The organism is Pseudomonas sp. F9001 (genome assembly GCF_013385435.1).
Lineage (GTDB): Bacteria > Pseudomonadota > Gammaproteobacteria > Pseudomonadales > Pseudomonadaceae > Aquipseudomonas.
Genome location: NZ_JACAPX010000015.1, coordinates 170440 through 225096 on the forward strand (window position 1 = coordinate 170440; position 54657 = coordinate 225096).

59 protein-coding genes, 1 other RNA gene, 1 pseudogene and 1 riboswitch (2 of these 62 cut by a window edge) are annotated in these 54657 nt (G+C 60.6%); of the genes and pseudogenes, 32 read left to right on the forward strand and 29 right to left on the reverse strand.

Features of this window, described 5'->3' with window-relative positions:
* The 9 genes from rapZ to HX818_RS17395 all read right to left on the reverse strand — a co-directional run.
* On the reverse strand, nucleotides 1-108 hold the 5' portion of the coding sequence (gene rapZ, locus HX818_RS17355) for an RNase adapter RapZ (protein WP_003216111.1). It extends 750 nt beyond the left edge of the window; the window shows 108 of its 858 coding nt (coding positions 1-108); its start codon is at nucleotides 106-108; its stop codon lies off the left edge, out of view.
* Nucleotides 109-110: 2 nt separating this feature from the next.
* Entirely contained in the window at nucleotides 111-575 is a 465-nt protein-coding gene (ptsN, locus tag HX818_RS17360; RefSeq protein ID WP_003216114.1) for a PTS IIA-like nitrogen regulatory protein PtsN, read from the reverse strand.
* 12 nt (nucleotides 576-587) lie between these two features.
* The gene (gene hpf / locus HX818_RS17365; protein ID WP_003216115.1) at nucleotides 588-893 is read right to left on the reverse strand and encodes a ribosome hibernation-promoting factor, HPF/YfiA family; all 306 of its coding nucleotides are present in this window, start codon (nucleotides 891-893) and stop codon (nucleotides 588-590) included.
* A gap of 75 nt (nucleotides 894-968) precedes the next feature.
* Nucleotides 969-2462, reverse strand: a complete 1494-nt coding sequence (locus HX818_RS17370) for an RNA polymerase factor sigma-54 (RefSeq protein ID WP_003216117.1) — start codon at nucleotides 2460-2462, stop codon at nucleotides 969-971.
* Between the two features lie 184 nt (nucleotides 2463-2646).
* Entirely contained in the window at nucleotides 2647-3372 is a 726-nt protein-coding gene (lptB, locus tag HX818_RS17375) for an LPS export ABC transporter ATP-binding protein (RefSeq protein WP_003216119.1), read from the reverse strand.
* Nucleotides 3372-3944, reverse strand: a complete 573-nt coding sequence (lptA, locus tag HX818_RS17380) for a lipopolysaccharide transport periplasmic protein LptA (RefSeq protein WP_023659193.1) — start codon at nucleotides 3942-3944, stop codon at nucleotides 3372-3374. Before lptA ends, lptB begins: the two co-directional genes overlap by 1 nt.
* Entirely contained in the window at nucleotides 3931-4503 is a 573-nt protein-coding gene (lptC, locus tag HX818_RS17385; RefSeq protein WP_003216122.1) for an LPS export ABC transporter periplasmic protein LptC, read from the reverse strand. Before lptC ends, lptA begins: the two co-directional genes overlap by 14 nt.
* 8 nt (nucleotides 4504-4511) lie before the next feature.
* Complete coding sequence (locus tag HX818_RS17390; RefSeq protein WP_087692862.1) at nucleotides 4512-5036, reverse strand: HAD family hydrolase; 525 nt, start codon at nucleotides 5034-5036, stop codon at nucleotides 4512-4514.
* Nucleotides 5037-6011 (reverse strand): KpsF/GutQ family sugar-phosphate isomerase, encoded by a 975-nt coding sequence (locus tag HX818_RS17395; RefSeq protein ID WP_003216126.1) that lies wholly within the window; start codon nucleotides 6009-6011, stop codon nucleotides 5037-5039. It lies immediately after the preceding gene.
* A gap of 292 nt (nucleotides 6012-6303) precedes the next feature.
* On the opposite strand from HX818_RS17395, the gene HX818_RS17400 reads away from it, so the two are divergent.
* The 10 genes from HX818_RS17400 to hisC all read left to right on the forward strand — a co-directional run bounded on the left by HX818_RS17400 (nucleotide 6304) and on the right by hisC (nucleotide 14379).
* Nucleotides 6304-7113: an ATP-binding cassette domain-containing protein gene (locus tag HX818_RS17400; protein WP_003216128.1), complete on the forward strand. Its 810-nt coding sequence runs from the start codon at nucleotides 6304-6306 to the stop codon at nucleotides 7111-7113.
* Nucleotides 7113-7910, forward strand: coding sequence for a lipid asymmetry maintenance ABC transporter permease subunit MlaE (gene mlaE / locus HX818_RS17405; RefSeq protein WP_003216131.1), 798 nt, complete (start codon nucleotides 7113-7115; stop codon nucleotides 7908-7910). The genes HX818_RS17400 and mlaE overlap by 1 nt, the downstream gene beginning before the upstream one ends.
* A complete protein-coding gene (gene mlaD / locus HX818_RS17410; RefSeq protein ID WP_003216133.1) occupies nucleotides 7910-8377 on the forward strand; it encodes an outer membrane lipid asymmetry maintenance protein MlaD in 468 nt (155 codons plus the stop codon). The genes mlaE and mlaD overlap by 1 nt, the downstream gene beginning before the upstream one ends.
* Before the next feature lie 11 nt (nucleotides 8378-8388).
* Complete coding sequence (locus HX818_RS17415; RefSeq protein ID WP_003216135.1) at nucleotides 8389-9042, forward strand: phospholipid-binding protein MlaC; 654 nt, start codon at nucleotides 8389-8391, stop codon at nucleotides 9040-9042.
* On the forward strand, nucleotides 9039-9344 hold the full coding sequence (locus tag HX818_RS17420) for a lipid asymmetry maintenance protein MlaB (protein WP_003216137.1): 306 nt from the start codon (nucleotides 9039-9041) through the stop codon (nucleotides 9342-9344). Before HX818_RS17415 ends, HX818_RS17420 begins: the two co-directional genes overlap by 4 nt.
* Nucleotides 9345-9458: 114 nt before the next feature.
* Nucleotides 9459-9698, forward strand: coding sequence for a BolA family protein (locus tag HX818_RS17425; protein WP_008434291.1), 240 nt, complete (start codon nucleotides 9459-9461; stop codon nucleotides 9696-9698).
* Nucleotides 9699-9721: 23 nt separating this feature from the next.
* Entirely contained in the window at nucleotides 9722-10987 is a 1266-nt protein-coding gene (gene murA, locus HX818_RS17430; RefSeq protein WP_003216140.1) for a UDP-N-acetylglucosamine 1-carboxyvinyltransferase, read from the forward strand.
* A gap of 247 nt (nucleotides 10988-11234) precedes the next feature.
* A complete protein-coding gene (gene hisG / locus HX818_RS17435) occupies nucleotides 11235-11870 on the forward strand; it encodes an ATP phosphoribosyltransferase (protein WP_003188599.1) in 636 nt (211 codons plus the stop codon).
* Between the two features lie 127 nt (nucleotides 11871-11997).
* Complete coding sequence (hisD, locus tag HX818_RS17440; RefSeq protein WP_177020457.1) at nucleotides 11998-13323, forward strand: histidinol dehydrogenase; 1326 nt, start codon at nucleotides 11998-12000, stop codon at nucleotides 13321-13323.
* 3 nt (nucleotides 13324-13326) lie between these two features.
* A complete protein-coding gene (hisC, locus tag HX818_RS17445) occupies nucleotides 13327-14379 on the forward strand; it encodes a histidinol-phosphate transaminase (RefSeq protein ID WP_087692861.1) in 1053 nt (350 codons plus the stop codon).
* A 129-nt stretch (nucleotides 14380-14508) separates the two neighbouring features.
* Here the strand turns inward: hisC and HX818_RS17450 are convergent, their stop codons facing one another.
* Nucleotides 14509-15783 (reverse strand): uracil-xanthine permease family protein, encoded by a 1275-nt coding sequence (locus tag HX818_RS17450; RefSeq protein ID WP_087692860.1) that lies wholly within the window; start codon nucleotides 15781-15783, stop codon nucleotides 14509-14511.
* 2 nt (nucleotides 15784-15785) lie between these two features.
* On the reverse strand, nucleotides 15786-16424 hold the full coding sequence (gene upp, locus HX818_RS17455; protein ID WP_003216149.1) for a uracil phosphoribosyltransferase: 639 nt from the start codon (nucleotides 16422-16424) through the stop codon (nucleotides 15786-15788).
* Nucleotides 16425-16589: 165 nt separating this feature from the next.
* On the opposite strand from upp, the gene HX818_RS17460 reads away from it, so the two are divergent.
* The 3 genes from HX818_RS17460 to HX818_RS17470 all read left to right on the forward strand — a co-directional run bounded on the left by HX818_RS17460 (nucleotide 16590) and on the right by HX818_RS17470 (nucleotide 18190).
* Nucleotides 16590-17147: a hypoxanthine-guanine phosphoribosyltransferase gene (locus HX818_RS17460; protein WP_003216150.1), complete on the forward strand. Its 558-nt coding sequence runs from the start codon at nucleotides 16590-16592 to the stop codon at nucleotides 17145-17147.
* Between the two features lie 61 nt (nucleotides 17148-17208).
* On the forward strand, nucleotides 17209-17694 hold the full coding sequence (locus HX818_RS17465) for a hypothetical protein (protein ID WP_177020458.1): 486 nt from the start codon (nucleotides 17209-17211) through the stop codon (nucleotides 17692-17694).
* A 208-nt stretch (nucleotides 17695-17902) separates the two neighbouring features.
* A complete protein-coding gene (locus tag HX818_RS17470; RefSeq protein ID WP_003216153.1) occupies nucleotides 17903-18190 on the forward strand; it encodes a PA4642 family protein in 288 nt (95 codons plus the stop codon).
* 94 nt (nucleotides 18191-18284) lie between these two features.
* Here HX818_RS17470 and mqo read toward each other — a convergent pair whose 3' ends face one another.
* Nucleotides 18285-19793 (reverse strand): malate dehydrogenase (quinone), encoded by a 1509-nt coding sequence (gene mqo, locus HX818_RS17475; protein ID WP_003216154.1) that lies wholly within the window; start codon nucleotides 19791-19793, stop codon nucleotides 18285-18287.
* A gap of 727 nt (nucleotides 19794-20520) precedes the next feature.
* Nucleotides 20521-20754: a hypothetical protein gene (locus HX818_RS17480; protein ID WP_003216156.1), complete on the reverse strand. Its 234-nt coding sequence runs from the start codon at nucleotides 20752-20754 to the stop codon at nucleotides 20521-20523.
* Between the two features lie 184 nt (nucleotides 20755-20938).
* Here HX818_RS17480 and HX818_RS17485 point away from each other — a divergent pair, with 184 nt between their 5' ends.
* The gene (locus tag HX818_RS17485) at nucleotides 20939-21523 is read left to right on the forward strand and encodes a YajG family lipoprotein (protein WP_003216157.1); all 585 of its coding nucleotides are present in this window, start codon (nucleotides 20939-20941) and stop codon (nucleotides 21521-21523) included.
* Nucleotides 21524-21630: 107 nt separating this feature from the next.
* Here the strand turns inward: HX818_RS17485 and HX818_RS17490 are convergent, their stop codons facing one another.
* A complete protein-coding gene (locus tag HX818_RS17490) occupies nucleotides 21631-21840 on the reverse strand; it encodes a hypothetical protein (RefSeq protein WP_008434269.1) in 210 nt (69 codons plus the stop codon).
* Between the two features lie 181 nt (nucleotides 21841-22021).
* On the opposite strand from HX818_RS17490, the gene HX818_RS17495 reads away from it, so the two are divergent.
* Nucleotides 22022-22279 carry a hypothetical protein gene (locus tag HX818_RS17495; RefSeq protein WP_003216159.1) on the forward strand — a complete coding sequence of 86 codons (258 nt, stop codon included), beginning with the start codon at nucleotides 22022-22024 and terminating at the stop codon, nucleotides 22277-22279.
* 135 nt (nucleotides 22280-22414) lie between these two features.
* Here HX818_RS17495 and HX818_RS17500 read toward each other — a convergent pair whose 3' ends face one another.
* Complete coding sequence (locus HX818_RS17500; RefSeq protein WP_029615884.1) at nucleotides 22415-23578, reverse strand: 1-acyl-sn-glycerol-3-phosphate acyltransferase; 1164 nt, start codon at nucleotides 23576-23578, stop codon at nucleotides 22415-22417.
* Nucleotides 23579-23722: 144 nt separating this feature from the next.
* Between HX818_RS17500 and HX818_RS17505 the strand changes: the two genes are divergently transcribed.
* From HX818_RS17505 to HX818_RS17515, 3 genes are read left to right on the forward strand one after another with little or no spacing between them, the layout of a single operon-like run.
* A complete protein-coding gene (locus HX818_RS17505; RefSeq protein ID WP_003216161.1) occupies nucleotides 23723-23902 on the forward strand; it encodes a CPXCG motif-containing cysteine-rich protein in 180 nt (59 codons plus the stop codon).
* 15 nt (nucleotides 23903-23917) lie between these two features.
* A complete protein-coding gene (locus tag HX818_RS17510; RefSeq protein WP_017477710.1) occupies nucleotides 23918-24178 on the forward strand; it encodes a putative signal transducing protein in 261 nt (86 codons plus the stop codon).
* Nucleotides 24179-24214: 36 nt separating this feature from the next.
* Entirely contained in the window at nucleotides 24215-24835 is a 621-nt protein-coding gene (locus tag HX818_RS17515) for an SOS response-associated peptidase (RefSeq protein WP_010170537.1), read from the forward strand.
* Nucleotides 24836-24968: 133 nt separating this feature from the next.
* Here HX818_RS17515 and HX818_RS31495 read toward each other — a convergent pair whose 3' ends face one another.
* A complete protein-coding gene (locus HX818_RS31495; RefSeq protein WP_371132336.1) occupies nucleotides 24969-25811 on the reverse strand; it encodes a methyl-accepting chemotaxis protein in 843 nt (280 codons plus the stop codon).
* A 15-nt stretch (nucleotides 25812-25826) separates the two neighbouring features.
* Nucleotides 25827-27107 (reverse strand): annotated as a pseudogene (locus tag HX818_RS31500) (HAMP domain-containing protein); the annotation flags it as partial.
* A 252-nt stretch (nucleotides 27108-27359) separates the two neighbouring features.
* On the opposite strand from HX818_RS31500, the gene HX818_RS17525 reads away from it, so the two are divergent.
* Complete coding sequence (locus tag HX818_RS17525) at nucleotides 27360-28178, forward strand: M48 family metallopeptidase (protein ID WP_003216165.1); 819 nt, start codon at nucleotides 27360-27362, stop codon at nucleotides 28176-28178.
* Between the two features lie 160 nt (nucleotides 28179-28338).
* Here the strand turns inward: HX818_RS17525 and HX818_RS17530 are convergent, their stop codons facing one another.
* From HX818_RS17530 to HX818_RS17540, 3 genes are all read right to left on the reverse strand, one after another.
* Nucleotides 28339-28923 (reverse strand): TMEM165/GDT1 family protein, encoded by a 585-nt coding sequence (locus tag HX818_RS17530; protein WP_003216166.1) that lies wholly within the window; start codon nucleotides 28921-28923, stop codon nucleotides 28339-28341.
* 88 nt (nucleotides 28924-29011) lie between these two features.
* Nucleotides 29012-29131: riboswitch (yybP-ykoY riboswitch) on the reverse strand.
* A gap of 51 nt (nucleotides 29132-29182) precedes the next feature.
* The gene (locus HX818_RS17535) at nucleotides 29183-30181 is read right to left on the reverse strand and encodes a class I SAM-dependent methyltransferase (RefSeq protein ID WP_008434258.1); all 999 of its coding nucleotides are present in this window, start codon (nucleotides 30179-30181) and stop codon (nucleotides 29183-29185) included.
* A 30-nt stretch (nucleotides 30182-30211) separates the two neighbouring features.
* Nucleotides 30212-31177, reverse strand: a complete 966-nt coding sequence (locus tag HX818_RS17540; protein WP_177020459.1) for a 2-hydroxyacid dehydrogenase — start codon at nucleotides 31175-31177, stop codon at nucleotides 30212-30214.
* An 84-nt stretch (nucleotides 31178-31261) separates the two neighbouring features.
* Between HX818_RS17540 and HX818_RS17545 the strand changes: the two genes are divergently transcribed.
* The 5 genes from HX818_RS17545 to HX818_RS17565 all read left to right on the forward strand — a co-directional run bounded on the left by HX818_RS17545 (nucleotide 31262) and on the right by HX818_RS17565 (nucleotide 40349).
* A complete protein-coding gene (locus HX818_RS17545) occupies nucleotides 31262-31894 on the forward strand; it encodes a LysE family translocator (RefSeq protein ID WP_003216169.1) in 633 nt (210 codons plus the stop codon).
* A gap of 131 nt (nucleotides 31895-32025) precedes the next feature.
* A complete protein-coding gene (locus HX818_RS17550; RefSeq protein WP_003216170.1) occupies nucleotides 32026-33708 on the forward strand; it encodes a fatty acid--CoA ligase in 1683 nt (560 codons plus the stop codon).
* Nucleotides 33709-34039: 331 nt separating this feature from the next.
* The gene (locus HX818_RS17555; protein WP_003216171.1) at nucleotides 34040-35902 is read left to right on the forward strand and encodes a DUF1302 domain-containing protein; all 1863 of its coding nucleotides are present in this window, start codon (nucleotides 34040-34042) and stop codon (nucleotides 35900-35902) included.
* Nucleotides 35903-35945: 43 nt separating this feature from the next.
* Nucleotides 35946-37310, forward strand: a complete 1365-nt coding sequence (locus HX818_RS17560) for a DUF1329 domain-containing protein (protein ID WP_008434250.1) — start codon at nucleotides 35946-35948, stop codon at nucleotides 37308-37310.
* A gap of 309 nt (nucleotides 37311-37619) precedes the next feature.
* On the forward strand, nucleotides 37620-40349 hold the full coding sequence (locus HX818_RS17565) for a LuxR C-terminal-related transcriptional regulator (protein ID WP_102369891.1): 2730 nt from the start codon (nucleotides 37620-37622) through the stop codon (nucleotides 40347-40349).
* Nucleotides 40350-40358: 9 nt separating this feature from the next.
* Here the strand turns inward: HX818_RS17565 and HX818_RS17570 are convergent, their stop codons facing one another.
* From HX818_RS17570 to HX818_RS17590, 5 genes are read right to left on the reverse strand one after another with little or no spacing between them, the layout of a single operon-like run.
* Nucleotides 40359-40703, reverse strand: a complete 345-nt coding sequence (locus HX818_RS17570; protein ID WP_003216175.1) for a hypothetical protein — start codon at nucleotides 40701-40703, stop codon at nucleotides 40359-40361.
* Between the two features lie 23 nt (nucleotides 40704-40726).
* Nucleotides 40727-41281 (reverse strand): membrane integrity-associated transporter subunit PqiC, encoded by a 555-nt coding sequence (locus HX818_RS17575; protein ID WP_008434246.1) that lies wholly within the window; start codon nucleotides 41279-41281, stop codon nucleotides 40727-40729.
* A 17-nt stretch (nucleotides 41282-41298) separates the two neighbouring features.
* Complete coding sequence (locus HX818_RS17580) at nucleotides 41299-42954, reverse strand: intermembrane transport protein PqiB (RefSeq protein ID WP_177020460.1); 1656 nt, start codon at nucleotides 42952-42954, stop codon at nucleotides 41299-41301.
* Nucleotides 42935-43579: a paraquat-inducible protein A gene (locus HX818_RS17585; RefSeq protein ID WP_003216181.1), complete on the reverse strand. Its 645-nt coding sequence runs from the start codon at nucleotides 43577-43579 to the stop codon at nucleotides 42935-42937. The genes HX818_RS17580 and HX818_RS17585 overlap by 20 nt, the downstream gene beginning before the upstream one ends.
* Nucleotides 43576-44172: a paraquat-inducible protein A gene (locus HX818_RS17590; RefSeq protein ID WP_003216183.1), complete on the reverse strand. Its 597-nt coding sequence runs from the start codon at nucleotides 44170-44172 to the stop codon at nucleotides 43576-43578. Before HX818_RS17590 ends, HX818_RS17585 begins: the two co-directional genes overlap by 4 nt.
* A gap of 179 nt (nucleotides 44173-44351) precedes the next feature.
* Here HX818_RS17590 and HX818_RS17595 point away from each other — a divergent pair, with 179 nt between their 5' ends.
* Nucleotides 44352-44996, forward strand: coding sequence for an MBL fold metallo-hydrolase (locus tag HX818_RS17595; RefSeq protein WP_177020461.1), 645 nt, complete (start codon nucleotides 44352-44354; stop codon nucleotides 44994-44996).
* 218 nt (nucleotides 44997-45214) lie between these two features.
* A complete protein-coding gene (locus HX818_RS17600) occupies nucleotides 45215-45985 on the forward strand; it encodes an OmpA family protein (protein WP_032899265.1) in 771 nt (256 codons plus the stop codon).
* Between the two features lie 67 nt (nucleotides 45986-46052).
* On the opposite strand, the gene HX818_RS17605 is transcribed toward HX818_RS17600, so the two are convergent.
* From HX818_RS17605 to HX818_RS17620, 4 genes are all read right to left on the reverse strand, one after another.
* Nucleotides 46053-46634, reverse strand: coding sequence for a BON domain-containing protein (locus tag HX818_RS17605; RefSeq protein WP_087692852.1), 582 nt, complete (start codon nucleotides 46632-46634; stop codon nucleotides 46053-46055).
* The gene (locus HX818_RS17610; RefSeq protein WP_003216190.1) at nucleotides 46631-47224 is read right to left on the reverse strand and encodes a phosphoheptose isomerase; all 594 of its coding nucleotides are present in this window, start codon (nucleotides 47222-47224) and stop codon (nucleotides 46631-46633) included. The genes HX818_RS17605 and HX818_RS17610 overlap by 4 nt, the downstream gene beginning before the upstream one ends.
* Nucleotides 47225-47316: 92 nt before the next feature.
* Nucleotides 47317-47688, reverse strand: coding sequence for a YraN family protein (locus HX818_RS17615; RefSeq protein ID WP_003216193.1), 372 nt, complete (start codon nucleotides 47686-47688; stop codon nucleotides 47317-47319).
* On the reverse strand, nucleotides 47688-49499 hold the full coding sequence (locus HX818_RS17620; protein WP_008434234.1) for a penicillin-binding protein activator: 1812 nt from the start codon (nucleotides 49497-49499) through the stop codon (nucleotides 47688-47690). Before HX818_RS17620 ends, HX818_RS17615 begins: the two co-directional genes overlap by 1 nt.
* Nucleotides 49500-49675: 176 nt before the next feature.
* On the opposite strand from HX818_RS17620, the gene rsmI reads away from it, so the two are divergent.
* From rsmI to HX818_RS17650, 6 genes are all read left to right on the forward strand, one after another.
* Nucleotides 49676-50581, forward strand: a complete 906-nt coding sequence (gene rsmI / locus HX818_RS17625) for a 16S rRNA (cytidine(1402)-2'-O)-methyltransferase (RefSeq protein WP_177020462.1) — start codon at nucleotides 49676-49678, stop codon at nucleotides 50579-50581.
* A 95-nt stretch (nucleotides 50582-50676) separates the two neighbouring features.
* Nucleotides 50677-51030, forward strand: an RNA gene (gene rnpB, locus HX818_RS17630) — RNase P RNA component class A.
* A gap of 355 nt (nucleotides 51031-51385) precedes the next feature.
* Nucleotides 51386-51841: a division/cell wall cluster transcriptional repressor MraZ gene (gene mraZ / locus HX818_RS17635; protein ID WP_003171868.1), complete on the forward strand. Its 456-nt coding sequence runs from the start codon at nucleotides 51386-51388 to the stop codon at nucleotides 51839-51841.
* Nucleotides 51838-52785, forward strand: a complete 948-nt coding sequence (rsmH, locus tag HX818_RS17640) for a 16S rRNA (cytosine(1402)-N(4))-methyltransferase RsmH (RefSeq protein ID WP_003216201.1) — start codon at nucleotides 51838-51840, stop codon at nucleotides 52783-52785. Before mraZ ends, rsmH begins: the two co-directional genes overlap by 4 nt.
* Entirely contained in the window at nucleotides 52782-53075 is a 294-nt protein-coding gene (gene ftsL / locus HX818_RS17645) for a cell division protein FtsL (protein ID WP_003216203.1), read from the forward strand. The genes rsmH and ftsL overlap by 4 nt, the downstream gene beginning before the upstream one ends.
* On the forward strand, nucleotides 53075-54657 hold the 5' portion of the coding sequence (locus HX818_RS17650; RefSeq protein WP_166742205.1) for a penicillin-binding protein 2. It continues 160 nt past the right edge of the window; only the first 1583 of its 1743 coding nucleotides appear in the window; its start codon is at nucleotides 53075-53077; its stop codon lies off the right edge, out of view. Before ftsL ends, HX818_RS17650 begins: the two co-directional genes overlap by 1 nt.

Here is a 54657-nt window from a genome sequence, read left to right on the forward strand (position 1 = left end):
CAGGCCGGCGGGCAGGTTGTCGATGCAATAGAAGCCGTTGTCCTCAAGAACATTGAGGGCCGTGCTTTTACCTGAGCCGGAACGGCCGCTGACGATGATCAAACGCATGATTAATGCCCGTTTTGTTCATCCAGGACAACCTGGTAGAGCGCCTCATTGCTTGAGGCACTACGCAGTTTGTCGCGTACGTCCTTGCGGTCGAGCATGCTGGCGATCTGCCGAAGCAGTTCCAGGTGCGCATCGGTGGCAGCTTGCGGGACCAGCAGCACGAACAGCAGGTCGACCGGCGCGCCGTCGATGGCGTCGAAATCGATAGGGGCGTCCAGGTGCAGCAGGGCGCTGACTGGAGACTCACAGCCTTGCAGGCGGCAGTGAGGAATGGCGATGCCGTTGCCAAAGCCGGTGGAGCCGAGCTTTTCACGGGCGATCAGAGCCTCGTACACAGCTTGCGTATCCAGTTCGGGCACTTCGCGGCCGATCAGGTTGGCAATTTGTTCGAGGGCGCGCTTTTTACTGCCGCCCGGCACGTTCACGAGGGAACGGCCGGGGGTCAGGATGGTTTCAAGTCGGATCATGGGTGGGGAGTGTTAGCGGCCAGTGCCTTGAAGAAGGCTCTGCTGCTTTTCCTTATGCTTTTTAAGTTGGCGGTCAAGCTTGTCTGTGAGCAAGTCGATTGATGCATACATGTCTTCATGTTCGGCATTGGCGACCACTTCGCCACCGGGTATCTGAAGTGTCGCTTCGATTTTCTGCTGAAGCTTGTCGACCTTCATGATGACCTGCACGTTGGTGATCTTGTCGAAATGGCCCTCAAGCTTCTTCAGCTTCAGCTCGACGTATTCGCGCAATGGAGGGGTGACTTCTACATGGTGTCCACTGATGTTGACTTGCATACAGCTTCTCCTTCGTTGCCAGTGCATAAAGCGGCGGGTAGGAATACCCGCCACTGGAACGCTATGGCCCGCCCGTCACATCAAACGCTTACGCTCGCTGGAAGGCGCGATCCCAAGGGACTCGCGGTACTTGGCGACGGTTCGACGGGCGACCTGAATGCCTTGTGCCTCCAGTAAACCAGCGATCTTGCTGTCACTCAACGGCTTTTTCTGATTTTCCGCGGCAACCAGTTTTTTGATGATCGCGCGGATCGCCGTGGACGAGCATTCACCGCCTTCGGAGGTGCTGACGTGGCTGGAGAAAAAGTATTTCAGCTCATATATACCCCGTGGGGTATGCATGAATTTTTGCGTGGTCACCCGGGAAATCGTTGACTCGTGCATGCCCACCGCCTCGGCGATGTCGTGCAGTACCAGCGGCTTCATTGCTTCATCGCCGTATTCCAGGAAGCCGCGCTGGTGCTCGACGATCTGGGTGGCGACTTTCATCAGGGTTTCGTTGCGGCTTTGCAGGCTCTTGATGAACCAGCGGGCTTCCTGCAGTTGGTTACGCATGAAGGTGTTATCGGCGCTGGTGTCGGCGCGGCGCACAAAACCTGCGTATTGCGGATTGACCCGCAGGCGCGGCACCGATTCCTGGTTCAGCTCCACCAGCCAGCGTTCGTTGTCCTTGCGCACAATCACGTCGGGCACGACATATTCGGCTTCGCTGGACTCGATCTGCGAGCCCGGGCGTGGGTTGAGGCTCTGCACCAGCTCGATGATCTGGCGCAGGTCATCTTCCTTGAGCTTCATGCGGCGCATCAACTGGCTGTAGTCGCGGCTGCCCAGCAGGTCGATGTAGTCGGTGACCAGGCGCTGCGCTTCGCTCAGCCAAGGCGTCTTGGCCGGCAATTGGCGCAGTTGCAGCAGCAGGCACTCGCTGAGGTTGCGGGCGCCGATGCCGGCCGGCTCGAATTGCTGGATGCGGTGCAGGACGGCTTCGATTTCGTCCAGTTCGATGTCCAGTTCCGGGTCGAACGCCTCGAGGATCTCCTCAAGGGTCTCGTCCAGGTAGCCCTGGTTGTTGATGCAATCGATCAGGGTCACGGCGATCAGGCGATCGGTATCGGACATCGGTGCCAGGTTCAGCTGCCAGAGCAAATGGCTTTGCAGGCTCTCGCCGGCTGATGTGCGGGTGGTGAAGTCCCACTCGTCGTCATCGTTGCTGGGCAGGCTGCTGGCGCTGGTCTGGTAGACGTCTTCCCAGGCGGTATCCACGGGAAGTTCGTTGGGAATGCGTTCGTTCCATTCGCCTTCCTCAAGGTTATCCACCGTGGGGGCGGTTTCCTGGTAGGAGGGTTCCTGTACGTCGGGGTTGGGCTTTTGCTCGATGTTGTCGGCCAGCGGGTCTGCATTATCGAAGTCGTCGCCTTCTTCCTGGCGTTCGAGCATCGGATTGGACTCCAGGGCCTCCTGGATTTCCTGTTGCAGGTCCAGGGTCGACAATTGGAGCAGGCGGATGGCCTGTTGCAGCTGCGGTGTCATCGTCAGCTGCTGGCCCATTCTCAGGACTAGCGATGGTTTCATGGCAGGGGCTTAACACCTTATTCGCCGGCGCAATGCGCCATCCACGACAGGGCGCGTGAGCGCCAAACATAAGCAAATTATATGCCTGATATCGGGGGCTTTGCCTAGAGCGCGGTAACAATAAAAATACTGAGGTTTTTATTGACTACCGCGCTCCATGGCGAATGGCCTGATACCACCGTGTCTACAGGCGGAACTCGTGACCCAGATACACTTCCTTGACCAGTTCGTTGGCCAGGATAGTGGCAGAGTCACCTTCGGCAATCAGCTGTCCATCGTTGACGATGTAGGCGGTTTCGCAGATATCGAGTGTCTCACGGACGTTGTGGTCGGTGATCAACACACCGATGCCCTTGGCCTTGAGATGATGGATGATCTGCTTGATGTCGCCGACCGAGATCGGGTCGACACCGGCGAAAGGTTCGTCCAGCAGGATGAACTTGGGCGCCGTGGCCAGCGCGCGGGCGATTTCCACACGACGACGCTCGCCGCCGGAAAGGCTCATGCCGAGGTTGTCGCGAATGTGGTTGATGTGGAATTCCTGCAGCAGGCTTTCCAGCTCTTTCTTGCGCCCGGCGCGGTCGAGTTCCTTGCGGGTCTCGAGGATGGCCATGATGTTGTCGGAAACCGACAGTTTGCGGAAGATCGATGCTTCCTGGGGAAGATAGCCGATACCTGCCTGCGCACGGCCGTGCATAGGCTGGTGGCTTACGTCCAGGTCGTCGATCAGGACGCGGCCTTGATCGGCCTGCACCAGGCCGACGATCATGTAGAAGCAGGTGGTCTTGCCGGCACCGTTGGGGCCGAGCAAACCGACGATCTGGCCGCTGTCGATCGACAGGCTGACGTCACGCACGACCTGACGGCTTTTATAAGCCTTGGCCAGATGCTGGGCTTTCAGGGTTGCCATTAATTCGCCTTCTTCGCGTCGGGTTTCGGCGCCGGCTGGGCTGCGCCCGGTTTCTGCTTCGGCTGGATAACCATGTCGATACGCGGCTTCGGCGTGCTGATTTTCGAGCCGGTAGCACGGCCGGCCTGGGCGATCTGCTTCACCGTGTCGTAGACGATTTTTTCGCCGTCGGTGGTGTTGCCGTCATTGATGACCCGGGCCTGGTCGATCAGCACGATGCGGTTTTGCTGGGCGTGGTACTGGATCGTCTTGCCATAGCCTTTGACCGGCGTAGGGTCGCCCACTTTCTGCAGTTGTTCGAAATACGCCAGGTTGCCCACCGAAGTGACCACGTCGATATCGCCTGCCGGGGTACGAGTCAGTGTCACGGTGTTACCCGTCACTTTCATCGAGCCCTGGGTGATGATCACGCTGCCCGTGTAGGTCGCGATACCTTGCTTGTCATCCAGCTGCGCATCGTCAGCCTGAATGTGGATCGGTTGCTGGCTATCGTTCGGCAGAGCCCAGGCGCTCACGCTTCCCAGTGCTGCGCCCAGGCCGAGCAAAATAGGGAGGGTTTTAACGAGCCTCATACTGTCCTCTTACGTTCGATAGCAGGTGTATCCTGCTTTCTTTCAAATACGCTTTCATTCCCTTGCCAGTCGATACACCGCCAGCGCCGTCAATTCTAACGTCTTGCTCGGTCTGCGCATATTGCTTCTGTGGGAATACGGTCATGCGACTGCTGGTAATAATGGTGTCGCGGTTCTTGGCGTCAGTGCGGGCTACCCGCACCGAGTCAATCAGTTCCACTTGGGTGCCGTCCGGGTTGACCTCGCCACGCTCGCTGGTGACGTGCCATGGAAATTCGGCGCCGCGGTACAGGTTCATGTCCGGCTTGGTCAGCAAAGTGACCTCGGATGCCTTCAAGTGTTCGACCTTGTCGGAGGTCATTTCATACTGGACCTTGCCATCGGGCAGGTACTGGATGCTGTGGGCGTTGATGGCGTAATAGTCGATAGCACTCTCGTCAACCTGTGCAACCGGCTTGTCGAGGAAGCGCTCCGGGCTGATATTCCAGTAGCCGACCGCGAGGAAAACCGCGGCGATGACTGCAAGTATCAGGAAATTGCGAATCTTTTTACTCAGCATAAAACGCTCTATAGGTAGGCGGCGTGGGCCGCTTCAAGGCTGCCTTGGGCGCGCAGAATCAACTCGCAGAACTCGCGGGCGGCGCCTTCGCCGCCGCGGGCGGTGGTTACACCATGGGCGTGTTCGCGAACGAACGCCGCCGCATTGGCCACGGCCATGCCCAGGCCGACCCGGCGAATCACCGGCAGGTCGGGTAAATCGTCACCCAGGTACGCAACCTGCTCATAGCTTAGGTTGAGTTGGCCAAGAAGCTCGTCCAGAACCACCAGTTTATCCTCGCGGCCCTGATACAGGTGAGGAATACCCAGGTTTTGTGCGCGGCGTTCCACAACCGGGGTCTTGCGACCGCTGATGATTCCGGTTTGCACGCCCGCCGCCATCAGCATCTTGATGCCCTGGCCGTCGAGGGTGTTGAACGTCTTGAATTCGCTGCCGTCTTCCAGGAAGTACAGGCGGCCATCCGTCAGCACGCCGTCGACGTCGAAAATCGCCAGCTTGATGTGCTTGCCCCGTTGCAACAGGTCGGTGGTCATTTACATCACTCCCGCACGCAGCAAGTCGTGCATGTTCAGGGCGCCAACCGGACGGTCGTCGCTGTCGACCACCACCAGCGCCAGGATCTTGTGGTCTTCCATGATCTTCAGTGCTTCGGCCGCGAGCATGTCAGGGCGTGCGGTCTTGCCGTGAGGCGTCATGACTTCGTCGATGGTGGCGGTCTGGATGTCGAGGTTGCGGTCCAGGGTGCGGCGCAGGTCGCCGTCGGTGAAGACCCCGGCCAGCCGCCCGTCGGACTCCAGGATTACGGTCATGCCCAGGCGCTTGAGGGTCATTTCCATCAAGGCATCTTTCAGCAAGGTGCCGCGAGGCACTTGTGGCAGCTCGTCGCCGGCGTGCATGACGTTTTCCACTTTCAGCAGCAGGCGACGGCCAAGGGCGCCGCCCGGGTGGGAAAACGCGAAGTCTTCGGCGGTAAACCCGCGGGCTTCCAGCAATGCCACGGCCAGCGCATCGCCCATGACCAGGGCGGCGGTGGTGGAGGAGGTCGGTGCCAGGTTCAGCGGGCAGGCCTCGTGGGCAACGTGCACGTTCAAATTCACTTCGGCGGCTTTTGCCAGCGTCGAGTCCGGGTTGCCGGTCACGCTGATCAGCTGGATACCCAGGCGCTTGATCAGCGGCAGCAGGGTCACGATTTCGTTGGTGGTGCCGGAGTTGGACAGTGCCAGGATGATGTCGTCCCGGGTGATCATGCCCATGTCGCCGTGGCTGGCTTCGGCCGGATGCACGAAGAACGCGGTGGTCCCGGTGCTCGCCAGGGTGGCGGCGATCTTGTTGCCGACATGCCCGGATTTGCCCATGCCGACCACCACTACGCGGCCCTTGCTGGCCAGAATCATCTCGCAGGCGCGTACGAAATCCGCGTCGATATGGGCCAGCAAGCCTTCTACGGCTTCAAGCTCGAGGCGGATGGTGCGTTGTGCGGATTGAATAAGGTCGCTGGATTGGCTCATGTCTGAAATCGTATAGCCTGACGAAAAGTCGGCGATTATAACGGTAATGATCAATTCCCTCACACAAGTTCGTCAGGCTTTATTCAATCCACCTGTGGTTGAGATTGAACCTCAGCCAGGATTTTTTAGCTGTCCTGTTTCTGAACAAGCTCTGTTCCGGCCTTGGGGGCGCTGTACCAGCAGTGATATAGTTCGCGGCCAGTTCGGTCCGCACGGCCTTTTTGTCTATTCGGCGCAAGCATTTGTCGAAAACAAAGTGTCTGAGTGAAAGGCTGCATCCCAAGGAGTTTAGATGAGTGCCGATAACGCCTACGCGGTCGAGCTGAAGGGCCTTTCCTTCAAGCGCGGTACGCGCAGCATCTTCAATAATGTGGATATTCGCATTCCCCGCGGCAAAGTCACGGGCATCATGGGGCCTTCCGGCTGCGGCAAGACTACGCTGCTGCGCCTGATGGGCATGCAATTGCGCCCCTCCGCCGGTGAAGTCTGGGTCAATGGCCAGAACCTGCCGACCCTTTCGCGCAGTGACCTGTTCGATGCCCGCAAACACATGGGCGTCCTGTTCCAGAGCGGCGCGTTGTTTACCGATCTCGATGTTTTCGAAAACGTGGCGTTCCCGCTGCGGGTGCATACACAGCTGTCCGATGAAATGATTCGTGACATTGTGTTGCTGAAATTGCAGGCCGTCGGGCTGCGCGGTGCTATCGATTTGATGCCCGACGAGTTGTCCGGAGGCATGAAGCGTCGTGTCGCCCTGGCGCGTGCCATCGCCCTCGACCCGCAGATTCTCATGTACGACGAGCCTTTCGTTGGCCAGGACCCGATTGCCATGGGGGTGCTGGTACGCCTGATCCGCCTGCTCAATGATGCGTTGGGTATCACCAGTATCGTGGTTTCCCACGACCTGGCCGAGACCGCGAGCATTGCCGACTACCTATATGTAGTGGGCGATGGCCAGGTGCTGGGGCAGGGCACGCCTGAAGAACTGATGAACGCAGACAACCCGCGCATTCGCCAATTCATGACCGGCGATCCCGATGGCCCGGTGCCTTTTCACTTTCCGGCAGCGGACTACCGCTCAGATCTTCTGGGGAAGCGCTGATGCGCAAGACATCATTACTCGAAAAGGTTCGCCTTTTCGGTCGCTCCGGCATCGATATCATCGGTGTGCTGGGGCGTTCGACGATTTTCCTGTTTCATGCCTTGCTCGGCCGCGGCGGTATTGGCGGCGGTTTCGGCCTGCTGATCAAGCAACTGCACTCCGTGGGCGTGATGTCCCTGGTGATCATCGTGGTCTCCGGGGTGTTCATCGGCATGGTGCTGGCGCTGCAAGGCTTCAATATCCTCTCCAGCTATGGGTCCGAGCAGGCTGTTGGGCAGATGGTTGCCCTGACGCTGTTGCGTGAGTTGGGCCCGGTGGTGACCGCTCTCCTGTTTGCCGGGCGTGCCGGTTCGGCACTGACGGCCGAAATCGGCAACATGAAGGCCACCGAGCAGCTGTCCAGCCTGGAAATGATCGGCGTCGATCCACTCAAGTACATTGTTGCCCCGCGCCTGTGGGCCGGCTTCATCTCCCTGCCACTGCTGGCGATGGTATTCAGCGTGGTCGGGATCTGGGGCGGTTCATGGGTGGCGGTTGACTGGTTGGGCGTCTACGACGGTTCCTACTGGGGCAACATGCAAAACAGCGTGACCTTCAGCGGCGACGTGCTCAATGGCATCATTAAAAGCATCGTCTTCGCCTTTGTAGTGACCTGGATCGCCGTATTCCAAGGCTATGACTGTGAGCCCACCTCAGAAGGGATCAGTCGCGCCACCACCAAGACCGTTGTGTACGCCTCGCTGGCGGTACTGGGCCTTGACTTCATTTTGACCGCCTTGATGTTTGGAGATTTCTGATGCAAAACCGCACTGTGGAAATCGGTGTCGGCCTTTTCTTGCTGGCTGGCATCCTGGCTTTACTGTTGCTCGCCCTGCGAGTCAGCGGCCTATCGGCCAGCCCCACCGCCGATACTTATAAACTTTACGCCTACTTCGACAATATCGCCGGTTTGACTGTCAGAGCTAAAGTGACCATGGCGGGTGTAACCATCGGCAAGGTCACGGCAATCGATCTGGACCGCGACAGCTTCACCGGCCGTGTGACCATGCAGGTGGACAAGAAGGTAGATAACCTGCCGACTGACTCCACTGCGTCTATCCTCACCGCTGGCCTGCTGGGCGAGAAGTACATCGGCATCAGCGTCGGCGGGGAATCTGCCCTGCTCAAGGATGGTTCGACCATTCATGACACACAGTCGTCGTTGGTGCTGGAGGACTTGATCGGTAAATTCCTGCTCAATACCGTCAATAAAGACGCCAAATGAGGAATGTGTTCATGATCTCTACTTTGCGACGTGGCCTGTTGGTACTGCTCGCGGCACTGCCGTTGATGGCTAACGCCGCTGCCGGCGGTTCTGCGCATGACCTGGTGCAGGACACCACCAACAAGATGTTGGCTGACCTGAGTGCCAACAAGGAAAAGTACAAGCAGGACCCGAGTCAGTTCTATAACGCGCTGAACACGATTGTCGGGCCTGTTGTTGATGCTGAAGGTATTTCCAAAAGCATCATGACCGTCAAGTACTCGCGCAAGGCTACGCCTGCGCAGATGCAGACATTCCAGGAAAACTTCAAGAAGGGCTTGTTCCAGTTCTACGGCAACGCCCTGCTGGAGTACAACAACCAGGGGATTACCGTCGCCCCTGCCGGGGATGAGTCGGGTGACCGCACCAGCGTCAACATGAGTGTCAAGGGCAACAACGGCGCGGTCTACCCTGTGCAGTACACGCTCGAGAAGGTCAACGGCGAGTGGAAACTGCGTAACGTGATCATCAACGGCATCAACATTGGCAAGCTGTTCCGTGACCAGTTCGCGGATGCAATGCAGCGCAATGGCAACGACCTGGACAAAACCATCAACGGTTGGGCCGGTGAAGTGGCCAAGGCCAAGGAAGAAACCGACAAAGCTGCCGGGAAGCCTGCCCAATGACCGAGTCGGCCATTCGCCTTGGCGAGTCCGGTGAGCTGTTGCTCAGCGGCGTGCTGGATTACAGCACTGGACCCGCCCTGCGCAAGCAGGGCCAGGCGCTGATCAATGCCAGTACCGCTCCTGCGCTGGTGCTGGATTGCTCGGCGGTGGTTAAGTCCAGCAGCGTCGGCTTGTCGTTGCTGCTGTGTTTCATGCGCGATGCGCAGGCCGTCAAAAAGCCGGTGAGCATTCGTGCATTGCCCGAAGACATGCGTGAAATCGCTGAGGTTTCCGGTCTGACCGAGCTGTTGGCGCATCCTTAATACACATTATTAAAGAAGCCCCCCGTCAGAGTCCTGCTATGCGGGGTTCGCAGGCGCGGGGCTTTTTTGTATGATGTGCGACCCGCGCGCACTGGGCGCCCATAGAGGTTGATCATGCAGGCCCTAGAAGTTAAAAGCTTCCTTGAAGGAAAGCTGCCCGAAACTAATGTTGAAGTTGAGGGCGAAGGCTGCAATTTCCAGCTGAACGTGATTAGCGATGAACTGGCGGCATTGAGCCCGGTCAAGCGTCAGCAGCAGATCTATGCCCATTTGAACCCGTGGATCACCGATGGCAGCATCCATGCGGTCACTATGAAATTTTTCAGCCGCGCGGCCTGGGCCGAGCGCACCTGAGCCCCCAAGGCGTCGAGATTCTTATGGATAAATTGATTATTACCGGCGGTGCTCGTCTTGATGGCGAGATCCGTATTTCCGGGGCGAAGAACTCCGCCCTGCCGATCCTGGCAGCGACCTTGCTGTGCGATGGCCCGGTTACCGTGGCCAACCTGCCGCACCTGCATGACATCACCACCATGATCGAGTTGTTCGGTCGCATGGGCATCGAGCCGGTGATCGACGAGAAACTCAGCGTCGAAATCGACCCGCGCACCATCAAGACCCTGATCGCACCGTACGAGCTGGTGAAAACCATGCGCGCCTCGATCCTGGTCCTGGGCCCGATGGTTGCCCGGTTCGGCGAAGCCGAAGTCGCACTGCCTGGCGGTTGCGCCATCGGTTCGCGTCCGGTGGACCTGCACATCCGTGGCCTCGAAGCCATGGGTGCAACCATTGACGTCGAAGGCGGCTACATCAAGGCCAAGGCGCCGGAAGGCGGCCTGCGTGGCGCAAACTTCTTCTTTGATACCGTCAGTGTGACCGGTACCGAGAACATCATGATGGCCGCTGCCCTGGCCAATGGCCGCAGCGTGCTGCAAAACGCCGCGCGCGAGCCGGAAGTGGTCGACCTGGCCAACTTCCTGATCGCCATGGGTGCCAACATCACCGGCGCCGGCACCGACACCATCACCATTGATGGCGTGAAACGCCTGCATTCGGCTACCTACAAGGTGATGCCGGACCGCATCGAGACCGGTACCTATCTGGTCGCGGCTGCCGTCACCGGTGGCCGTGTCAAGGTCAAGGACACTGATCCGACCATCCTCGAAGCCGTCCTGGAAAAACTCAAGGAAGCCGGCGCCGAGATCACCACCGGTGAAGACTGGATCGAGCTGAACATGCATGGCAAGCGGCCAAAAGCCGTTAACGTGCGTACCGCTCCGTACCCGGCGTTCCCGACGGACATGCAGGCGCAGTTCATTTCCCTGAACGCGATTGCCGAAGGCACCGGTGCCGTGATCGAGACCATCTTCGAAAACCGCTTCATGCACGTGTACGAGCTGCACCGCATGGGCGCCAAGATCCAAGTCGAAGGCAACACCGCCATCGTGACCGGCATCGAGAAGCTCAAGGGCGCGCCAGTGATGGCTACCGACCTGCGTGCCTCCGCCAGCCTGGTGATCTCGGCGTTGTGCGCTGACGGCGACACCCTCATCGACCGCATCTACCACATAGACCGTGGTTACGAGTGCATCGAAGAGAAGCTGCAGATGCTCGGCGCGAAAATCCGCCGCGTACCGGGCTAATTCCCGGGGCTGTTGACACCGTCATTGTGGCGAGGGAGCTTGCTCCCGCTGGACTGCGCAGCAGTCCCAGTCTTTTTAAACAAAGATCAGGGCCGCTTCGCGCCCCAGCCGGAGCAAGCTCCCTCGCCACATGACGATGTATGCTGTTAGCTGATTTGTTTCAAGTCGAGGCTGTAATGGCCTCGATCTGTGTCTGGCGCCGATTGCGACCGGACAGCAATAGCCTGATGAAGGACTGACGTTTCCCATGTTGACCATCGCACTGTCCAAGGGCCGCATCCTTGACGACACTTTGCCGCTTCTGGCTGAAGCGGGCATCGTGCCGACCGAGAATCCGGACAAGAGCCGCAAGCTGATCATCCCCACGACCCAGGACGACGTTCGCCTGCTGATCGTGCGTGCCACCGATGTGCCAACTTACGTTGAACATGGCGCGGCCGACCTCGGCGTCGCGGGCAAAGACGTGTTGATGGAATACGGCGGCCAGGGCCTGTACGAGCCGCTGGACCTGCGTATCGCCCTGTGCAAGCTGATGACCGCCGGCCGTGTCGGTGACGTCGAGCCTAAAGGCCGCCTGCGGGTGGCGACCAAGTTCGTCAACGTTGCCAAGCGTTACTATGCCGAGCAAGGCCGCCAGGTCGACATCATCAAGCTTTACGGCTCGATGGAGTTGGCACCGCTGATCGGCCTGGCCGACAAGATCATCGACGTGGTCGACACCGGCAACACCCTGCGCGCCAACGGCCTGGAGCCCCAGGACTTTATCGCCGACATCAGCTCCCGGCTGATCGTCAACAAAGCTTCGATGAAAATGCAGCACGCCCGTATCCAGGCGTTGATCGACACCCTGCGCAAGGCAGTGGAGTCTCGACACCGCGGTTGACTCACCCGCGCGGCCCCAAGCCGCGCCCGTCTATCCGCCTCATAGCCAGAATTCTCAGGTGCCCAAGCGGATCGACTGCTAACTTTCGGCGCCTGAGCATTTTTGCCATTCCTATGAGGCCCTCGCCATGACCACGTCCACTGCAATTGCCCGACTCAACGCTGCCGACCCGGATTTCGCCCATCATCTGGATCATCTGCTGAGCTGGGAAAGCGTGTCCGACGATTTGGTCAACCAGCGGGTGCTCGACATCATCAAGGCCGTGCGCGAGCGCGGTGACGCGGCGCTGGTTGATTTTACCCGGCAGTTCGATGGCCTGGACGTCGCCTCCATGGCCGACCTGATCCTGCCCCGCGAACGCCTGGAGCTGGCGCTGACCCGCATCACCGCGCCCCAGCGCGAAGCCCTGGAAGTGGCGGCCGCGCGGGTGCGCAGCTACCACGAGAAACAGAAACAGGATTCCTGGAGCTACACCGAGGCCGACGGCACCGTACTGGGCCAGAAGGTCACGCCGCTGGACCGTGCCGGCCTGTACGTGCCGGGTGGCAAAGCGTCGTACCCGTCCTCGGTACTGATGAACGCGATTCCGGCCAAGGTGGCCGGCGTGACCGAAGTGGTCATGGTGGTGCCTACCCCGCGCGGCGAAATCAACGAACTGGTGCTGGCAGCGGCCTGCATCGCGGGCGTTGATCGCGTGTTCACCATCGGTGGCGCCCAAGCGGTAGCGGCCCTGGCCTACGGCACCGAAAGCGTGCCGAAGGTCGACAAGGTGGTTGGCCCGGGCAACATCTACGTGGCCACGGCCAAGCGCCATGTATTTGGCCAGGTCGGCATCGACATGATCGCCGGCCCTTCGGAAATCCTCGTGGTGTGTGACGGCCAGACCGACCCGGACTGGATCGCCATGGACCTGTTCTCCCAGGCCGAGCACGACGAAGACGCCCAGGCGATCCTCGTCAGCCCGGACGCCGAATTCCTGGACAAGGTCGCCGCCAGCATCGCCAAGCTGCTGCCGACCATGGAGCGCGCCGAGATCATCGAGAAGTCGATCAATGGCCGTGGCGCCCTGATCCTGGTCCGCGACATGGAGCAGGCCATCGAAGTGGCCAACCGTATCGCCCCGGAACACCTGGAGTTGTCCGTCGCCGACCCACAAGCCTGGCTGCCGCTGATTCGCCACGCCGGCGCGATCTTCATGGGCCGCCACACCAGCGAAGCCCTGGGCGACTACTGCGCAGGTCCCAACCACGTGCTGCCCACGTCGGGCACTGCGCGGTTCTCCTCGCCGCTGGGCGTATATGACTTCCAGAAGCGCTCGTCGATCATCTTCTGCTCGCCACAGGGCGCGTCGGAGTTGGGCAAGACCGCTTCCGTGCTGGCCCGTGGCGAGTCGCTGACCGCCCACGCCCGCAGCGCCGAATACCGCATCGTTGACGATAAGCAGGGGAACTGAAACATGAGCAAATTCTGGAGCCCGCTCGTCAAGGATCTCGTGCCTTACGTGCCCGGTGAGCAACCGAAGCTGACCAAGCTGGTAAAACTCAACACCAATGAAAACCCCTACGGCCCATCGCCCAAGGCGCTGGCTGCCATGCAGGCCGAGCTGAACGATAATCTGCGTTTGTACCCGGACCCCAACAGCGACCTGCTCAAGCAGGCGGTGGCCAAGTACTACGGGATCGACGCGGGCAAGGTGTTCCTCGGCAACGGCTCCGATGAAGTCCTGGCGCACATCTTCCACGGTTTGTTCCAGCACGACCTGCCGCTGCTGTTCCCGGACATCAGCTACAGCTTCTACCCGGTGTACTGCGGCCTGTACCGCATTGCCTTCGACGCAGTGCCGCTGGATGAACAGTTCCAGATCCGCGTGTCGGACTACGCCAGGCCCAACGGCGGGATCATCTTCCCGAACCCGAACGCGCCGACCGGTTGCGTGATGGCGCTGGACGCCGTGGAGCAAATCCTCAAGGCCAGCCCGGACTCGGTGGTGGTGGTCGATGAAGCCTATATCGACTTCGGCGGCGAGACCGCCATCAGCCTGGTGGACCGTTACCCGAACCTGCTGGTGACCCAGACCCTTTCCAAGTCGCGCTCCCTGGCCGGTTTGCGGGTGGGCCTGGCCGTGGGCCACCCGGACCTGATCGAGGCGCTGGAGCGGGTCAAGAACAGCTTCAACTCCTACCCGCTGGACCGTCTGGCGATTGTCGGCGCGGCCGCCGCTTTTGAAGATCGCGAATACTTCCAGAACACCTGCAAGTTGGTGATCGATAGCCGTGAAAAGCTGGTGGCGCAACTGCAGGCCAAGGGGTTTGAAGTACTGCCGTCGGCGGCCAACTTCATCTTTGCCCGGCATCCAGGGCACGACGCTGCCGGGCTGGCGGCCAAGGTGCGGGAGCAGGGGGTGATTGTGCGGCACTTCAAGCAGGAGCGGATTGCCCAGTTCCTGCGGATCAGTATTGGCACGCCGGAGCAGAACCAGGCGCTGATCGATGCGTTGGGCGAGCTGTAAGCCACACTGAAACTCAAAAAAATGTGGGAGCGGGCTTGCTCGCGAATGCGGTGGTTCAGTCACTGATGTGCTGAATGACACACTGCATTCGCGAGCAAGCCCGCTCCCACATTGGTTTTGCGTTGGCAGTTAGATCAGCGGCTCATCCGGCTTCCTGTTCTTCCAGCCGTCATTGCCCGGCAGCAGCAGATTCAACGCAATCGCTACCACCGCACACAGGGCGATGCCCTTCAGGCCAAAGTCATCCGGGCCAGTGCCGGTGCCTACCAGCACACCGCCAATTCCGAACACCAGGGTCACCGACACAATCACCAGGTTGCGCGCTTCGCCAAGGTCGATCTTGTGGCGGATCAGGGTGTTCATCCCCACTGCGGCAATCGAGCCGAACAGCAGGCACAGAATCCCGCCCATTACCGGGACTGGAATGCTTTGCAGCAGCGCGCCGAACTTGCCGATAAACGCCAGGCTGATGGCAAACACCGCCGCCCAGGTCATGATCTTCGGGTTGTAGTTCTTGGTCAGCATCACCGCGCCCGTCACTTCCGCGTAGGTCGTGTTGGGCGGGCCGCCGAACAGGCCGGCAGCGGTGGTGGCGATCCCGTCACCCAGCAGGGTGCGGTGCAGGCCGGGCTTCTTCAGGTAGTCGCGACCGGTCACGCTGCCCACCGCAATCACACCACCGATGTGTTCGATCGCCGGGGCCAGGGCCACCGGGACGATAAACAGGATCGCCTGCCAGTTGAATTCCGGCGCGGTGAAGTGGGGCAGGGCGAACCACGGTGCGGCGGCGATCTTCGCGGTGTCGACTACGCCGAAGTAGAACGACATGGCGAAACCCACCAGCACGCCGGAGATGATCGGCACCAGGCGGAAAATGCCTTTGCCGAACACCGCCACGATCAGCGTGGTCAGCAGCGCCGGCATCGAGATCAGCATGGCGGTCTGGTAGTGGATCAACTCACTGCCGTCACCGGCCTTGCCCATCGCCATATTGGCCGCAATCGGCGCCATGGCCAGGCCAATGGAAATGATCACCGGCCCGATCACCACCGGCGGCAGCAGCCGGTCGATGAAACCGGTGCCCTTGATCTTCACGGCCAGGCCCAGGAAGGTGTAAACGAAGCCGGCCGCCATCACGCCGCCCATGGTCGCCGCGAGGCCGAACTGGCCCTTGGCGAGAATGATCGGGGTGATAAACGCAAAGCTCGACGCCAGGAACACCGGTACCTGGCGCCCGGTGACGACCTGGAACAACAAGGTGCCCAAGCCTGCGGTGAACAGGGCGACGTTTGGATCGAGACCGGTGATCAGCGGCATCAACACCAGCGCGCCAAATGCTACGAAGAGCATCTGTGCGCCAGACAGGATCTGGCGCCAAAGCGGGTCGTTGAACTCATCCTGCATGGTCACGCGTCCTTCTGCTTGGTACCGAAGATCTTGTCGCCGGCATCGCCCAGGCCCGGGATGATGTAGCCATGTTCATTCAGGCGTTCATCGATGGATGCGGTGTAGATCAACACGTCCGGGTGGGCTTTCTCGACGGCGGCGATGCCTTCGGGAGCGGCCACCAGCACCATGGCGCGGATGTCCTTGCAACCGGCTTTTTTCAGCAGGTCGATGGTGGCAACCATGGAGCTGCCGGTGGCGAGCATCGGGTCGATGATCATCGCCAGGCGCTCGTCGATTTCCGGTACCAGTTTTTCCAGGTAGGTGTGGGCCTGCAGCGTCTCTTCGTTGCGGGCCACGCCTACGGCGCTGACCTTGGCACCCGGGATCAGGCTGAGCACGCCTTCGAGCATGCCGATACCGGCACGCAGGATCGGCACCACGGTAATCTTCTTGCCGGCGATTTTCTCGACCTGGACGGGACCACACCAACCGGCGATCTCGTAGTTTTCCAGGGGCAGGTCTTTGGTCGCCTCGTAGGTGAGCAGCGCTCCGACTTCCTGAGCAAGCTCACGGAAGTTCTTCGTGCTAATGTCGGCGCGGCGCATAAGGCCGAGTTTATGTCGGATCAGCGGGTGGCGGATCTCACGGATGGGCATGGGGAAAGGCTCCGGCGGCGGGCAAAAAAACCGGCCTAGATTAATCTATCCGAGGGTGTTGTCCTATAGACATCTAGTACGTTAGTCCATTAAGGCTTGAACGTTGGGCCTCACATGCGTACCTTTGCCCGCTTTTCTTGCCACAGCACCCCCTTGGAGAGCGCCATGTCCGCTGATCTCGAGCATATCCGTCAAATCATGCGCGAGGCTGACTGCCTGTACACCGAAGCGCAAGTCGAAGAGGCCATCGCCAAGGTCGGCGCGCACATCTCCCGTGAAATGGCCGACACCAACCCGGTGGTCTTTTGCGTGATGAACGGTGGCCTGATTTTCGCCGGTAAATTGCTCACCCACCTGCAATTCCCGCTGGAAGCGTCCTACCTGCACGCCACTCGCTATCGCAATGAAACCAGTGGCGGCGACCTGTTCTGGAAAGCCAAGCCGGAAGTCTCGTTCATCGACCGCGACGTGCTGATCATCGACGACATCCTCGACGAAGGTCACACCCTGGGCGCGATCATCGACTTCTGCAAACACGCCGGCGCGCGCAAGGTGCACACTGCCGTGCTGATCGACAAGGACCACGACCGCAAGGCCCGTCCGGACCTGAAAGCCGATTACGTGGGCCTGCCGTGCATTGACCGTTACATCTTCGGTTACGGCATGGACTACAAAGGCTACTGGCGCAACGCCAATGGGATCTACGCCGTCAAAGGGATGTAAGCGGGATTCAGGCGCAGGGTTGTCATGCTATCGTGCTTGGCCCCTGCGTCTGGAGCTGTTCATGAGCCTGTTGATTCGCACCTGCGCCGCCCTGGCGCTGACCCTCAGTTTGCCCCTGGCGGCCGCTCCGGCGCCGCTGCACAGCCAATTCCTGCCGCCCGACGACCTGACCCTGCGCGCCGAAACCCCGGACCAGCAGCAATTGCTGCAAGTCACCGAGTATTCGGTGGTGGTGGGTAACCAGCGCCAATCCACCCAGCAGCCGATCCCGGTGACCTCGCCGTTGATGATCCGCCTCAAGGGCAAGTCCCTGAACAAAGGCGCGACCATCGCCCAGGTGGTTCTCAATTTCGATGCTGAAAGCAAAAGCCTGAAAAAGCCGGTGTTCGACGACAAAAGCAAAACCCTGACCTTGTCGTATCCGGTGACCCAGTATCGGGTGATCGTCGACTTGTTGCGCAATGACACGGTCTATGTGCAATTCCTCACTTACGCCAACGGCCATATTTGGGCCGATTTGCACACCGGGGCGGTGCGCGCCAAATAATCCAGCCGACGCGCATTCGGCGGTGTAAATACAGTCAATGTGGGAGCTGGCTTGCCTGCGATAGCTGTGGGTCCGTTGGCCCATCTGTTACTGATGCACCGCCATCGCAGGCAAGCCGGCTCCCACATTGGTTCGCGTAGCTTTCGAAGCCGCTGTGCCGCAGGTAAACTGCTTTTCCCGTGTAAATGTCTGCAGGCTGGAGTCGGTAATGCGTAAAGATAAGAAACAGGTGATTGGTGATGAAATCGGCGACGAGCAAATCAAGCTGTTCCTGGATTTCGAGCCGGTAGACGCCACTTCGCCGTCCCTGCACAAACTGATCAAGGCCTACCGCGGCCTGCGTATCGACGACTTCGAACGCTTCCTGGTTTTCTTCAAGGAAGCCGGCCTGGACCTCGATGGCAAGGACGAGCATGGCCTGACCTTCGTTGAAGTGATCAAGGACCAGCGCAACGCCGCCGAGTACATCGAGCTGATCGAACAAGCCCGCGGCTGATTGTTGCGGACGAAAAAAAAACGCCCCATTGGGGCGTTTTTCGTTCCCACGCTCTGCGTGGGAATGCATCCACTGACACTCTGCGTCACGACGCTCAAGCGTAGCTTTCGGTCTCGCTGCTCTGCTCAACCAGTTCCAGGCTGATGTTGTTCTGCGTGTTGATCTTGCGATACAGCTCGGCATCGGTCTCCAGGACCTTTTCCCGAGCCGGGAAGATCTCGTGCAGCTTGGCGGCCCACTCACCGGCCGCTTTCGTCGGGAAGCAGCGTTCGATCAGTTCCAGCATGATCGATACGGTCACCGAAGCACCTGGAGACGCGCCGAGCAGGGCGGCCAGCGAACCGTCCTTGGCCGCAACCAGTTCGGTACCGAATTGCAGCACGCCGCCTTTCTTCGGGTCTTTCTTGATGATCTGCACCCGTTGGCCGGCCACTTCCAGGCGCCAGTCTTCGGCTTTTGCCTCAGGGTAGAAGCGACGCAGGGATTCCAGGCGCTGCTCCATGGACTGGCGCACTTCGCTGACCAGGTACTTGGTCAGGTCCATGTTGTCCCGGGCCACGGCCAGCATCGGGCCGATGTTGCCGGCACGAATCGACATGGGCAGGTCAAGGAACGAGCCGTGTTTGAGGAACTTGGTGGTGAAACCGGCGTATGGCCCGAACAGCAGGGATTTCTTGCCGTCGACCACACGGGTGTCGAGGTGCGGCACCGACATCGGTGGCGAACCCACGGCTGCCTGGCTGTAGACCTTGGCCTGGTGGTGCTTGACCACTTCCGGGTTGTCGCAACGCAGCCACTGGCCGCTGACCGGGAAGCCGCCGAAGCCCTTGCTTTCCTCGATGCCCGAGGCTTGCAACAGCGGCAGGGCCGCGCCACCGGCGCCGAGGAACACGAACTTGGCGTCCACATCACGGGAATTGCCGCTGTTGACGTCCTTGATGCTCACGGTCCAGCCGGCGCCGTTGCGCTTGAGGCCGGTGACGCGCTTGCTGTACTTGACCTGGGCATCCGGGGCGCTGGTCAGGTGCGAGAGCAACTGGTTGGTCAGGGCGCCGAAGTTGACGTCGGTGCCGTTCATCACGCGGGTGGCGGCGATTTTTTCGTCCAGTGGGCGGCCGGGCATCATCAGCGGCATCCACTCGGCCATCTCGCTGCGGTCTTCGGTGTAGTGCATGTCCGAGAACGCGTGGTGCTGGCTGAGGGTTTCAAAGCGCTTCTTGAGGAACGACACGCCTTTCTCGCCCTGTACGAAGCTCAGGTGCGGCACGGGGCTGATAAAGGATTTGGACGAGCCAAAGGTGCCTTTCTTGGTCAGGTAGGCCCAGAACTGCTTCGACACCTCGAATTGGGTGTTGATGTGCACGGCTTTCTTGATGTCGATAGAGCCGTCGGCGGCCTGCGGTGTGTAGTTCAGCTCACACAGCCCGGCGTGGCCGGTACCGGCGTTGTTCCACGGGTTGGAACTTTCCGCGGCACCCGAATCCATCAGCTCAACGACTTCCAGCTTGAGGCCGGGGTCGAGCTCTTTGAGCAGTACGGCGAGGGTGGCACTCATGATGCCCGCACCTACCAGTACTACGTCGACTGCTTCGTTATGCGCCATTTAACGCGTCTCCAAAATCTGCAGCACCAAATTGACGGCATGGCTGCCAGGAGTGACGGGGCGGTTCACGTGATGCCCCAGGTTACCCATGGCCAGGATCGCCATGTCCGATTCTTCGCAATTTATCGCAAGCGGACGCTGCCGACCGGGCCTGATCTGCGTATGAACGCATTTAAGGGCGCCTGTGGCAATTCGACTTATGGTCAAGCTCGTCCGATCGTGCAACCAAATCCGTAGCGGACAGGCTTCAAGCTCCGGTTCTTGAGGAGTGCTCGGTCCTGTGTGGTGGGGCTGTTCCAGACGCTGATGGTGCTTGTACAAACGCAAAACTATTCATTTGCTCGCCACACTCTTGTGAAGTTGTGAAAACCCGTTTTTTTCACGCTCTTTTGAAGACGTGAACCTCAAAAAAGGGCTGCCCCAGCCTGGCACCTGGCCCGAAATCACTGCCGGCAAGCGGCAAAACGGGCAAACAACTCAAGTGGCCGAGCGCATGGCAGCTCTGGCAGATTCGGGTAAAGACGATGGTTTGCAGAGAAAACAGCAAGCTCGCCAGCTTCACACGATCTGTGTGGGCGGCTCTCTGTGGGCGGTGCGGGGGAGCTAATACAAGTGCATTAGCGATGCTGCGAGGCCCGATCAGGAGACGTCCTTATAATCGGGGGGAGATTGTAGCGAAGAAATGCGCGCAAATGGACGTGTTTAATGACTTTTATTAGCAGTCTGGTCAGGAGGCCAACGCGTGCCGTGCCTGTGGCTGCGAAACCCGGGGGCTGACGCGCGCGCTGGCGGGCAGCGGGCGGTGCATCCAGCTCAGGCGGGTCTCTTCGACTTCGACCCAGCCTTCACCGACGGGCGGCAGGCTGCACTGCTTGAAAGCCTGGCAGCAGCCTTGGGCGTCGAGCAGGGCAAAGTGGCGATGGCTGGCGTGGGAAAAGAACAAAGATTTGAGAAGGCGCATGGCTGTGTACCCGGTTCGTTACATGCTGCGAAGGTTGGCAGTCTGGCATGACATTGAGGTGACGGTTCTGTGTGAAAATTGTAATTTCGCCGACAGTTCAGGCGCCGTTCAGGAATTCTGGTGAGTGGCGCGCGCTCACCGTTATACTGGCGCCCTGTTTGCATCTAGTCCTGGAGAAATGAGTATGTTGCAACGCCTGTTGTTCGGTTTGATCACTGTGACCAGTTTGACCCTGGTTGGCTGCGCCCACAGCCCGCAACAACTCAGCCCGCAACCGAAAATCACCACCCAGCTGGCGCCTGTCGGCCATGGCCAGCCGGTGTCGGTGCGTGTGGTTGACGGGCGCCCGTCGCCGACCCTCGGCACCCGTGGCGGCCTGTACCCGGAAACCAGCGCCATTACGGTGACCGGTGCGGACGTGCTGCCCAAGCTGCAAGCCCAGGCCGAAGCGGCCGTGCGCCTGTTGGGCTTCACCCCTTCCAACTCGCCAGGTGCGCCACAACTGACCATCACCCTGGCCGAGCTGAAGTATCAGTCGCCCAAGGAAGGCCTGTACGTGACTGAAGCCACCATCGGCGCGACCTTCAAGTCCGACGTGACTGCCGGCACCCGTCGCTACAGCGGCCGTTACGGCGCATCCCTGGACCAGCGCTTCGGCATGGCGCCGAACCAGGAAACCAACACCAAGCTGGTCAGCGACGTGTTGAGCGATGCCCTGACGCGCCTGTTCAAGGACCCGAGCATCGGTTCGCTGCTCAGCTCGCAGTAACCGTCAGGCGGGCGCGGAGCGCCCCAGTCGGCATTCCTTTGCGGCGCGTGGGAACGATCAAAAAACCGGGCTCATCACTGAGCCCGGTTTTTTTACGCCTGCCGTTTTCATGCAGCCGTTTCGACATAAAAGTCCAGCACACTCACGCCAGTGAGCAAGTCCAGCTCCGGCAGGTCGGCATGTTGATGCCCGCCGAGGGCGCAATACACCAGCCAGTGGCGGTCCTGCACATTGAACGCGAGGCCGCCCACCAGGGCCTCTTGCTCATCACTTGGGGCAATCAGATACAGCCGATCCTGGTTCTGCGCGTGCAACATGACAAGCTCCCGGGCTTTCGAAGGGCAACAGAGTGGCTTGTTAAGGTGACGTTCAGGTGACGCTGTAAATTACTGGATACATTAGCCGTCAATGGGGAAGGAGTAATGACGCGCAGGCGGCGCATATCATTCAGGTTTGTATCTGGATTGATACCAAGACACTGATACATCGAGGTTTGCGATGTCGCTGACCGCACTACTGCTCAATTCCCTTGCCCTGTTACTGGCCTGCCCGGCGGCATGGCTGCTGTTTGTCACGCGCCTGCATGAACAGCGCGCGATGGCCCGCCTTGCCGCGCAAAGCGAACTGCGTGCCATTGATCAGCCGATGCTGTATCTGGACGTGTTGACGCAGCGTACCTATCGCCTGTTCTACCGGTTGGGGTTTGCCTGTCTGGGGCTGGCGTTGCTGGTGTCCTTTCTTAGTACCCGATTGTAGGAACACCCTAAAAACAACTGTGGGAGCGGGCTTGCTCGCGAATGCGCGGTGTCAGTCAATACATGATTGGCTGATCCACCGCCTTCGCGAGCAAGCCCGCTCCCACATTGGGTTTGCGCTGTTGCTGGTACCGGGTTACAGGGCAATCCCGGCCTTGACCCGGTACTGATTCCTCACCGGCGTCGCGTATTGCAACACCAGATACGGCCGATGCTCGGCCGGGCACGCATTCAAGCGCCGCTCCCACTCTGCCTTCGCCTTGGCCAACTCGTCCGCCGGGAATACCTCGGCTGCGGTCGGTACCTGCAATTGCGGATCGGCATCGCTCCATTGGGCGTACGCCAGGTAATGCACCGGGAACAACCGATAACCGCCCAGGATCTGCCGGTCCATTTCGATCGCCAACAGCTTGGTGTCTTCGAACGCCTCGGTGATCGGCGGCGCGAAGTTGACGTGTACCCGGCCCTTGTAGCCGGTGATGCCCAGGGCAATGCTCACGTCATCTTCCCCCGGCGCCTTGCTGTAGGTGCCGGTGGTGGCGCGGATGTACAGCTCGCGGGCCTTGGCTGCGTCGCACGGGTCGTATTCGTAGCTGATGGACACCGGCGTCAGGTTCAGTGACTGGATGACCTCGGCGAACGGCTCGTCCTTGCGGCTCATGTGGAACATCTTGAGGATCGCCGACTCGGTGCGATCATCCCCATCCTTGGCGCGGCCTTCGGCCTGGGCGATCCAGATCGACTGGCAGTCGTTGCGAATCGAATGGTTGATGTAGGCCGACAGCAACTGGTAGGCCGCCATCTTCTCTTTGCGCCCGGTGATCGAGCGGTGCACGATGAAACTCTTGTTCAGGCGCATCAGGTCGCTGACAAACGGCTTTTGCAGCAGGTTGTCGCCGATGGCGATGCGTGGCGTCGGCAGGCCGGCGTGATACACGGCGTAGTTGACGAAGGCCGGGTCCATCACGATGTCGCGGTGGTTGGCCAGGAACAGGTAGGCGCTGCCGGACTTGAACTGCTCCACGCCGGTATAGGTCACGCCGTCGGTTGCCCGCTCGATGGTGTGGTCGACGTAAAACTCGACTTTGTCCTGCAGCGTGGCCACGGTAGTGACGCCGGCGAACTCACGGCGCAGTTTATGAGCGATCATCGGCTTGAGCAGCCAGCCGAAGGCGCCGGCAAAGCGCGGGAAGCGAAAGTGGGTCAGGATGTCCAGAAAGGCCTTGTCACTGAACAGTCGGGCCAGCACTGCCGGGACTTCGCTGTCGTTGTAAGGTCGGATGGTATCGAATTCGCCCATCATGCTCTCTTGTTAGAAACGGCTAGGGTAAGTAAAGGTTTGGAACAATAAATATCAGGGCGTGGTCCGGGCAATTGGCCGGGACGAAAAATAGCCCTGTAAATAGACCGGCGATTATACGCACAAGTCACCTTGGAGACCGCGATGGAAGAGGAGTCGTACGAATGTCCTTATTGTGGAGAGGTAGTCACGGCGCTACTGGACCTGTCGGCGGGCGATCAGGAATATATTGAGGACTGCCCGGTGTGCTGCCGGCCTATTGTTTTCGAGCTGCAGGTTCATGACGGCGAATGGATGCTCAACGTACGCAGCGAGAACGAATAAATAAAAGGTACGCCCATGCAGCGAATCTACGAGCCGGAAAACCTGATGGAAGGCGAGCTGCTGCAAGGCATGCTCGAAAGCGAGGGCATCACCGCGCACCTGGTGGGGCGCGATTTGCTCGGGGGTACCGGCGAACTGCCGATCTATGGCCTGCTGGCGCTGGCGGTGGAGAACGACCAGGCCGCCTACGCCCGCGAGCTGATCACCGCCTACAACGGTGCGCAACCACTGCCCGGTGATGAACCCGACAGCTTTCCCGACGTGCTGGTCTGTTAGGCTGTCGGCCAGTTTCTCCAAGAGTCGTGTTGCCCCATGTGTGGACGTTATGCCCTGTTTCGCTGGAACCCCACGTTTGCTGCCTTGCCGGGCTTCCCGGCCGACCAGCAGGCCCAGTGGAACATCTCTCCCAATGACTCGGTGCTGATCCAGCGCCTGAGCGACGGCCAGCACACCCTGGCGCGGGCGCGCTGGGGCCTGACGCCGCCCTGGCTGACCGATCTCTCTCGTACACCAGCCCATGCCCGGGCGGAAACCCTTGCCGAACAGCCGATGTTTCGCGAAGCGTTTCGCCAGCGCCGCTGCCTGCTGCCGGCCAATGGTTTCTACGAATGGCGCGGCACCCAGCGCAAGCGCCCGTACTGGCTGACGCCGGGGGAGGGCAGCACACTGTTCTTTGCCGCGATCTGGGAGGCGTATCCGGTGCAGGAGCAGGTTTGGTTGAGTACGGCGGTGGTGACCCAGGCGGCGCAGAGTCAACGCCGACCGTTGATTCTGGATGCGGCGGGGCAGGCAGCCTGGCTGAACCCCGAGACCCCGCTGCACACCTTGCAGGCCTTGTTGGCCAGTGAACCCACCGCGTTGCGCGAGCGGGTGCTGGCCAATATGGTCAACGATCCGAAGCTGAATGGACCGGAGTGCCTGACGCCGGGTTGAGCGTTGTGTTGAATCGGCCGGCCTCTTCGCGAGCAAGCCCGCTCCCACATTTGATTGCATTTCAACTGAAGGAATGCGATCGAATGTGGGAGCGGGCTTGCTCGCGAAGGCGCCCGAAAGGGCGCCGCTTGACTCAAACCTTGAACTGATTGATCAACCGCCGCTGCTGCTCCGCCAGCTTGGTCAGGTCTGCGCTGGCCGCGCTCGACTCATCCGCTCCGCCGGCCACTTCATTGGCCACCTGTCCGATATTGATCACGTTACGGTTAATGTCCTCGGCCACCGCGCTCTGTTCCTCGGCGGCGCTGGCGATCTGGGTGTTCATGTCGTTGATCACCGACACCGCCCGGGTAATGGTCTCCAGCGCCTGGGCCGCCTTGGCCGCGTGCTGCACGCTTTCATCGGTGCGGTTCTGGCTGTCTTCCATCACCCGCACCACGTCGCGGGTGCCCTGCTGCAGTTGCTGGATCATGGCCTGGATTTCTTCGGTAGCCTTCTGGGTCTTCTGCGCCAGGTTGCGCACCTCGTCGGCCACCACCGCAAACCCGCGCCCTTGCTCACCGGCCCGTGCGGCTTCGATTGCCGCGTTGAGCGCCAGCAGGTTGGTCTGCTCGGCAATCCCGCGAATCGCCGTGAGGATGGCATTGATGTTCTCGCTGTCCTTGGCCAGCGCCTGCACCACACCGACCGCCTTGCCGATTTCCTCGGCGAGGGCGCCGATGGAGGTGGAGGTGTCGCGCACAATCTGCATGCCCTGGCTCGCCGCTTGATCAGCGTGGCTGGCGGCCTGTGCGGCCTGGGTGGCGTTGCGCGCCACGTCCTGTGCGGTCGCGGTCATCTCGTGCACGGCGGTAGCCACCTGGTCGATCTCGACCATTTGCTTGTGCACGCCCTGGTTGGTGCGAATCGCGATGTCGGCGGTGTGCTCCGAGGAGTCGCTGACCTTCTGCACCGAACTCACCACCTGGGTAATCATCCCCTGCAACTTGGCCAGGAATGTATTGAAGCCGCTGGCAATCGCCCCCAGTTCGTCGGCGCGATCACTGGTCAGGCGCCGGGTCAGGTCGCCTTCGCCCTGGGCGATGTCATTGAGCATCGCCACCATTTGCTTGAGCGGCCGGGCAATGCCGTGGCCCACCAGCCAGATCACCAGCAAGCCGATGCCGGCGATCAGCAGCCCGGCCACGGCCATGCCGAAAATATCGGTTTTGCGCTGGGCGTCGAGGTCGTGCTGCATCGCCTGCAGGTCGGCCATTACCGCACTCAGGGGCAGTTGCAGGAGCAGGGTCCAGCGGGCGTCGGTCTGGCCGATGTTGAACGGCAGGAACAGCTCGATATGCCCGTGTTGCTTGTCCACGTCATAGCGCACCTCGCCGATCTTCAGTTGGCCGAGGTTGGCCAGTTCGTTGCTGTCCAGCAGGTCGCTGGCTTTTTCCCCGAGCTTGCTGGCGTCCTTGGTGTAGGCCACCAGGCGGCCGTTGCTGGAAATCAGCGCCAACTCGCCAGCACCGTTGTACAAATTCTGATCAGCCTTGGTGAGCATTTCCTGGATGAAGTTCACCGACAGGTCGGCGCCGACGATGCCCTGAAAGGTGCCGTCGATCATGATTGGTTCGATAAACGAGGCGAGCATCACCATCGCATTCCCTACTTTATAAGGGGCCGGATCGATGGCGCAGGGCTTTTTGCTTTCCTTGGAACACAGGTAGTACTCACTGGCGCGCACGCCGGTGGACAGGATGGTCTGGTCGGCCACGTCAGCCAGTTTATCCAGGCCCAGGCTGCCGTCGGCATTGCGGAACCACCACGGCAGGAAGCGGCCGTTGGTTTCGATGCCGACCACCGGGCTGTTCACGTAGGCAGCATCGTTGTGGTCGATGGCGTTGGCTTCCCAGCCTATATAGGCGCCAAGAATCTTCGGGTTACGCACCACGGTTTCGTGGATCAGGTTGATCAGTTGTTCACGGGAGACCGCCAGTTGCGGGTTGCCGTTGGCGTCTTTCATGCCCATCAGGGCGTTGGCGGTGGCCAGGCCCTTGGCCGTCACCAGCGGTGCTTCGAGTTCGCGCTGGATCAGCGTCGCCTGGGTTTGCGCCAGGGCGGTCAGGCGCTGCTCGATGATTTGTTCGAATTGACCCTGGGTGCGTTCCTGCACCATCTCCTGGGTGCGCGCCCCGGCGAACAAGGCATACAGCACCAACACCGCCACCACGCTCAGGACAATGGCCCCGGCCAGTGCCGCGACAGAAAATTGAATCGACTTGAACTTCATGACGGCTCCGAACGCAGGGGGAGATTGGCTGCTTGTGTATATCGGCCGCGGGCGGGGGAGACATGAGGGCCATTACCTCAAAATGGCTGTGCCGGATGGGCGAATGTCGTAAATGGAATGGTTGCCAGCGTTTGTGAATTTTTTGCGGCAGTGTGGGATGTATCTGAAATCAGGTGGCTATACGTCTGTTGTATCTGGCGTCGATACAATTGGCCGACTACGATACGCGCCATGTTTTCAGGGAGCAGGTTGATGAAAAAGACAGTGGCGGTATGTGCGTTGGGCGCGGCTTTGTTGCTCGCCGGTTGTCAGTCGGTCAACACCACCAGCGGCGGCGCCGTGGGCGTTGAGCGCAAGCAGTACATGTTCAGCATGTTGTCGAGCCAGGAAGTCGACCAGATGTATGCGCAGTCCTACCAGCAGACCCTGGGTGAAGCCAGCGGCAAGGGCCTGGTGGACAAGACCAGCGCCAACGCCAAGCGCGTGCAGGCGATTGCCAACCGCCTGATCGCCCAGGCGCCCACCTTCCGCCCGGATGCGGCGCAGTGGAAGTGGGAAGTGAACCTGATCAAAAGTGACGAGATGAACGCCAACTGCGGGCCTGGCGGCAAGATCTTTGTCTACAGCGCGTTGATCGACAATCTCAAGTTGACCGACGACGAACTCGCCGCCGTGATGGGCCATGAAATTGCCCACGCCTTGCGTGAGCACGGCCGCGAAGCCATGTCCAAGGCCTACGGTATCGAAATGGCGAAGCAGGGGGCCGGTGCGTTGTTCGGCCTCGGTCAGGACAGCCTGGCGCTGGCCGATACCGTGGCCAACTACGGCATGACCTTGCCCAACAGCCGCAGCAATGAAAACGAAGCGGACCTGATCGGCCTGGAGTTGTCGGCGCGTGCCGGTTACAACCCGAACGCGGCGATTACCCTGTGGAACAAAATGGCCAAGGCTTCGGAAGGCTCGCCACCTGAATTCATGAGCACCCACCCTGCCTCCGACAGCCGGATCGCCTCGTTGCAGGCGGCGATTCCGAAGGTGATGCCGTTGTATCAGCAGGCGAAAAAATCCTGATTTATAAGGCTGAAATGCAAATCTGAATGTGGGGGCCCGGCTTGTGTGGGAGTCGGGCTTGCCCGCGATGCAGGCACCTCGGTGTGTCAGTTGCACCGAGGTGATGCTATCGCAGGCAAGCCAGCTCCCACAAAAGCCCAGCCCCCATATGGGGTTGCGTTTAGATCCAGCCACTGCTCTGCATGGCCTTGTACACCGCAACAATGGCCAGGATGAAGAATGCCGTAGCCGCCAGTCGACGAATCAGCGTCAGCGGCAATTTGTCCGCGGCAAAATTACCCGCCAGCACCACCGGCACGTTGGCAATCAACATGCCCAGGGTGGTGCCGATAATCACCAGCCACAGTTCCGGGTATTGCGCCGCGAGCATCACGGTAGCGATCTGGGTCTTGTCGCCGATTTCCGCGAGGAAGAACGCGATCAGCGTGGTCAGGAAGGGCCCGAACTTGCGGGAAGTGCTGGCTTCGTCATCGTCGAGCTTGTCGGGCACCAGGGTCCACAGCGCCGTGGCGCAGAAGCTCGCCGCGAGGATCCAGTGCAGCACCGCATCCGAGAAGAAACTCCCGAACCAGGCCCCCACGGCACCGGCGGCCGCATGGTTGGCCAGGGTCGCGGCAACGATGCCGGCGATGATCGGCCAGGGTTTGCGAAAGCGTGCAGCGAGAATGAGCGCGAGCAGTTGCGTCTTGTCGCCAATTTCGGCCAAGGCAACGATTGCGGTAGGGACGAGCAGAGAATCCAGCATCAGGTAAGTTCCAGGGGCGGGTCGACACGGCTATGACACGTACAGCCTTCCCGCCCCGGGTAAGGTGTTCGTGTCATAGGTCTTGTCAAACCCCGGTCCGTCTGTGCGGACTCCTGGGTCGCATACGCCATGGCCTGTTGACCAAGTATGTTGACGTATGCCGGACGAGCGTGGCGCTCGTGGGAGACTACTCCCCTAGGACGGAGCGGATTCTGCCTAGGCAAAATCCATTCGGCAAGCCTTCTTTTGGAAAAAGATCTCAGCCGCGCTTGGCACGGTAAATGCGAAAACCCTGGCCTTCTGCCTTGATTGCGCACACCCCAAGATGCTCTTCGATCAGCGGCTGATACTTCAGGAAGCTGTTGGCTACCAAGCGAAGTTCGCCGCCTTTTGCCAGATGTTTGGCCGCTTTTCGCAGCAGGTTCTCGGTGGCGAAATAATCGGTGTGCACCCCGACGTGGAACGGCGGGTTGCTCAGAATCGCGTTCAGATTCATCGGAGCAGCGTCGATGCCATCACCGGTCAACACCTCGGCTTCCAGGCCATTGGCCGCCAGTGTCAGGCGACTGCTGGCAGCGGCAAAGGCATCCACGTCGAGCATTGTCACCGTGTTATGCGGGTAGCGACGCTTGACCGCTGCCCCGAGCACACCCGCGCCACAACCGAAATCCAGCAAGTGACCGCTCGGCAACTTGTCCAGATGCTCCAGCAGCAATGCGGTACCGCGATCCAGCCGACCGTGGCTGAACACGCCCGGCAGGCTCACCACCTTGAGCGGGCCCTCAGCCAGCGGCACCTCGAACACCTGCGCCAGGCTCTCCAGTTCTACCGGCTCGGGGGCGTTGGCCACCGTCACCAGCCACAACTGGCAGTGCCGCGCGTTGTCGAGCTTGCGCGGCTTGCCGAACGGATTCAGTTGCTTGGCCGCGCTTTCGATGCCGCCTTTCTTCTCGCCCACCAGGTACAACTCCTTGCCGGGCAAACGCGCCGCCACGGCATTGAGCAGGTAGTCGGTGAGGTCCTTGGACTTGGGCAGGAACACCACCGCGGTCTCGAACGAACGCTCGGGCACGTTCACACCGAACTGGCTGCGCTCGGCAAAACGTGCGTCCAGTGCGGCCTGGTCGCCGGCGTGCCAGCTCCAGCCATGGGCATTGGGCAGGCGGCCCAGCAGGTCGTCGGCGGGCAAGCCCACCAGCAGCACGTCGCCTTGAAAAAGTTCGGCCTGGCGAAGCAGTACTTCACTGCGCGGATCCATGGTCTGCTCCTTGAAAAGGGGCGCAGTTTATCAACTGACGACGCGCAGCGGGGCGCCGCAGAAAAAGCCCTCGGCGTTTTCGATCAATTGGCCGACGATCCGCTGCCGGGCTTCGCGGCTGCCCCAGGCGTTGTGCGGGGTGACGATCAAGCGCGGGATGTCGCCGGCCAGCAACGGGTTGCCGTTCACCGGCGGTTCCACGCTCAATACATCGGTCGCCGCGCCGCCCAGGTGCCCACTGCGCAAGGCATCGGCCAGGGCCTGTTCGTTGATCAAGCCACCACGGGCGGTGTTGACGATAAACGCGCCGGGCTTGAGCAAGGCGAGTTCACGGGCACCGATAAAGTCGCGGGTGTGTTCGTTGAGCGGGCAGTGCAGGGTCAGCGCGTCGACCTGCGCCAGCAACTCGTCCAGCGGCACGCGATCGGCGCGGGCCGGGCGGCCTGGAATCGCACCCAGGATCACGCGCATGCCAAAGGCTTCAGCCAGGCGCGCAACGGCACCGCCCAATTCACCATGGCCCAGCAGCCCGAGGGTTTTGCCTTCCAGTTCGACGATCGGGTAGTCCAGCAGGCAGAACTGCTTGGCTTGTTGCCAGTGCCCCGCCTGCACATCCCGTTGATAGTCGTTCAGGCGCGTCGCCAGGTTCAGCAGCAGCATGATCGTATGCTGCGCCACCGATGGCGTGCCGTAACCCTGGCAATTGCTCACGGTAACGCCGTGGGCGCGGGCGGCGGCGAGGTCGACGTTGTTGGTGCCGGTGGCGGTCACCAGGATCAGCTTCAGCTCGGGGCAGGCCGCCAGGGTCTCGGCATTCAGCGCGATCTTGTTGCTGATGGCCACCTGCGCGCCTTGCAGGCGTTGGATAATGTTTTCGGGTGTGGTCTGCTGGTGCAGGCTCAGTTCGCTGAAGAGTGCCTGCAACCCGCTGAGGTCCAGGTCCCCGAGGTCCAGGGAAGGGTGATCAAGGAAGACGGCGCGGCGATTGTTCGTCATCAACTGTACCTTTTGCGGCGGGATTCGAAGGCGTAATCTGCCGAGCCTATCAGATGAAATAATCAGTTACTTCCTGGAGTGTGCATGTACCTCACCGAGTTCTTGACCGTGGCACTGATTCACCTGTTGGCGGTGGCCAGCCCTGGCCCGGATTTCGCCGTGGTGGTACGTGAAAGCGTGACCCATGGCCGACGGGCCGGCACCTGGACGGCGTTGGGCGTCGGTTCGGCGATTTTCCTGCACGTGGGGTATTCGCTGCTGGGCATCGGCTTGATCGTGTCCCAGTCCATCGTGCTGTTCAATGCGCTGAAATGGGCGGCGGCGGCCTACCTGCTGTACATCGGCTTCAAGGCCCTGCGCGCCCAGCCGGCCAAGCCTGCCAGTGAAGAAGACCTGCACCTGGAAGCGGGCGAGCGCACTGCCCGTGGTGCGTTTACCTCAGGGTTTGTCACCAACGGCTTGAACCCCAAGGCCACGCTGTTCTTCCTGTCGCTGTTCACCGTGGTGATCAATCCCCACACGCCGTTGGCGGTCCAGGCCGGTTATGGCGTGTACCTGGCCGTGGCGACCGCGATCTGGTTTTGCCTGGTGGCCATGCTGTTCAGCCAGCAACGCGTACGCGCCGGTTTTGCACGCATGGGCCACTGGTTCGACCGCACCATGGGCGCGGTGCTGATTGCCATCGGCGTGAAGCTGGCGTTTACCAGCATGAAATAAGCCGGATGCTGGCGCAAAGCTAGCATTCATTGGGTTCTGCAAATCATTCCTTTGGGTGATTTGGCTGAAACATAAGCGCTCTACAGTGCAGATGTTTCAGCCAAGACCGTGCAGTCAGATAAGGGATTCGTATGTTGCAGACTCGTGTTATCCCGCCCGCCGAAGGCGCCTACCAATACCCGCTGTTGATCAAACGCCTGTTGATGTCCGGGACACGCTACGAGAAGACCCGGGAAATCGTCTACCGCGACCAGTTGCGCTACACCTATCCGACCCTGATCGAGCGCGTCGCCCGCCTGGCCAATGTGCTGACCGAGGCCGGGGTCAAGGCCGGTGATACCGTGGCCGTGATGGACTGGGACAGCCATCGCTACCTGGAATGCATGTTTGCCATTCCGATGATTGGTGCGGTAATCCACACCATCAACGTGCGCCTGTCCCCGGAACAGATTCTGTACACCATGAACCACGCCGAGGACCGCTTTGTGCTGGTCAACAGCGAGTTCGTGGGGCTCTACCAGGCCATCGCCGGCCACCTCACCACCGTCGACAAAACCCTGCTGCTCACCGACGGCGCGGACAAAACCGCCGAGCTGCCCAACCTCGTGGGTGAGTACGAAACGTTGCTGGCGGCGGCGAGCCCCCGCTATGACTTCGAGGATTTCGACGAAAACTCCGTCGCCACCACCTTCTACACCACCGGCACCACGGGCAATCCCAAGGGCGTGTACTTCACCCACCGCCAACTGGTGCTGCACACCATGGGCGTGGCGACCATCATGGGCAGCGTCGACAGCGTGCGTCTGTTGGGCACCAACGACGTCTACATGCCGATCACTCCGATGTTCCACGTCCACGCCTGGGGCCTGCCGTATGTGGCGACCATGCTCGGCCTGAAGCAGGTTTATCCAGGCCGCTACGACCCCGAATACCTGGTGGAGCTGTGGCGCAAGGAGAAGGTCACCTTCTCCCATTGTGTGCCGACCATCCTGCAAATGGTGCTCAACGCCAAGGCCGGGCAGGGCGTGGATTTCGGCGGCTGGAAAATCGTCATCGGTGGCAGCGCCCTCAATCGTTCGCTGTATGAAGCCTCCAAGGCCCGCGGTATTCAGCTGACGGCGGCGTACGGCATGTCCGAGACCGGGCCGCTGGTGTCTTGTGCCCACCTCAATGAAGAACTGATGGCCGGCACCGAAGACGAACGCACCACCTACCGCATCAAGGCTGGCGTGCCCGGGCCATTGGTGGAAGCGGCGATCATCGACGGCGAGGGCAACTTCCTGCCCGCCGACGGTGAATCCCAGGGCGAGCTGGTGCTGCGCGCGCCATGGCTCAGCGAAGGCTATTTCAACGAGCCGCAGAAGGGCGCTGAGTTGTGGGCCGGCGGCTGGATGCACACCGGCGATGTGGCCACCCTCGATGCCTTCGGCGTGATCGATATTCGCGACCGCATCAAGGACGTGATCAAGACCGGCGGCGAGTGGATCTCCTCGCTGGCCCTTGAGGACCTGGTCAGCCGCCACCCGGCGGTACGCGAAGTAGCGGTGGTGGGGATTGCCGACCCGCAGTGGGGTGAGCGCCCGTTTGCGTTGCTGGTGGTGCGTGATGGCCATGTGATAGGGGCCAAGGAGCTCAAGGAACATCTCAAGCCATTCGTGGAATTGGGCCACCTGAGCAAGTGGGCGATTCCAAGCCAGATCGCTGTTGTTACGGAAATTCCCAAGACCAGTGTCGGCAAGCTCGACAAAAAACGTATCCGTGTCGACATCATCGAATGGCAGGCCAACAACAGCACCTTCCTCTCTACCCTCTGACGCTGCTTGCCGTGCCCTCGCGGGCACGGCAGCGCTCTAGTCCAAGCCTTCACTTGTGATTTGCCAATTTTCAGCCATCCTTCCGTCGCTGACCTTCGTCAGCATGGCGAAAAGGACTGTGGCAGACGGGTTGGTGATGCAAATCACACTTTAGAGGGATCAAGCGGTACCCCCTGCTGGCTATAGTTCATCCCAGAGTTTTTCAAGGTGCGGTGCTGTGAGCCCGGCGGGTTCATGTGTTCGCCCGGCATTGGAATCGTTGTATTCCGGCCGTTACAAGCCCTTGGAAACGACTCACTGCCATAACAATAATGCACATGGAGTAGCGTCGATGATCTCAGCACACCAGTTCTGGCGCCGGGCAAAACTGCCCTTGGCCGTCAGCCTCGCCTCTACGCTCGCCGGGCCTGCATTCGGCGTCAGTTTCAACATCGGTGAAATCGAAGGCAGCTTTGACTCGTCCCTGTCGGTCGGGGCCAGTTGGTCGACGGCGGGTCGCAATAAAGACCTGATCGGTGCCAACAACGGTGGCAGGGGGTTGTCGCAAACCTCGGATGACGGTCACCTGAACTTCGACAAAGGTGATTCCTTCTCGAAGATCTTCAAAGGCATTCATGACCTTGAGTTGAAATACGGCGACACCGGCGTGTTTGTCCGGGGCAAGTACTGGTATGACTTCAAGCTTAAAGACGACGACCTCGATTTCAAGAACATCAGCGACAACAACCGCCCAACAGGCGCCCGATCTTCCGGCGGGCAGATTCTCGACGCCTTCGTCTACCACAACTACTCGATTGGTGATGAACCGGGTTCCGTACGGTTGGGCAAGCAGGTAGTGAGCTGGGGTGAGAGCACGTTCATTGGTGGCGGTATCAACGCCATCAACCCGATCGACGTGGCTGCATTCCGTCGTCCGGGGGCCGAGATCAAGGAGGGCCTGATTCCGGTCAACATGTTCTACGTGTCGCAAACGCTGACCGACAACCTGTCGGCTGAAGGCTTCTATCAGATCGGTTGGGACAAGACCGTGACCGATAACTGCGGCACGTTTTTCTCGCAGCCCGACATCATTACCACCGGCTGCAACGATAATTTGCGGGTGTTGAACAAGCGTTCCACGATCAACCCGGCCGCTTTGCCGAGCTTGGCCGCCTTGGGCGTCGACGTTAATGACGAGGGCGTCCTGGTGCGCCGCGGTCCGAACCGTAACGCACGTGACGGCGGCCAATACGGCGTCGCAATGCACTACAACTTTGAGCCGCTGGACACCGAGTTCGGCGCCTACTACATGAACTACCACAGCCGTGCGCCGATTTTCAGTGCAACTGGCGCGCCTCAGTCGGTCTACGACAGAGCCAGGCCTTTGGGTCAGGCAGCTGCACTGGTGGTGGCGGGAAACTCGCAATACTTCGTTGAGTATCCGGAAGACATCCACCTCTTTGGCTTGAGTTTCTCCACCACGTTGCCTACCGGCACGGCATGGAGCGGCGAGTTGAGCTACCGGCCCAACGCGCCTGTGCAGTTGAACTCCACCGACATCCTGTTTGCCGGCGTTCGCCCTCTGGGCTTCCCGGTGCTCAAGGATGCTTCGTTGTTAAGCGGTGTACCAGGCCAGGATTTGCATGGTTATCGCCGTAAGGAAATCACTCAACTCCAAACCACGTTCACCCACTTCTTTGACCAGGTCATGGGCGCCAGCCGCCTGACGCTGGTGGGCGAAGTCGGTATGACCTATGTCGGCGGGTTGGAGAGCAAGTCCAAGGTTCGCTATGGCCGTGATCCGGTGTTTGGCCCGGGTACCCTGCCTAACGGCGCGTGTGCGGCATTGAACAACTCTACCGCCCAAGGTGCTGGCCTTCCCAATGCCAACGGCCTGAACACCAGTTGCAACAACGACGGCTTCACTACTGCAACTTCGTGGGGCTACCGTGGCCGTGCGATCTGGGAATACCCGGATGTGTTTGCCGGCGTCAACCTCAAACCCAACGTGGCCTGGTCCCATGACGTTAAGGGTTACTCGCCTGGCCCTGGCGGTAACTTCGAGGAAGGCCGCAAGGCGATCAGCCTCGGGCTGGACGCCGAGTACCAGAACACTTACACCGCGAGCCTGGCCTACACCAACTTCTTTGGTGGCGACTACAGCACCGTGGACGACCGCGACTTTGTCGCCTTGAGCGTCGGCGTGAACTTCTAAGCACACTCTCTTTAAGCAGTATGTTTTAAGGAAGAACCAGAACATGAAAATAACTAAAAATCTGTTGCAGGTGGGTGTGCTGGGGCTGTCGATCATGGCGGGTAGCGTCATGGCGGCGGTCTCGGCGGATGAAGCCGCCAAGCTCGGCACGACCCTGACCCCGATGGGCGCCGAAATGGCCGGTAACGCGGCCGGCACCATCCCTAAATGGTCGCCGCTGCCCACCAACGCCGGTGCCGTGGATGCCCGTGGCTTCCTGGCCAACCCGTACGCCAGCGAACAACCGCAATTCACCATCACCGCGCAGAACGTCGAGCAGTACAAGGACAAGCTGGCGCCCGGGCAGTACGCGATGTTCAAGCGCTACCCCGACACCTTCAAGATGCCGGTCTACCCGACCCATCGCGGCGCCACGGTGCCGGCTGATGTGTTCGCCGCCATCAAGAAAAACGCCACCAGCACCAACCTGGTGTCCGGCGGCAACGGCCTGGAAAACTTTGAAACCGCCGTACCGTTCCCGATTCCGAAAAGCGGCGTTGAAGTGATCTGGAACCACATCACCCGCTATCGCGGCGGCAGCGTGACCCGCCTGGTGACCCAGGCCACGCCGCAAACCAACGGCTCCTTCAGCCTAGTGTATTTCCGTGATCAGTTCGTGTTCCGCGACAAGATGAAGGACTACGACCCGAAAAACCCGGGCAACATCCTGTTCTACTTCAAGCAGCAAGTGACTGCGCCGGCACGTCTGGCCGGTGGTGTGCTGCTGGTGCACGAAACCCTCGACCAGGTGAAAGAACCCCGTTCGGCGTGGGTCTACAACGCCGGCCAGCGTCGTGTGCGCCGGGCGCCGCAAGTATCGTATGACGGCCCGGGTACCGCCGCCGACGGCCTGCGGACTTCCGACAACCTCGACATGTTCAACGGTGCACCGGACCGCTACGACTGGAAACTGGAAGGCAAGAAGGAACTGTACATCGCCGAAAACAGCTACAAACTCGACGATCCGAAGCTCAAGTATGTCGACATCATCAAGGCCGGCCACATCAACCAGGACCTGGCGCGCTACGAGCTGCGCCGTGTGTGGCATGTGGTTGCAACCCTGAAGGAAGGCCAGCGCCATATCTACGCCAAGCGTGACTTCTTCATTGACGAAGACACCTGGCAAGCCGCGGTCATCGACCACTACGACGGTCGTGGCCAGCTGTGGCGCGTGGCTGAAGCCCATGCCGAGAACTACTACGACAAGCAAGTGCCGTGGTACGCCCTCGAAACCCTCTACGACCTGCAGTCCGGCCGCTACCTGGCCCTGGGCATGAAGAACGAAGAGAAACAGGCCTATGACTTCGGCTTCACCGCCACCACCAGCGACTTCACCCCGGCGGCCCTGCGCCAGGATGGTGTTCGCTAACTTGCTGTAAACGAGGCCGCATCCTCGAAGAAGCCCCGACTGGTTCGGGGCTTTTTTTTGCCGGACCACTTTGGCGAGGGAGCTTGCTCCCGCAGGGATGCGTAGCAGCCCCAAAAACGGGAGCGCTGCGCACTCCAGCGTGAGCAAGCTCCCTCGCCACAGAGTGTCGGTCGTTACAGAAGAAGTCCGGATATTTTTTGTTGTAGTCTTTTTCAGACAAATGTTGCAAAGATCTACAAAGCTGCCGCTTTTACCGCTAGTCTGCGGACATCTGCAATGCCGACAACAGCCTTCTACAAGAGCCCGGCGATGACTGATCTGTCCCGAATTCAAGGGCCTGCCAGCGCGGTGATTCCGACCCTGGAAGGGCGCTTCTATCGACCCCCACTGCCTGACGGCTATGTGTTGCGACCGCGCCTGTGCGAACGGCTGAGCGAAGGGCTGGCCGGGCGTCTGTTGCTGGTCAGCGCTCCGGCCGGGTTCGGCAAGAGTTCGCTGGCGGTGGAGTTCTGCCAGAGCCTGCCGGCCCACTGGCAAAGCCTGTGGTTGGGGCTAAGTCCCCGGGACAACGACCCGGGACGTTTTCTTGAACGCCTGCTCGACGGCTTGCAGCAATACTTCCCGCAGTTGGGCGCCCAATCCCTGGGCCTGCTGAAAATGCGCCAGCGTCACCAACCCTTCGCCTTTGAAGAATGGCTCGACGGCCTGCTGGATGAACTGACGGTGCACCTGTCGACCCAGGCGCCGCTGTTGCTGGTGCTGGATGACTACCATCTGGCCCAGGGCCCGGTACTCGACCGCTGCCTGCAATTTTTCCTCAATCACCTGCCCGACGGCCTGCTGGTGCTGGTCACCAGCCGCCAGCGTCCCGACTGGCACCTGGCCCGACTGCGCCTGTCCCGGCATTTGCTGGAACTGCACGAGCAGGACCTGCGCCTGACTCACGGCGAATCCCTGGCGCTGCTGGATCGCCACAGCAGTTCATTGCGTGGTGAAGCCCTGGATAACCTGATCCGGCGCAGCGAAGGCTGGGTGGCCGGCCTGCGTTTCTGGCTGCTGGCGGCTTCCGAGGCCGGCAGCGAAGGTACGCTGCCCCAGGGTTTGCACGGCGGGGAAGGGCTGATCCGCGATTACCTGCTCGAAGAGGTCATCGACTGCCTGCCCTCGGAAGTCCAGGCGTTCCTCTACGACACCGCGTCCCAGGAGCGCTTTTGCAGCGAGCTGTGCGACGCCGTGCGCGAGGCCCACGACAGCACGGAAATCCTGCGCTACCTGCAAGCCCACCAGGTATTCCTGGTGCCGCTGGACGAGCAGGGCCATTGGTACCGTTATCACCATCTGTTTTCCGACCTGCTGCGCACCCGGCGCGCGAGCAATGCCGTGTTGCCGGCAGCCAGTCTGCACCTGCGGGCCTGCCGCTGGTTCAATGCCCAGGGCTTGATCGACGAGGCAGTGGAGCAGGCGCTGCGTGCGGGCCACCTGGATGTGGCGGCAAACCTGGTGCAGAACCTGTCCGAAGAGCAACTGCTGGCGGAGCAGAATGTCGGCATGCTGCTGCGCTGGAAAATGGACTTGCCCGACAGTTTGCTGATGAGTACGCCACGCCTGATCGTGCTCTACAGCTGGGCGTTGGGCCTGGCCTGCCAGCTGGATGCGGCGCAGGAACTGGCCAGCCACCTCAGCCGTTTTTTACCGGCCCCGTCGGCCACCGCGCAAAAGTCGATGCTGGCGCAATGGCTGGCCCTCAGCGGGATTATTGCCCGGGGCCGTGGTGATCGTGAGCTGACCCAGTCGTATTGCAGCGAGGCCCTGGAAAGCCTGCCGCACAAACGCTATGGCCAGCGGTTGATGTGCCTGTCGACCCTGTCCAACCTGGCCATTGTCGACGCCGACCTGTGGCGCGCCCGCGGCCTGAACCGCGAATCCCTGGAGTTGGCGCAGCGGGTCGGCAATCCATTGTTTGAAGCGCTGGCCCATTACGACCGAGCGCGCGTACTGCAGGCCCGTGGCGAGATCCTGCGGTCGCTGGATGAAGTGCGCCAGGGCCTGCAACGTTTGCAAGGCCTGGCGCCGCAACGGCTGTACGCAGTGCGCGCGCGCCTGGCGTTGTACGAAGGCTATTTGCTGCTGATGCGCTGCCAGCCTGAAGCCGGGCTCGCTCGGCTGCGTGCCGGATTGACGGAGGCGCGAGCCTGTCGGGATATCAGCGTGTTGATCGGCCACTGTGTGATCGCCAGCTTCGAAGGTCGCCGTGGCGACTTCTCCGTGGCCTTTGCCGAATTGGCCGAGGCCGAGCGCTTGATGCATATCTGGGACGTGCCGCCGATTTTCTATCTGGCGATGATCACCCTGGTCAAATGCGAGCTATGGCTGGCTCAGGGGCGCACCGACCTGGCCGATGCCTGGCTGACGCGGCTGGGGCAAACCTACAACGGTGAACAGGCCGCTGCCGCACCGGAGTTCCACCCGCACCTGCCGCAACATATCGAGTTGCAACAGGCGGCACTCGACGCCATCCGTCATCAGCCGGCGGCTTCACTGCAACGGCTCGACGAACTGGCACGCCAGGCCCATAACAGCGGCCGGCAGATGATCAGCCTGATGGCGCTGACCCAGCAGGCACTGTTACTGCTGGACGGTGGCCAGGAAGCCCAGGCCCGCCCGGTGTTTGCCCGCGCGCTTGAAGCGGCTGCCGGTGGCGCGATGCAACCTTTCCAGCGCCTGTTGGAACGCTATCCCGAGTGGACGCGGGAGCAGCTGTCTCGGGATCCCCATGGACTGATGAACCAGGGCCTGCTGGCACTCTTGCCGGATGTTGCAGTAGTTGAAACCCCACACACACTGGAGACCCTGAGCACCCGTGAACTGGCGGTGCTGCACCTGATCGCACAGGGTTGTTCAAACCAGGAGATCAGCAATCAGCTGTTTATCTCCCTGCACACCGTGAAAACCCACGCCAGCCATATCAACAGCAAGCTCGGGGTGGAGCGGCGCACACAGGCGGTGGCGCGGGCGCAGGAGATGGGATTGCTGGGGTAGAAACCTGGATCAATGGGATCGAAAGCCCCAGACGATTTCCACCACGCGGGCTGCCACCAGCACATAGATCAGGATAAGCAGCAGCTGAAGGACCAGGTGATAACGCAGTTTGGCGAGCCGGCGGATGCCATCGCTCACATTCAGCACCATCAGCAAGCTTGAGACCACGATCAAGCCCCACCCGGCCACGCTTGACGCCAGGATGCCGAGGAACAGCTCATGTTTCCCGGCCAGTGCGTTGGTGCCCGCAGCAAACAACAGCGCGCATACCAGCAGGTTCTTCACATTGTCGAAGACCTGGGTGCTGAAGTCATTCTCCAGCAGTTGCTGATACCACTTCCAGAATGTGCGCATGGCTCGATCCCCTGGATCAATGTTTACCGCACGGCGGGGCACTCACTCGATGACTTGTCGGCGGCCTGGCTGAGCAGCGCGGCAAACCGCTTGACGTTGTTCTGCTGCGCGATCACCAGGTCGTCAATGGTCGGGCCGGATGGCGACTGCACCACCGTGCGACACGTCAGCGGCGTGCGTTCGTCCGTGCCCGTCTGGCGAAGCCGCCATTTGACGTCGAGCAGGGCGTACTGCCCGGGGATCGAGTCAAAGCGCTGGACCTCAATGCGCACCGCCAGGTTTTTCCGGCTGCTGGCGAGTTGATCCACCAGCGCGCTGCGCAACTCATCCACCAGGCTGGCAGCCCACCATTGCGTCTCGAGAATGGCCACGCCGCTGTCACCCTGGCGGATGACAATCTGTGGCCGGTCGACCTGTGGCGGGACCGTGATGCTTTCAATCCGGATCTCGCCCCCCGCGGCCAATGACGCATTGCTGCGCTGCACCGGCGTCAGGGTATGAAATTGAATGGGCTCACTGCGGCACGCCGTCAGCAGCAGCAACCCGGTGAGCAGCGTGATCTTCAGCGGCAAAGCCATGGTGGTTGCTCCTGTGGTCATTTGCGCGGTGGCCCTTGCAGGTCGGAGGGCGCGGCGTTGTCGGGGCGACCGCGAATCAGCGATTCGGGATGGCGTGCCAGGTAGTCCGACAGCTCTCGCAGGGAGCGCGACATGCGGCTCAGTTCGTCCAGGGTCTGGGTCAACTGTTCCCGTTGCGGCGAATCCTCGGCCAGGGTCGAACTGGCGGATTGCAGGGTTTTACTCACGTCGGCCAGCGTGTTTTGCACCCCCGGCAGTGTCTTGGCGTTGAACTGGCCGAGACCCTTGCGCAGTTCCACCAGGCTGCCGTCGAGGTTGCCGGCAATTCGCTCGATCGGCAGCTGGTTGATCTTGTTGACGATGCCTTCGAGTTTTTCCTGCAGTTGTTCCAGGTTGCCGGGGATGGTCGGAATACTGACGGGGCGCAGGTTCGGGTCAAACACGACTTTGTCGGCCTTGGGGAAGAAGTCCAGGGCGATATACAGCTGGCCAGTGAGCAGGTTGCCGCTGCGGGCCTGGGCGCGCAGGCCGTGTTCGATGAAGCTGCCCATCAGGCGCACACCGCCGGCTTCGTCGTTGGGGTCATGCTTCAAGACCGTGAGCATTTTGGTGTTGGCTTCGCCGAGGCGCTGCGGGTAGATCACGATGCCGACGTTGACCGGGAAGCTGCGTTTTTTCTCGTCGAAATCCAGGTTGATCGACACCACTTTGCCGAATTCGATACCCAGGAATTCCACTGGCGCACCCACCGTAAGCCCGCGCAAGGCCTGGTCGAACCGCAGGTTCAGGTATTGCGCCTTGCCATTGGGCGGGGCCAGCGCGGTTTGCTGGTCGGCGAACAGTTCGTAGGAGTGTTCTTCGTCGGCCGGCTTGTCGTTGGGGCTGTAGGGCGGGGCGAGGAAGGCGATGCCGCCCACCAGCATGGACGACAAGGATTCGGTTTTCAGCGCAAACCCGTTGGCGCCGACACTCACATCAATCCCGCTGGCGTTCCAGAACCGGGTGTTCTCGGTGACGTAGGCGTCATTGGGTGCATGCACGAACACGTCGATGTTCACGCCCTTGCCGTCAGCGTCCAGGGCATAGGCCACCACCTGGCCAACGGGAATCTTGCGGTAGTACACGGGGGAGCCGATATCCAGCGAACCCAGATCCTGGGTGTGCAGCGTGAAGCGCTTGCCCGGTTCGCCATAGGTAATGGGCGGCGGGTTTTCCAGGCCGGTGAACCGGTTGGCGCGGGTATCGGACTGGCCGATATCGGCGCCGATATAATCCCCGGAGAGCAGCGTGTCGATACCGGAAACGCCGCCGGCGCCGATACGTGGGCGCACCACCCAGAACTGCGAGTCTTCACGGGTGAAGCTTTCAGCCTGTTTGGACAGTTTGATCGTGGCGTTGACGCTTTTCTGATCGTCGCTCAACTCCACGTCAGTCACCTGGCCGATCACCACGTTGCGGTATTTCACGTCGGTCTTGTTGGCGGTCAGGCCGCTGCCGGTCTTGAAGGTAATGGTAATGCTCGGCCCCTGCTGAAGGATGCTGTGCACCACCAGCGAAATGCCCACCAGCACCGCGACAATCGGCACGATCCACACCAGCGAGACGCTGAAGCGCCGCGTCTTGATCGCAGGCGAGCCCGCAGGCTGCGGTTTGTCAGTGGTTTGCGACGCCATCCGGCATCTCCTCGTTGTGTGGGTTTTCCCAGATCAGGCGCGGGTCGAAACTCATTGCCGAGAGCATGGTGAAAACCACCACCAGGCCAAAGAACAGAATGCCCAGGCGTGGCTCGATGGTGCCCAGGGCCTGGAACCGCACCAGGGCGGCCACCAAGGCCACCACGATCACATCCAGCATCGACCAGTAGCCAATCACTTCGACGAAGCGAAACAGCTTCGAGCGCTCCTTGCGCGCCCACTGGTTATTGCGCTGCACGGTGACCAGCAGCAACGTCAATGCGACGAACTTGATACCCGGCACCGCGATGCTGGCGATGAAAATGATCAGGGCGATGTCCCAGGCGCCGTGCTGCCAGAACTCCAGCACGCCGCTCATGATGGTGCTGTCGGCGCCCGAGCCGAGCATCGAGGTGTTCATCACCGGCAGTAAGTTGGCGGGCACGTAAAACGCCAGCGCCGTCAGCATATAGGCCCAGGTACGGGTCAGCGAATGGACCTTGCGCCGGTGCAGCGGCGCGCCGCAACGCTCGCATTCGTCGGGCGCGGTGCTGACGTCGCAAGCCTGGCCGCAGCTGTGGCACAGGCACAGGTTCAGCTCGCTGGCGGTCGGTGGACGGCTCATAAAATGTCCCACAGGTCGCGAATATCACGCCCGGCAATGCGGATCAGCAACAGGCTGAGGGCGGCCAGGGCAAACAGGCCGGTGCCGGGCAACACATCCAGCATGCCGGCGAGTTTGAACACCGCCACCATGGCGCCCAGCAGGCAGACTTCGAGCATGCTCCAGGGCCGAAGCGCTTCGAGCCAGCGCATGCACAGCTTGAACGCCGGCGAGCGTTGGCCCTTCATCGCAAAGCCCAGCACCCAGATCAACAGCAGCAACTGGAACACCGGCGCGATGATGATGGAAATCGCCGCCACCAGCGCGATGAAGGTGATCGGGCCCTGGGCCAGTGCGACCACCGAATCCCATAACGTGGCGCTGCTTTTCAGGCCTTGCAGGCTGATGCTCATCACCGGGTAGAAGTTGGCGAAAATCCACAGCACGGTGGCGGTCAGGGTCAGGGCCAGGCGTTGTTCCACCGACAGCCCGTTATAACGCTGGAGTACGCCTGCGCAGCGGGTGCAAAGGGTCTTCTGATGTTTGGCGAGCGTGACTTTTTCGTACACGCAATCGCAGTGTTCGCAGATGATCAATGGGCTGAGGGTCGCCATAAGTCCCACTCCATGCGCTATACGTTGCGCGTTGTATGACTGGCGCCAGAGTAGCTTAGCAGTTGCCGGGTTTGACAGCCGTGCGCTCGCGAGCGCTTTCGGATCGGGTGCAGGGTCGAACATACTGTGCGCCGGAATGCAGTACAAAAGAGTGTGCCTTTGAATTTGCAGGAATACCCATGAATATTCAGTCTCCCGCGCTGATCCGCGAAACGTTCCCGGTAGGCCCGTTGCAGTGCAACTGCACGATCATCGGCGACCCCGTCACCAAAAAAGCCATCGTCGTCGACCCGGGCGGCAACCATGAGGTGATCCTGGCGCGCCTCGATGCGCTGGGCCTGAAAGTGGTCAGCATTATTCACACCCACGCCCATCTTGATCACTTCCTGGCCTCCGGGCAGTTGAAGGAAAAAACCGGCGCTACCCTGCACTTGCACAAGGAAGACCAGTTTCTGTGGGACAACCTGGAAATGCAGTGCCAGATGTTCCGCGTGCCTTACACGCCAGTGCCGTCGCCGGATCGTTGGCTGGAGGATGAAGAAGAGCTGGCCTGTGGTTGCGGGGTTGCCTTGCATACACCTGGACACACACCCGGCTCGATGAGTTTCTGGTTCGCCGATGCGAAGTTGCTGATTGCCGGCGACACCCTGTTTCGGCGCGGCGTGGGCCGTACGGATTTGTGGGGCGGTGACCAGGCGACCATCGTGCGCTCGATCAAGCAACGGCTCTACACCCTGGATGAAGCGGCGGTGGTGGTGACAGGGCACGGTCCGGATACGCGCCTGGGAGATGAAATGCGTGAGAATCCGTTTGTCCGCGCGTGAAGCAAAATGTGGGTAGTTTTTCGGATACCAAGTGGCAACTATCAGACGAAACATATAGAGAAAATGACAATCACCGTTCAGGAAGTCTCTGCTAGGGTTTGAGTGTGGCCGGGCTTGTGTGGAGATGGAATTTTTACCGTTTGTCGTGTTCCAAGCTCGGCACAGGTCCAATGCCAATGTCCTCTGCATCACCGAATGCAAAAGTAGGAGCTTCCTTCATGTTCACTTCTCGTCGTCTGCTTGTTGTTGCTACTGCCGTAGCCCTGTTGTCGGGCTGCGCTTCACCTAATCCTTATGACGGCAGCCAGGCACAGGGTGGTGGCTCTTCCGGAGTGAGCAACACCGCCAAGTATGGTGGCCTGGGCGCCCTGGCCGGTGCGTTGGCGGGTGCAGCCATCGACCACAACAACCGCGGCAAGGGTGCGCTGATCGGCGCTGCCGTCGCCGGTATCGGTGGTGCGGGCTACGGCTACTACGCCGACCAGCAGGAAAAGAAACTGCGCGCCAGCATGGCCAACACCGGTGTCGAAGTGCAGCGCCAGGGCGACCAGATCAAGCTGATCATGCCGGGTAACATCACCTTCGCCACCAACTCGGATGCGATCTCCAGCAGCTTCTACACGCCGCTGAACAACCTGGCGAACTCGCTGAAGCAGTTCAACCAGAACACCATCCAGATCGTTGGCTACACCGACAGCACCGGCAGCCGTCAGCTCAACATGGACCTGTCCCAGCGTCGTGCGCAGAGCGTGGCCAATTACCTGACCTCCCAAGGTGTCAGCCCGACCAACCTGAGTGCCCGCGGTGCCGGCCCGGATAACCCGATCGCCAGCAACGCCGATGTCAATGGCCGTGCCCAGAACCGTCGTGTGGAGGTCAACCTGGGCCCGATCCCTGGCCAGCAGTACGGTCAGCCGGCCGCCCAGCAGCAACAGGCGCCGCAGCAGAACAACCAGTTCCAGGGCAACCCGTACCAGCAGTACCAGTAACCTGTAGTCAATAAAAAGGGCGCCGTGCAATCCATGCACGGCGCCCTTTTTTGTGGCTGACGGTAAATCAGTCGATGTATTCGAACAGCTTCACGATCTTCTGTACGCCGGACACACTTTGTACCAGGTTGGCGGCGCGGGTGGCTTCTGCCTGGGTCAGCAGGCCCATCATGTAGACGATGCCGTTGTCGGTGACGATCTTGATCCGAGAGCCGGGAATGGCGCTGTCGGTCAGCATCTGGGTCTTGATCTTGGTGGTCAGCAGGGCGTCGTTGCTGATAGCCAGCAGGGTGATCGGCTCCATCACCTGCAGTTCGTTGTGAACCTTCTTGACCCGCTGCACAGTGGCGGCAGCTTGTTCAGCCTGGGCCTTCAAGTCGGCGCGCGGGGTTTGGCCGGTGAGCAGCACCACGCCGTTGAAGCTGACGACCACGATGCGCGACGCGCCGTTGCCCAGGTCTGGAGCGGCCTTGGACACGTTGACGGAAACCTTGGTCTCGATCAGTGAGTCATCGATTTTGCTGCCGAAAGTGCGGGTGCCTTTATCGTCCTGGATGGGCGTGTCGCGGCTCGCTTCGATTACCGAGCTGCAGCCGCTGATGCCTAGGCACAGCGTGATTGCCAATAGGCTAAGGCGTTTAACGGTCATTCTTCACTCCCGAACAGTTGGCTGTCGATCAGATCGCACAGGCAGTGGATCGCCAGCAGGTGGACTTCCTGGATACGTGCGGTGACATTGGCCGGGACGCGGATTTCCACGTCTTCGGGCAACAGCAGCGAGGCCATGCCGCCGCCGTCGCGTCCGGTCAATGCTACGACAATCATTTCACGATCATGTGCGGCCTGGATCGCTTGAATAATATTCGCCGAGTTACCGCTGGTGGAGATCGCCAGCAGTACGTCCCCCGGCTGGCCAAGGGCGCGGATCTGTTTGGAGAAGATTTCGTTGTAGCTGTAGTCGTTGGCGATCGAGGTGATCGTCGAGGTGTCGGTGGTCAGGGCGATGGCCGGCAGGCTCGGGCGCTCACGCTCGAAGCGGTTGAGCAGCTCGGAGGAGAAATGCTGGGCATCGCCGGCCGAACCGCCGTTGCCGCACGAAAGCATTTTGCCTTCGTTGAGCAAGGCGTTGACCATGACCTGACTGGCTTGCTCGATGTGCGGTGCAAGTACGTCCATCGCCTGTTGCTTGGTATCGATACTGGCCTGGAAAAGCTGGCGAATTCGGGATTGCATGTCCATCTGTGTGACCTTAAGTAGCGCGGCTGTTTGGCACAGGAATGTGCAGCCCGCAAAGCAAAGAGCAAAAGTGTGCGGTGTAGATGTCCGGCGAATCAGCTGTCAAAGGCATCTTGCAGCCAGTTCAGATCGGCTGTTCCCCGGGGAGTGCTTTCTATGGCAACCACATCGAAACGGCAGGGATGATCGGCCCAGCGACGCTCCTTGAGCAGGAAAAACTGCGCGGCGAGTATCAACTTCTGGCGCTTGCGCCCGTCGATACTGGCGAGCGCGCCACCCCATTGTGCGTGTTTTCTGTAGCGGACTTCGACAAATACTACTGTATCGCCGTCAAGCATGACCAGATCAAGCTCGCCGCGTTTGCATAACCAGTTCTGCGCCAGGAGGCGCAGACCTTGTCGTTGCAGGTACTCGAGAGCTTGAAGTTCGGCGTCCTTGCCGCTTTGTGCGCTTGACCGCTCGGGCATCAGCGCGGGGTATCAGGCAGGCGCTGGATCTCGCCACCGACGAACTTCGCCCATGGCATCTGGCGGTCGACACGCTGGCTGGCGCTGACGCCCAGGTTGCCCGACAGGCCGTCGACACGAGTGTCCGGCAGCGCCTTGAGCTGCCCCAGGCGCGGCGCCAGGCGGTAGGCATCCACACCCATCGCGTACAGGCGGCCAAGGCTGCCGTTGGCTTGTGGCCATTGGGCAGCGACCTGGTTGCGCAGCGGGTCGGTGGTGTTCAGCAGCCAAGGGGTTTCGCAGAACATCACGTTGGTCATGTCCAGGTACTGGTTCTTGTCGCCACTGGCGCTGAACACGTGGGACGTCGCATACACCGGCACGTCGCCAGCGTATTGGAAGTTCAGGGTCGGCTTGATCTGCTGGGCCAGTTGCGGAGTCACGGCCAGGAAGATGAACTCGATGTCCTGGCGGCGCGATGGCTGGGCGGAAACATCCGAACCTACCGTGCTTTGCAGGCTCTTGGCGCGGCCTTCGCTCTTGCGCAGCTGGAACAGGTCGGCAATCTGCTGGGCCAGGGCTACCGGCTGGTCAACGTACTCGACGCCCACCACGGTGCCGCCATTGGCTTCCCAATCCTGACGGAATGCCTTGTAGACGCGCTCGCCCCATTCGCCTTTCGGCACCATGGCGGCGGCGCGGTGCAGGCCATCGGCGCGAGCACGACGGGACACTTCACGGGCTTCGTCTTCAGCGGCCAGGCCAAACTGGAACAGTTGCGCCGGGTTCTGGTCGGCTTCGCTGTAGTTCAGGGCCAGGGTGGTGATCGGCAATTGCGGGCGTGCGCTGAGTTGCTTGACCAGCGGTTTCTCCAACGGGCCGACCACCAGTTGCACGCCGGCGGCCTGGGCCTTGGCGTAGAAGTCGTCGATGGAGGTCAGGCGCGAGCTGTCGTAGAACTCGATCACCGGCGGCTTCTGCCCGGCTTGTTCAGCCTGGTAGTGCGCGGCCATGAAGCCTTCGCGCAGCGCCTTGGCAACGCCGGCCAGCGGACCTTCCTGCGGCAGCAGCAGGGCGATCTTGTTCAGCGGCTGGCTGGCCAGTTCCTTGAGCTTGGTCAGCGGCTGCGGCAATTGCGAGGCTGCCGGGTGGCCAGGGTTCTGGGCGCGCCAGGTGTCGATGGCCGCCTGCTGTTGCTCCAGAGTGCCGGCGCCCTTGACTGCCTGGGCCAGGCTGATCCAGCCGTCCAGCGTCGGGTTGCCGCTGGCTTGCAGTTGATCGGCAGGCAAGGCGGCAATCAGTGCCCAGATGGCTTCGTGGTTGCTGTTGTAGGCATCGCCCGTCAGCAGCGGGGCCATGGCAACGCGCTCGCGGGCGGCGGCCAGGGTCTGGCCGTCGGCCTCATAGGCACGGGCATGCACGGTGCCCGTGCGGATCTGCTGTTCAGGCGGCAGTTCCTTGAGGCTTTGCAGGCTCGGGTGATTCAAGGCCGTCAACGCTGCCTTGGGCTGGTTGCGGGCCATCGCCAGTTCCGCCGACAGGGTGCTGGCAAATACCTGCGCCGCCGGTTTCAGGACGTCCAGTGGCACCTGGGCAAGAATCTGCGCCGAGCGTCCCGGATTGTTTTGGTGGAACGCCAGGTCAGCCGCACTCAAGCGCAACAGCGCGGCTTTTTCCGGAGTCTTGGCCGAAGTCGCCTGTTCGAGCAGTTGCTCGATGCTGGCATCCGGAGTCCGGGGGAGGTCGCCAAGGCTGGACGAGGGCGAGCTGGCGCAAGCCGCCAACAGGGCAGCGAGGCAGAGGGCAGAGAACAGCCGCAGGCAAGCGATCATGTAAGTGTTCCTGATACCGATCAAATTAGCGTGGAATTGTACCCAAGCACTGGCCGGGGCGCGATGTTACTGGCGTGAAACCGTCTATTTAGGTCGTGTAAATGTTGCAGGACCCAATAGGCGGCTGAAATCGAACCCGCCCCGAGGGCATATATTCAAGGCGTCTACGCGCTACAATGTGGCTTTTGCCAACCATCGAGGTGTGCGTTTTGACTGCTCCAGGTCCTTTGAATTCCACTGCAGGCTCGCTTTTTGTCGTGGCGACGCCCATTGGCAACCTGGACGACATCAGTGCCCGTGCGCTGAAAGTGTTGCGCGACGTAAAACTGATCGCGGCTGAAGACACTCGGCACTCCCAGCGGTTGATGCAGCATTTCGGTATTCCGACCCCCTTGGCCGCCTGTCACGAACACAACGAACGTGAAGAAGGCAGTCGTTTTATCACTCGTTTGCTGGCGGGTGATGACGTGGCGTTGATCTCGGATGCGGGTACGCCGCTGATTTCCGACCCTGGCTATCATCTGGTTCGCCAGGCGCGGGCGGCTGGTATCAATGTAGTGCCTGTTCCGGGAGCGTGCGCGCTGATTGCTGCATTGTCTGCTGCCGGCTTGCCGTCGGACCGGTTTATCTTCGAAGGCTTCCTGCCTGCCAAGGCCGTCGGGCGCCGGGCGCGCCTGGAACTGGTAAAGGATGAGCCACGCACGCTGATCTTCTACGAAGCCCCGCACCGCATCCTTGAGTGCCTGCAGGATATGGAGCTGGTGTTCGGCGGCGATCGCCTGGCACTGCTGGCGCGGGAAATCACCAAGACCTTCGAAACCCTCAAGGGCTTGCCGCTGCAGGAACTGCGCGAATTTGTCGAGGGCGACAGCAATCAGCAGCGCGGAGAGTGCGTAGTGCTGGTAGCCGGCTGGTCGGCGCCGGAAAGCGAAGATGCCGTGGGCAGCGAGGCAATGCGCATTCTTGACCTGCTGCTCAAGGAAATGCCATTGAAGCGCGCCGCTGCATTGGCCGCGGAAATAACCGGCGTACGCAAGAACGTCCTGTATCAAGTGGCGCTGGATAAACAAAAGGGCGAATAGTTCCGGGTTCCAGCCTGCACTCCGTCTGAACATGATGGCATTAGTGTCTTTTAATACTTGTTCTAACGCCGCCGTGCCGTTAACCTGCGCGGCGGAGAGTCGATTGGACAGTCGCTGCCTTCTATGAAAATTAGAGGGGGGAGGAAAGTCCGGGCTCCATAGGGCGAAGTGCCAGGTAATGCCTGGGAGGCGTGAGCCTACGGAAAGTGCCACAGAAAATAACCGCCTAAGTACTTCGGTACCGGTAAGGGTGAAAAGGTGCGGTAAGAGCGCACCGCACGACTGGCAACAGTTCGTGGCTAGGTAAACCCCACTTGGAGCAAGACCAAATAGGGTCCCAAGGCGTGGCCCGCGCTGGGACCGGGTAGGTTGCTAAAGATGTCCAGTGATGGCCATCGTAGACGAATGACTGTTCAAGACAGAACCCGGCTTACAGATCGACTCTCCACCTTTTTTCCTTCTGTCCGAATCTCGGGCAGGAACCTGGTAGTAACGCGAGAATCCCTCCCTGCTGAATCGTCAGCAGATGCGTCTTCGTAATACCGAAAAAATCTTACTCTTAATAAATTACTTTAACTTTAAGCCTTAGCTCTTTGAGCTATTTGGTGTTGTTGAGTCAAAATCGCCGTCAAACTCTCGTTTCTCCTCCCTTTACCTTCCTAAATCTCCGTTCTGTAAGGCTTTTCCTTGAATCCGCGCCTTGACGGTGTGGTGGGCGCATTCCTATAGTGTGCGCAAGTGGCGGAAAGTGGCACAAAGTGGGTTTTTTGAACGTAAAACGCTAAAATTTGGAGAAACGCATCTGTGTTTCGCGGAGCTAACGCTATCAGTCTCGATGCAAAAGGCCGTCTCGCCATGCCGAGCCGGTATCGTGACGAGCTCATTTCGCGAAGTTCCGGGCAATTAATCATCACCATCGATGCCGTTGATCCCTGTTTATGTGTGTACCCGCTCGATGAGTGGGAGCTGATTGAAACCAAGTTGCGTGCACTGCCTTCACTGCGTGAAGAGAACCGCCGCCTGCAACGCTTGCTGATTGGTAATGCCGTCGACCTCGAACTCGATGGCAGTGGTCGTTTCCTGGTTCCACCGCGTCTGCGCGAATACGCCAAATTGGACAAGCGCGCGATGCTGGTAGGCCAACTGAACAAGTTCCAATTGTGGGACGAAGATGCCTGGGATGCTGTTTCTGCAGCTGACCTGGCTGCTATTCAACAACCGGGCGCCATGCCTGATGAACTGCGTGATTTGATCCTGTGACTATTGATAGCGGCTTTAACCACATCACCGTACTGCTTGACGAAGCCGTTGAGGCTCTCGCCGTACGCGCGGATGGCTGCTATTTGGATGGCACCTTCGGCAGGGGCGGGCACAGTCGGCTGATCCTCAGCCAGCTGGGTCCGGACGGTAAGCTCCTCGGGTTCGACAAAGACCCTCAAGCGATTGCCACCGGGCAAGCGCTAGCGGCCGAAGACGGCCGCTTTGTCGTTGTGCAGCGCAGCTTTGCCGAGCTCGGTGCAGAAGTCGCCGAACGTGGCATGGCGGGCAAGGTGGCCGGGGTTCTGCTGGACCTGGGCGTGTCTTCCCCGCAGCTGGACGACCCTGAGCGCGGCTTCAGTTTCATGAACGACGGCCCGCTGGACATGCGCATGGACCCAAGCCGTGGCATCAGCGCCGCGCAGTTCATCGCTACCGCTCCCCACGAAGAAATCACCCGTGTGTTCAAGGAATACGGCGAGGAGCGCTTCGCTGGCCGCATGGCGCGTGCCGTGGTCGAACGCCGGGAAATCCAGCCGTTCGAGCGCACGGCCGACCTGGCTGAAGTGCTGAAAGTCGCCAACCCTGCATGGGAAAAGGGCAAGAACCCGGCAACCCGTGCGTTCCAGGGCCTGCGTATTCACGTCAACAACGAATTGGGCGACCTGGAAGCCGGCCTCGAAGCCGCCCTGGAAGCCCTGGAAGTGGGCGGTCGCCTGGTGGTGATCAGCTTCCACTCCCTGGAAGACCGCATCGTCAAATTGTTCATGCGTCGCCTGGTCAAGGGCGAGTCCGACAACCTGCCGCGCAACCTGCCGGTGCGTTACGAAGCTTTTGTGCCGAAAATCAAAATCCATGGCAAAGCGCAGTTCGCTTCCGAAGCCGAACTCAAGGCCAACCCACGTGCCCGTAGCGCTGTCATGCGCGTTGCGGAGAAGTTGCGGTGAGCAAGCTTTTCGCCAAGCCCCTCCCGGGCGGCAGCTTCTTTATGTTGCTGCTATTTGTTGGCGTGCTGGTGTCCGCGATTGCGGTGTCCTACAGCGCCCATTACAACCGCCAACTGCTCAATACCCTGTACGGGGAGTTGAGCGTGCGCGACAAGGCGCAGGCGGAGTGGGGCCGGTTGATCCTCGAGCAAAGTACCTGGACGGCCCACAGCCGCATCGAAGTGCTGGCCACTGAACAACTGAAGATGCACATCCCGGGCGCTGCAGAAGTTCGCATGGTGGCGCCATGATGAAACTCGAGGGCGCACTCTACCCGTGGCGTTTCCGCGTAGTGCTGGGGTTGCTGGCACTGATGGTGGGCGCGATTGCCTGGCGGATTATCGACCTGCAAGTGGTGGACCGTGACTTCCTGATCGGCCAGGGCGATGCCCGTAGCCTGCGGCATATCCCGATTCCTGCACACCGCGGCCTGATCACCGACCGTAACGGCGAGCCCCTGGCCGTCAGTACCCCGGTGACCACCCTGTGGGCCAATGCCAAGGAAATGCAGACCGCCAAGGACAAATGGCCGGAACTGGCTGCCGCCCTGGGCCAGGACCCGAAAGCCCTGAGCGAACGCCTCGAAGCCCAGGCCAATAAAGAATTCATCTACCTGGTTCGCGGGCTCACCCCCGAACAAGGCCAGCAAGTACTCGACCTTAAAGTCCCCGGTGTCTATGGCATCGAGGAATTTCGGCGTTTCTACCCGGCCGGCGAAACCACCGCCCATATGGTGGGTTTCACCGACATTGATGATCACGGTCGCGAAGGCGTGGAACTCGCCTACGACGAATGGCTGGCCGGGGTTCCCGGCAAACGACAGGTCATCAAGGATCGGCGCGGCAGACTGATCAAGGATGTCCAGGTCACCAAAAACGCCAAGGCCGGTAAGCCCTTGGCGTTGTCGATTGACCTGCGCCTGCAATACCTGGCCAACCGTGAGCTGCGTAACGCGATCATCGAGAACGGTGCGAAAGCCGGCAGCCTGGTGATCATGGACGTGAAGACCGGCGAGATTCTCGCCATGGTCAACCAGCCGACCTACAACCCCAACAACCGTCGCAACCTGCAACCGGCGATGATGCGCAACCGCGCCATGATCGACGTGTTCGAGCCGGGTTCGACCATGAAAGCCATTTCCATGAGTGCCGCCCTGGAAACCGGGCGCTGGAAACCGGCCGACAAGGTCGAGGTTTACCCGGGCACATTGCAGCTGGGCAAATACACCATTCGTGACGTGTCGCGCACCGAAGGTCCGGTGCTGGATTTGACAGGTATCCTGATCAACTCCAGTAACGTGGGCATGAGTAAAGTCGCCTTCGATATCGGCGGCGAAGCCATCTACCACCTCGCGCAGAAAGTCGGCCTGGGGCAACCCACCGGCCTGGACTTCCCGGGCGAACGTGTGGGCAACCTGCCGAACTACCGTGACTGGAAAAAGGCCGAAACCGCCACGCTTTCCTATGGTTATGGCCTGTCGGTGACAGCCATCCAACTGGCCCACGCCTTCTCGGTGCTGGCCAACAACGGCCGCATGGTGCCGCTGAGCCTGATCCACCTGGACGAGGCGCCGCCTGCGACCCAGGTGATCCCGGAAAACGTCGCGAAGACCATGCAAGGCATGCTGCAACAAGTGATCGAAGCACCGCGTGGCGTGTTCCGTGCCCAGGTGCCGGCGTATCACGTGGCAGGCAAGTCCGGTACCGCGCGTAAAACCGCCGTGGGCACCAAGGGCTACGCCGAAAACTCCTACCGCTCGCTGTTCGCAGGCTTCGGCCCGATGAGCGATCCGCGCTACGCCATCGTCGTGGTGATCGATGAGCCGAGCAAAGC

Coding starts and splice junctions, on each gene's coding strand:
- HX818_RS17425 (WP_008434291.1), top strand. CDS start 9,459: ATGCAGGCCCTAGAAGTTAAAAGCTTCCTTGAAGGAAAGCTGCCCGAA.
- mlaE (WP_003216131.1), top strand. CDS start 7,113: ATGCGCAAGACATCATTACTCGAAAAGGTTCGCCTTTTCGGTCGCTCC.
- HX818_RS17370 (WP_003216117.1), bottom strand. CDS start 2,462: ATGAAACCATCGCTAGTCCTGAGAATGGGCCAGCAGCTGACGATGACA.
- HX818_RS17415 (WP_003216135.1), top strand. CDS start 8,389: ATGATCTCTACTTTGCGACGTGGCCTGTTGGTACTGCTCGCGGCACTG.
- HX818_RS17540 (WP_177020459.1), bottom strand. CDS start 31,177: ATGACGAACAATCGCCGCGCCGTCTTCCTTGATCACCCTTCCCTGGAC.
- HX818_RS17550 (WP_003216170.1), top strand. CDS start 32,026: ATGTTGCAGACTCGTGTTATCCCGCCCGCCGAAGGCGCCTACCAATAC.
- HX818_RS17560 (WP_008434250.1), top strand. CDS start 35,946: ATGAAAATAACTAAAAATCTGTTGCAGGTGGGTGTGCTGGGGCTGTCG.
- HX818_RS17390 (WP_087692862.1), bottom strand. CDS start 5,036: ATGACCACCGACCTGTTGCAACGGGGCAAGCACATCAAGCTGGCGATT.
- HX818_RS17480 (WP_003216156.1), bottom strand. CDS start 20,754: ATGCGCCTTCTCAAATCTTTGTTCTTTTCCCACGCCAGCCATCGCCAC.
- HX818_RS17575 (WP_008434246.1), bottom strand. CDS start 41,281: ATGGCTTTGCCGCTGAAGATCACGCTGCTCACCGGGTTGCTGCTGCTG.
- HX818_RS17420 (WP_003216137.1), top strand. CDS start 9,039: ATGACCGAGTCGGCCATTCGCCTTGGCGAGTCCGGTGAGCTGTTGCTC.
- lptB (WP_003216119.1), bottom strand. CDS start 3,372: ATGGCAACCCTGAAAGCCCAGCATCTGGCCAAGGCTTATAAAAGCCGT.
- HX818_RS17545 (WP_003216169.1), top strand. CDS start 31,262: ATGTACCTCACCGAGTTCTTGACCGTGGCACTGATTCACCTGTTGGCG.
- lptC (WP_003216122.1), bottom strand. CDS start 4,503: ATGCTGAGTAAAAAGATTCGCAATTTCCTGATACTTGCAGTCATCGCC.
- lptA (WP_023659193.1), bottom strand. CDS start 3,944: ATGAGGCTCGTTAAAACCCTCCCTATTTTGCTCGGCCTGGGCGCAGCA.
- hisG (WP_003188599.1), top strand. CDS start 11,235: ATGTTGACCATCGCACTGTCCAAGGGCCGCATCCTTGACGACACTTTG.
- HX818_RS17605 (WP_087692852.1), bottom strand. CDS start 46,634: ATGACCGTTAAACGCCTTAGCCTATTGGCAATCACGCTGTGCCTAGGC.
- HX818_RS17610 (WP_003216190.1), bottom strand. CDS start 47,224: ATGGACATGCAATCCCGAATTCGCCAGCTTTTCCAGGCCAGTATCGAT.
- hpf (WP_003216115.1), bottom strand. CDS start 893: ATGCAAGTCAACATCAGTGGACACCATGTAGAAGTCACCCCTCCATTG.
- upp (WP_003216149.1), bottom strand. CDS start 16,424: ATGCCCATCCGTGAGATCCGCCACCCGCTGATCCGACATAAACTCGGC.
- murA (WP_003216140.1), top strand. CDS start 9,722: ATGGATAAATTGATTATTACCGGCGGTGCTCGTCTTGATGGCGAGATC.
- HX818_RS17580 (WP_177020460.1), bottom strand. CDS start 42,954: ATGGCGTCGCAAACCACTGACAAACCGCAGCCTGCGGGCTCGCCTGCG.
- HX818_RS17490 (WP_008434269.1), bottom strand. CDS start 21,840: ATGTTGCACGCGCAGAACCAGGATCGGCTGTATCTGATTGCCCCAAGT.
- hisD (WP_177020457.1), top strand. CDS start 11,998: ATGACCACGTCCACTGCAATTGCCCGACTCAACGCTGCCGACCCGGAT.
- ptsN (WP_003216114.1), bottom strand. CDS start 575: ATGATCCGACTTGAAACCATCCTGACCCCCGGCCGTTCCCTCGTGAAC.
- HX818_RS17555 (WP_003216171.1), top strand. CDS start 34,040: ATGATCTCAGCACACCAGTTCTGGCGCCGGGCAAAACTGCCCTTGGCC.
- HX818_RS17495 (WP_003216159.1), top strand. CDS start 22,022: ATGTCGCTGACCGCACTACTGCTCAATTCCCTTGCCCTGTTACTGGCC.
- HX818_RS17485 (WP_003216157.1), top strand. CDS start 20,939: ATGTTGCAACGCCTGTTGTTCGGTTTGATCACTGTGACCAGTTTGACC.
- HX818_RS17530 (WP_003216166.1), bottom strand. CDS start 28,923: ATGCTGGATTCTCTGCTCGTCCCTACCGCAATCGTTGCCTTGGCCGAA.
- HX818_RS17515 (WP_010170537.1), top strand. CDS start 24,215: ATGTGTGGACGTTATGCCCTGTTTCGCTGGAACCCCACGTTTGCTGCC.
- HX818_RS17395 (WP_003216126.1), bottom strand. CDS start 6,011: ATGAGCCAATCCAGCGACCTTATTCAATCCGCACAACGCACCATCCGC.
- HX818_RS17470 (WP_003216153.1), top strand. CDS start 17,903: ATGCGTAAAGATAAGAAACAGGTGATTGGTGATGAAATCGGCGACGAG.
- HX818_RS17400 (WP_003216128.1), top strand. CDS start 6,304: ATGAGTGCCGATAACGCCTACGCGGTCGAGCTGAAGGGCCTTTCCTTC.
- HX818_RS17595 (WP_177020461.1), top strand. CDS start 44,352: ATGAATATTCAGTCTCCCGCGCTGATCCGCGAAACGTTCCCGGTAGGC.
- hisC (WP_087692861.1), top strand. CDS start 13,327: ATGAGCAAATTCTGGAGCCCGCTCGTCAAGGATCTCGTGCCTTACGTG.
- HX818_RS17500 (WP_029615884.1), bottom strand. CDS start 23,578: ATGGGCGAATTCGATACCATCCGACCTTACAACGACAGCGAAGTCCCG.
- HX818_RS17570 (WP_003216175.1), bottom strand. CDS start 40,703: ATGCGCACATTCTGGAAGTGGTATCAGCAACTGCTGGAGAATGACTTC.
- HX818_RS17465 (WP_177020458.1), top strand. CDS start 17,209: ATGAGCCTGTTGATTCGCACCTGCGCCGCCCTGGCGCTGACCCTCAGT.
- HX818_RS17460 (WP_003216150.1), top strand. CDS start 16,590: ATGTCCGCTGATCTCGAGCATATCCGTCAAATCATGCGCGAGGCTGAC.
- HX818_RS17505 (WP_003216161.1), top strand. CDS start 23,723: ATGGAAGAGGAGTCGTACGAATGTCCTTATTGTGGAGAGGTAGTCACG.
- HX818_RS17585 (WP_003216181.1), bottom strand. CDS start 43,579: ATGAGCCGTCCACCGACCGCCAGCGAGCTGAACCTGTGCCTGTGCCAC.
- mlaD (WP_003216133.1), top strand. CDS start 7,910: ATGCAAAACCGCACTGTGGAAATCGGTGTCGGCCTTTTCTTGCTGGCT.
- mqo (WP_003216154.1), bottom strand. CDS start 19,793: ATGGCGCATAACGAAGCAGTCGACGTAGTACTGGTAGGTGCGGGCATC.
- HX818_RS17600 (WP_032899265.1), top strand. CDS start 45,215: ATGTTCACTTCTCGTCGTCTGCTTGTTGTTGCTACTGCCGTAGCCCTG.
- HX818_RS17615 (WP_003216193.1), bottom strand. CDS start 47,688: ATGCCCGAGCGGTCAAGCGCACAAAGCGGCAAGGACGCCGAACTTCAA.
- HX818_RS17450 (WP_087692860.1), bottom strand. CDS start 15,783: ATGCAGGATGAGTTCAACGACCCGCTTTGGCGCCAGATCCTGTCTGGC.
- HX818_RS17590 (WP_003216183.1), bottom strand. CDS start 44,172: ATGGCGACCCTCAGCCCATTGATCATCTGCGAACACTGCGATTGCGTG.
- rsmI (WP_177020462.1), top strand. CDS start 49,676: ATGTGGCTTTTGCCAACCATCGAGGTGTGCGTTTTGACTGCTCCAGGT.
- HX818_RS31495 (WP_371132336.1), bottom strand. CDS start 25,811: ATGATTACCCAGGTGGTGAGTTCGGTGCAGAAGGTCAGCGACTCCTCG.
- HX818_RS17510 (WP_017477710.1), top strand. CDS start 23,918: ATGCAGCGAATCTACGAGCCGGAAAACCTGATGGAAGGCGAGCTGCTG.
- HX818_RS17535 (WP_008434258.1), bottom strand. CDS start 30,181: ATGGATCCGCGCAGTGAAGTACTGCTTCGCCAGGCCGAACTTTTTCAA.
- HX818_RS17525 (WP_003216165.1), top strand. CDS start 27,360: ATGAAAAAGACAGTGGCGGTATGTGCGTTGGGCGCGGCTTTGTTGCTC.
- HX818_RS17620 (WP_008434234.1), bottom strand. CDS start 49,499: ATGATCGCTTGCCTGCGGCTGTTCTCTGCCCTCTGCCTCGCTGCCCTG.
- HX818_RS17565 (WP_102369891.1), top strand. CDS start 37,620: ATGACTGATCTGTCCCGAATTCAAGGGCCTGCCAGCGCGGTGATTCCG.